The sequence below is a fragment of the Streptomyces hygroscopicus subsp. hygroscopicus genome, from assembly GCF_001553455.1.
In the GTDB taxonomy this organism is placed as follows: Bacteria; Actinomycetota; Actinomycetes; order Streptomycetales; family Streptomycetaceae; genus Streptomyces; species Streptomyces hygroscopicus.
In genome coordinates this window covers 115,344-169,328 of record NZ_BBOX01000001.1, presented here as the reverse complement: position 1 = coordinate 169,328, position 53,985 = coordinate 115,344, and the positions used below count along the sequence as shown (strand labels likewise).

The following is a 53,985-nucleotide window of genomic DNA, read 5'->3' as shown; positions in this document are numbered from 1 at the left end:
CCCGCCGATGCGTCGGTGGGCTCGCTCATGCTGCCCACCCCCTATCCGGTTGGGCTGAGGGGCGGGTGACGGCGTCAACCGTGTGTGTGGTGGGGGAGAAGGGGCCGAGCCGCCGTTGTTCGAATCCAAGAGGCTCCTTCATGGCATCCTCCATCTGGGCGCGCGAGGGGTACTGGTGCTCTAAGAACGCCCCCGCAGGGGGTCCGTAACGGGCTCCTCGGGAGGAGATCGTGGACGAATGTTCCCCTGGCGGGTGGTGACTGGTCTGGCTGCACTGTGACGGGACTCAGGCGCACTCGAACGCGGCATGTCACCCGTTCGTGGTCTTGTCCTCGCGTATCGGAGGCGTACGGGGGCTACCCGCCCCGTCCCTCCCGGGCTCACCTCGGCGATCCCATAAGCAGGCCATCCCGGCCGAGAACGATCTCGCCGGGATGGCCCGTACCTCAACCCCTCACGCCCGCCGAGCAGGTCCGCATCCTGATCCTGCTGCGGCGCGACAACCTCCGGCAGCGGACCGGTGGCCGGTGGACCGCGGCGGTACCGCGTGGACGTCCACGCGGTCTGTGGTGGCGGCCGCCCACCGGGCACCGACCGGATCACCGCCAGACGCGTCGCGTGGCGGCGCCCCCGCTCGGCCTAGCCGTCCACCTCGTACTGCCCCACCTCACGGAAGTAGCGCAGGGTCTCTGGGGAGCCGTCGTCGAGGGCCGCGTTGACGGCGGCGCGGAGGGCGTCGCCGATGTCCGGGTCCGTGAGCATGCGAACGATGTAGACGGCGTCGTCCTCGGCCTGGGCCAGCCGGTAGCCGGTCTCCAGCCAGGCGCGCATCTCCTCCGGAGAGTCGCTGTCGAGGAGCTTGTTGGCCTCCTCGATGACCCGCCTGTCCTTGTTCTGTGTTGCTATGTGGAGGATACGGGCGATGGCGACCCGGTCGTCCTCGGCCTGGGCCAGCCGGTAGCCGGTCTTCAAGAAGGTCCGCATGTCCTCCACGGTGCCGTTGAGGGCCTCGTCGGCCTCCCGGACGACCGCCTTGCCGCTGTCCTCGTCGGCCAGGATGACGGCGATCGCGGCACGCAGTCCGTCCTCCGACATCTCGTCCACCGGTGTGCCGGACACGGCCGCCGCGGTCGTGGCGGTGGCCGGAGCGGCCGAACCACTGGCAAACGCCGGGGCGGTGAAGAGGAGGGCTGGTGTCAGAGCGGTGGCCACGACGAGCAGAGCGGCACGCGTCGGTCTCATGAAGGTACGCCTCCGTGATCGGACTTCAGGTGAGGTGATGATCACCCACGCGCGCCGAAACCGCATCAGGAACCCGTTATTCCAGAAAAGTTGGGCCACGGCGGCCGGGGAGACGGCGGTTGACCCCCGCTGGTGGCGTTCCTGGACTCGGCGGCCGCGTTCACCGGGAGCCCCGGGGTCTCCGGGCTCCCGCGTGACCGGCTGTCCGTGGCGTCAGCGTGCGAACTTCTCCATGGCCGCCGGGGTGACGGGGGTGAAGAAGTTGACGAGGTTGCCGTCGGGGTCGCGGAACAGCAGCGACCGGTTGCCCCAGGGCATCGTGGTGGGCTCGTTGACGAAGTCGGTGACGAAGCCGGTCAGGTTCTGGTGAACGCGGTCCACGTCGTCGACGAGGAACTCGATGATCACGCTGTGGTTGTCCGCCGAGCGGGCAGAGCCCGGGGCGAACAGCGGGACGGTGCGGGTGCTGGCGATCGCGAGGGTGGCGCCCGCGGTCTTGAGTTCGGCGAAGTCCTCGGTGGCCCACGTCGCCCGCGCTCCCGTGGCTCGCTCGTAGAACTCGACGAGGCGCGCCACGTCGCTGGTGATGATGCGGATCGAGACGAACTCCATGGGAATCTCCTTGGCTGTGCTGGAGGCGTGCACGTCGCAGCCTAGGAGAAATAGTGGACAGAATCGGTCCTGTATCCGCGTGAGGCTGCGGACATGCCCCGCCCCACTGCCCGCGTGCTGACGCTCCTGGAGCTGCTGCAGTCGGGCGGCACCCGGACGGTGGCCGAACTCGCCGACCGGCTCGGCGTCGAAGGGTGCACCGTGCGCCGCTATGTGGACCAGCTGATCGACCTGGACGTGCCGGTGGAATCGGGCGGGTACCGGCTCCCTCCCGGGTACCAGTTCGCCTCCGCTCATACTCAGCGACGACGAGGCGCCGGCCGTGCTGCTCGGCCTGGTCGCCGGCGCCGGGCAGGGCTGACGACGGCGGAGCACACGGCGAGCGAGACGGCATCGGCGAAGATCCCGGCCGGGACCGCACAAGGAGACTTCGACGGTCCCCAAGCCGGCAACGGCCAGCCGCCCCTTGGCGATCCGGTGGAACTCCGCCTCGTAGGGTCTTGCGGAGCCTCCGCAGGCGGACCGTGAGCCGGTCGCCGTGCTCGCCGCTCTGCGTGCGGACCGGCCGGGAGCGGTGCCGGAACGGGGTCGCTGACGTGCGTCACTTCAAGGGGCTCAGCACCGGTGCGGCGTCCTCCTGCATGTCTTCCAGCGAGCGCCCCTTCGTCTCGCCGACGAAGAAGAACACGAGCAGCCACGAGAGCAGGGCCATGAACGCATAGACCGCGTAGCTTCCTGCCAGTGAGAGGTCACGCAGGCTCGGGAACGAGAAGTTGAGCAGGACGCCCGCGAGCCAGTTGGCGGCGGCGCACACGGACAGCGCGACGCCGCGTATGCGGTTGGGGAACATCTCGCCGAGGAGGACCCAGACGGCCGGACCCCACGAAACCGCGAAGGCCACGACGAATACGTTTGCGCCGACGAGAGTGACCGGTCCCCACACCCCGGACAGCGTGGGCTCGCCGTCCGCGGCGATGGTGGCGGTGGAGAAGCCCACCGCCACCGTGACGAGGCTCGCGAACATGCCGGTTGATCCAGCGAGCAGCAGCCGACGGCGGCCGACCCTGTCGATGAGGAGTATCGCCACTACCGTCGCGGCCACGTTCACGAAGGAGCTCAGTACCGACAGGGCGAAGGCCGACGACTCCTCGAAACCGACCGACTGCCACAGTGAGGTGGAGTAGTAGAAGATGACGTCGACGCCGACGAGGGCTTGCAGGGCTGCAAGCCCGATCCCCACCCAGATGACGGGAAGGAGAACGCGCCGTCGGTCCAGGAGGTCCTGGAAGCGGGCGGAGCGGTCGGTCCGCAGCGTCGCGGCCATGCGGTCGGTCAGGGTGGTGGCTTCTTCCTCTGTGATGTCCTGGAGCCTTCGCAGCACGTCGCGCGCTTCGGCGGCTCGCCCGCGTGCGACGAGGAACCGCGGCGACTCGGGCACCGCGAGCGCGATGACCAGGTAGGTCAGGGCCGGCACGACGCCGACGATGAACATCCACCGCCATGCGGGGAGACCGAGGAACGTCTGCGCGTCCGCGCCCTTGAGCACGAGTGCGATCGAGCTGTCGGAGAGAAGGGCGGTGAAGATGCCGAGGACGATGGCCATCTGCTGCAGGGACGCGAGGCGGCCGCGTACGTCTGCCGGCGCGATCTCCGAGATGTAGAGCGGCCCGATCACTGTCGCGAATCCGACCCCGTAGCCGGTGAGCAGGCGCCAGATCGCGAGGTCCCAGAGGCCCTGGGCGAGGCCGGAGCCGATCGCGGCGACAAGGAAGACGGTGCCGGCGACCGTCATGGTGCGCGGGCGCCCGATGCGGTCGGCGAGCCGGCCGGCGCTGAACGAGCCGAGTGTGGCGCCCAGCAGGGTGACGGCGACGATGGTGCCAAGTCCGATGGAGCCGAGCCCGAAGTTGCCCTCGATGGCGTTCACGGCGCCATTGATCACAGCGGTGTCGAAGCCGAAGAGGAAGCCGCCGATGGCGGCGGCCACCGCCATGGTGGCCACGCGGCGGGTCAGGCGGCCGCTCTCTCTGGGGCGTGGAGGGGACATGGTGAGTCCTTGTCGATTGTGGATTGTCGACCAAGCTGCTTACAGGGAGGAGGGGTAGGCGATGGTGGACATCAGGGCGTTCTCCGCCTGCCGCGAGTCCAGGCGGGTGTGCTGGACGACGATGGGCCGGTCACTTCGGATCACGAGGCAGTAGTCGATCCCGGGAAGGATCGGCTCCGGGCCGCTCAGGTCGTTGATCCGCTGGTGGTGTGCGCGGCGTGCGGGAACGGTGAGCCCATAGGGTCCGACCGGCTCGCGATCGGTGTGGAAGACCTCGATGGTGACGTGTGCGGGGTCATCCCCGGCGTTGAGCATGCAGATGCTGTCATGGCTGGTCATCGCGGGGGCCGGCCCGGTGCTGCCCGGAGGGATGTAGCCGTCCGCGACCACCCATGTCGTGGTGCCGATCGCCTGAGTCGTCATGTGAGTCCGCTTTCTGTGGTGGGTTTCGGTCTTTGTCAGAAGTCGTTCGCGCTCTTGGCCATGAGTCCGCCGTCGCATACCAGGTGACTGCCGGTGACGTAGGAGGCGTCGTCGGAGAGCAGCCAGGTGGCGGCACGTGCGATCTCGATGGGGTCGGCCATCCGTCCGAGGGGGATCTGCCGTGCCGCGGCGTCCTTCAGGCGTGCGCGCTCCGCTTCGAGCTCGTCACCGGCAAGGCCGAAGTAGAGCAAGGGCGTGTCGGTGGCGCCGGGGACGACCGCGTTGACGCGGATGCCGTGAGGGGCGAGATCGATGGCGGCGGCCCTCACGAACGCGGAGACTCCGCCCTTGGACGCTCCGTACGCGCTATTCGAGCCGCCCGCGAAGCCGACGAAGGCGGACGGGGACGACACGCACACGATGGAGCCGGGCCTCCCGGCGTCCCGCAGGGTTTGGGCGGCTGTGCGTACGGTCAGGAAGGTGCCGGTGAGATTCACCTCGAGAACGCGGCGCCAGGTGTCGAGGGGCATCTGCGGCAGGGGCGCGTTGATCTCGATGCCGGCGCTCGCGGTCACCCCGTCCACCGGGCCCAGTGCGGTGCTCGCCGCGCCGAACGCGTCGATGAGTTCCTGTTCGTCGGTGACGTCCGACGCGGCCGACCAGGCCCGGCGGGCGCCGGCGCGCCGGGCTTCGGTCGCCGCCCGCTCGGCGCTCTCGCCGTCACGGTCGATGATGCCGACGGCCCAGCCCCGGCGGGCGGCTTCGAGCGCGGTGGCGCGGCCGATGCCGCCTCCGCCGCCGGTTATCAAGATCGTCCTGGTCATGGGGAGGGGTCCTTGGTGGCTGTGAAATGGGTCTTGATGTGGGCGGTGACGGTGCGGTCCAGTGCCTGCTCGTCGCCCGCCCGGAGTGCGTCGAGGAGCTCGCGGTGCTGGGCGGCGACCACGGTCGGGTCCGAGTAGTGGCTCGCGTCGCGCCGGAAATAGGCGCGCACGCGGGGCTGGATCGACCGCCAGATCTGCAGGCAGTGCTGCTGCCCTGACAAGGTCACGACCGCCTCGTGGAAGCGGATGTCCTCGTCGGCGAGCAGCGCCGCGTCGGCCGTGTCGGCCGCGGTCTCCATGGCGCGGACGAACGACTGGAGATGGGCGTAGTCCGCGTCGGTCAGGCGGGGCATCGCCTTGCGGAAGGCGAACTTCTCCAGGGAGATGCGGACTGGTACGAGGACGTTCTCGATCTCCTCCTGGGAGACGCCGAGCACCTCCGTACCGCGGTAGGGATAGGAAATCACGAGGCCCTCCTGCTCCAGTTGGCGCAGTGCCTCGCGGACCGGCGCCCGGCTGGTGCCCAGCTGTTCGGCGACTCCCGACTCCGTGAGCTTCTGACCCGCCTCGAGACGGCCGGAGGTGATGGCCTCGCGCAGAACGTCCGCGACGGTTTCGCGGCGGGAGGCGAGGGAGCCGGAGGGAAGCGCGGGAAGCGCGGGAAGAGCAGACATGGCCGGAGCGTAACAGGATCGTACTTTGTCGACAATCGGCCGGGGATGGCTCCTGCGGTCGGCGGGCGCGGACCTGTGGAGGCGGGTGCGGCGGGGCTCGGGGGTGGTCGGGACGGGGGAGTGGCGTTTTGTCGCATGGGTGCTCCCGTGGTGGTGCGGCGCCCTGGGTGGGCGGCCGTCCGGCAGACTGTAGCCCAATCGTCGATTGTCGACAATGCCCTTCCCGGTCGGGTACGGTCCCCACACAGCCGCCGCCACCTCTTCGGTGCCCGCGGCGATGACACCCGTCACGAGAGGCACTCATGAAAATCACCAGGGTCGAGACATGCGGTCTTCGTGGGGCGACCCCCGAAGGCGGCTGGTCGAACGAACTGCGCCCGGACGATGTCGTGCACACGCTCGTCGCCGTCCACACCGACGAAGGCGTCACGGGCATCGGAAGCGCGTTCACCACCGAGAACCTCGTCCGGGGAGCGATCGACCTCCTGCTTCCGCACCTCGTCGGACAGGACCCGGTGGAGGTCGAGCGGATCACCGAAACGCTGCACCGGACCGCGTTCTGGATGGGCCGGGGCGGCGCGCTCACGCACGCGACGAGCGCGATCGACATCGCCCTGTGGGACATCGCCGGCCAGGCGCTCGGCCAGCCGGTCGGCCGGCTGCTCGGCGGGCGCCACCGCACCCGGGTGCGCCCCTATGCGTCGGTGCTCATGGACGAGGCCGGACCCATGACGGACAACCTGACTCGCCTTGTGGAGCAGGGATTCACCGCGTTCAAGATCGGCTGGTGGAAGTTCGGACGGGTGGACGCCGCCACCGACGAGCGCACCGTCGCCGCCGCCCGCGCCGCGGTGGGCGACCGGTTGCTCGCTGTCGACGCCGGTGGCTCCGAAGGCTTCTTCCCCGGCGGTCTGGCATGGGCGAAGCGAACCGCGCGGATGCTCGCCGACTACGACGTCGCCTGGTTCGAGGAGGCACTCGCGCCGGACGACCTCGAGGGTTTCGCGGAACTGCGCGCGGGTTCACCCGTCCCCATCAGCGGTGGCGAGGTCCTCACCCGAAGGCAGAGCTTCGCCCCCTACCTGCGGCGCCGTGCCTTCGACATCGTCCAGCCCGACACCACGAAGGGAGGCGGTCTGAGCGAGTCGCGCCGGATCGGCTGGGAGGCCCAGGACCTCGGCATCCGCCTGATCCCGCACGGATGGAACACGGCCATCGGTCTCGCCGCCGATCTGCAGCTGTCGTCCGCACTCGTGTCCACCGACCTCGTCGAGTACAAGACCGGGTCGGCTTATGTGGACGACCTGGTCGCGGGGGGCTGGCGGCTCGACGCCGACGGATACCTCGACATCCCCTCCGGCCCCGGCCTCGGAGTGTCCCTCGACCCGCAAGCGGTCGCGAAGTACGGCACGCGGCCCGCGTTCGCGGACCCGAAGGCATGAGCATCCCGCCGCCCCCGCCATCGGCTGAGCCGCCCGCCCCGGCCCACGCACGTACGGCCCGCAGGTGCCGCAATGGGCTCCGGGCGGTACGCCGTCACCTCACCCCCGCCCCCGCGCGGCATGGTCCCGCCGGGCGAGACAAGCCGCCGCGAGGGCGGAAACCATCGTCGCGGGCGCGGGCCTGCTGCTGTCGTCTGCCGCGTCATCCGTACCGGGCCTGCTGGGCCTGTACGGCATCCTGGCCACGCTGGGGTTCAGTGCGGCCTCCGGGGTGACGGCCGGCCTGGTGGTCCGGCGTTGGTTCACCGAGCGCCGCGGACTGGCCTTCGGCTTGGGGCCGTGCGTCGCTCAGGACGCTCGTCCGGCCGCCTCCGACTCCGGCTCGGGCGCCGCGCCCGGGGCGGCCCGGCCCGGGAGGGCGAAGAACGCCACGGCCGCACCGGCCAGGGCGGCCGCCACTGCGACGGTCATGGTGAGGGACTGGGCTTCGGTGAAGGCCGAACGGGCCGACTCCGCCAGGGCACTTCCGCCCGCGTGGTCCTTCGCGTGTGACAGCGTCGCCCCCAACGAGGACACCGCGTGACCGGGCAGACCGTCCGGAAGAGCGCCCCGGTAGGCGGTGGCGAGCAGGCTGCCCAGCCCGGCCACCCCCAGCGCGATGCCGAGCTGCTGATGGGTGTCGTTGAGCGCGGAGCCCATACCGGCCCGCTCCCGGGGCACCGCATCGAGCACGGTGCTGGTGGCCGAGGGCCCCGCGATGCCGGATCCCACACCGGCCAGCGCCAGCCCGGCGGACACCGCCACGTAGCCGCTGTCCTCCGACAGCGAGGCCAGTACCGCGAAACCGGCCGCGGTGACGGCGAATCCCGTCACGATGCAGACCCGCGGCCCGAACCTGGCCGGTGCCCGGCCGCCCACCGCCGAGCCCGCGACGACCCCCGCTGCCAGCGGTATGGCCGCGAGCCCGGTCTCGAACGCGCTGTGGCCCAGGACCAGTTGCAGGTACTGGCTGAGGATGAAGAGCGTGCTGCCCGTCGCGACCGTCATCACCGCCACCGCGAAGCTCGCTCCGGAGAACCTCCGATCCTGGTACAGCCGCAGATCGACCATCGGCACCGTGGAACGGGCCTGTCGTACCCCGAAGGCGACGAGCGCCACCACCGCCACCAGCGCCCCGCCCAGCACAGCGGGGGAGGTGTACCCGTACGCCGGGGCCTCGATCAGCGCCCACACCAGGCCGGTCATCCCCGCCGTGACCAGGACGGTGCCGAGCGGGTCCAGCTCCCGGCCGTCCCCGGCCCGCGTCTCGGGCACCAGCCGGACGATGCCCACCACGGCCACCGTCACCACGGGGATGTTGATCAGGAAAACCCCGGCCCAACTCCACACGTCGACCAATGCGCCACCGAGCAGGGGCCCTGCGGCCATGCCCACGGACGCGACCGCGCTCCACACCGCGAAGGCCCGCGGGCGCTCCTGCTCGGGGAACACCGCGACGAGCACCGCGAGCGTCGCGGGCATCACCAGCGCCGCACCGACGCCCATGAGGGCCCGCATCGCGATCAGCCACTCCACCGAGGGGGCCGCCGCGGCGAGCGCCGACGCCACGCCGAACACCAGCAGCCCCACGACGACGGTGCGCCGCCTGCCGTACCGGTCGGAGGTCACCCCCGCGGTGACGAGGAGCCCGGCGAAGACCACGACATAGGCGTCGATCACCCCCTGGAGCTGGCCCGTCGAGGCATCGAAGGCATCGCCGATGGCGGGCACCGCGACATGCAGAACCGTGTTGTCGATGACGATCACAAGGAGCGCGGCACACAGCGCCACCAGGATCGCCCACCGTCGCGGATGACCTTCTTCGTCGCTCATGGTCCTCCCTCGTTGATGTTCTCCTACAGTGTTTGAGTACATCCATCACTGTAGGAGTCGCGGAGGGGGATCGGCAACGAGGTAGGCTGCGGCCTCGTGAGCGCGAAGCCGAGCGGGGACAAGGGAAAGAAGACGCTGGAGAACGCACCGGGAGCGGTGTGGTTCCGCGCGGAGAAGACCTCCCGCACACGGCCTCAGCTGTCACACGAGCGGATCATCGCCACCGCCGTTGAGCTACTCGACCGCGACGGCGTGCAGAAACTGAGCATGCGCCGGCTCGCGGAGCGGCTCGGCGCCCACGCGACGAGCCTCTACTGGCATGTGGCCACCAAGGAGGACGTCCTCGATCTGGCCCTCGACGCGGTCCTCGCCGAACTCGATCTCCCCGACGAGCACAGCGCCTCCTGGCAGGGCGATGTCGAGGCGTTCATGACCGGACTGCGGTCCGTGCTGCTGCGGCATCCCTGGGCCGCGGCCCTGGCCGGCTCCCGCCCCCTCCTGGGCCCCCACGCCCTGCGGTCCTCGGAGTTCGCCTACACCGCGCTCGCCACCGGCGGGTTCGACGGGGTTCACCTCTCGTCCGCCGCGGCCACGATCACCCACTACGTGATCGGTTCCGCCTCCTCAGAAGCGGTGTGGCGCAGGCGCTCCGACGAGGCGGCCACCCGCTCGGCCGTGGACGCCCACCTCCGCGCCCACATCGACGAATACCCCACCCTCGCAGGTCACTTCCCGCTTCTGGAGGAGGACGACTGGGACGCCCACTTCCACCGCGGCATGCGGCTCCTGCTGACCGGCCTCACCTCATCCGAGGCCCGCGGCTAGCCGCGGGCTTCCGCGAGGCGGGTCGTCCTGCCGGCGTGGGCGGTTGCACGATGACGCGTGGGCCAGGGGCCATGCGTTCAGCGTGCGGTCGCGGACCGGCGCGCGCACCCGGGTCCGGCCCACACGGCGCTCCCGTACGCCCTACCGGGTGCCCCTGCCCCGCATCACCATGGACGTCCCGCACTGACGACGAAAGGGGAATGATCCGTGGGGAAGCACGAGAAGCCGCCGCCGGACACCAGCCAGGGCAAGCCCCCACCGGGCAACAGCGACGGGCAGGTACCACCGCCCCAACCCGGGAACGGGAAGCACAAGAAGTGACCGATCACGAACAGCTGCGGGCCGCGCTGGATGCCGCCATGGACCAGCGCGGCGCCTGGCCCGACCGGGCCCCGTGGATCAGACAGGCCGTCGGCGCCGTCCCCCGACACCGGTTCGCGCCGGACCAGCTCTGGCACTGGGACGGCCGCGCCTACGTACCGGTCGGCCGGAGAACCGATCCCGAGCGGTGGGCAGCCGAGGTGTACGGCTCCCCGGACACGGCCGCGGTCACCCAGATCAGCGACGGCCTGCCGTCGTCCAGCCTGTCCTGTCAGGCCGTCGTGGTGGACATGCTGGACTCCCTGCTGGTGGAGCCCGGCCAGCGAGTGCTGGAACTCGGAACCGGCACCGGCTGGAACGCCGCTCTCCTCGCCCACCGCGCCGGCCCCGGACAGGTGGTGAGTGTCGAGGTCGACGCCGAGCTGGCCGCGGCCGCGGCCGAGCGGCTCACGACAGCCGGCGCCAACGTGGCCGTACACCTCGGCGACGGCAGCACGGGCTGGCCCATGGGCGCGCCGTACGACCGGGTGATCTCCACGTACGCGGTCGACCGCGTCCCGTGGGCGTGGATCGAGCAGACCCGGCCCGGCGGACGGATCGTCACCCCGTGGGGTCGGCTCGGGCACGTCGCCCTCACCGTGGCCGACGACGGCCGGTCGGCGTCCGGCTGGGTCCAGGGCCTGGCCACCTTCATGCCCGTCCGCGGCACCAGCCGCGCTCGCGACTTCGCCCAGGTACGCGGCGACGGCCCGGCCGCCGACGAGCGGCCCGTCACCCGCGACCTCACTCCGCTCCAGGCGGACTGGCACCTGCGGTTCGCACTCCGCGTCGCCCTGCCGGAGGTCCAGGTCACGCTGGCCGAGGACGACGACGGGCTGAACGCCTGGCTCCACGACGGCGCCTCGTCCTGGGCGGTGCTGTCCGCCATCGGTGGCGGCCGCTCGAGCGCGGCCCAAGGCGGCCCGCGGCGCCTCGCCGATGAGCTCGAAGCCGCCTGGGACGAGTGGCTGCGGCTCGGCGAGCCGCAGCTGTACGACTACGGCCTGACCGTGGAGCCGGACGGCCAGTACGCCTGGTGCCGGGACGCGCACACCGGCCGGCGGTGGCCGGTCAGCGGCGAGCCCGCGGGATAGGGCCTGCTCGGCGGGCAGTCGGCGGCCGGGCTTCCCTGCCGGCCCGGCCGCGACGTCGGCCGACTCGCCGCCCGACTCGCAGCCCTGTGCGCCGAGCCACTGCGGCACCCCTATGGCCGCGAGTGCCTCGCCGCGGGTGACCAGCGGCCCCCGCTCGCCCTGGCCCTCGAACAGCCGCCACAGCCGCGCCTCGTCCACGCAGTGACCAATCGCTCGTCCACGCAGCGACCAACCGCCGCCGGGCCGTCGGGGCCATGGGCGCTTGGGCCCCGGCCCATCGAGAAGGACGGCCCTGGATCAAACGGTTGGATCAAACGGTTGGATCAAACGGTGAGCACGAGCTTGCCCTGGAGATGACCGCCGTCGAGCAGCCGGTGCGCGTCGGCGACGCGCTCGAACGGGAACGTCTCCTGCACATGGACCCGGAGCCTGCCCTGTTCGACGAGTTCGACGAGACCTCGCAGGGCGACCGGATCGGGGTCGACCGCGATGCCACTGAAGCGCATGCCGGCCGCCTCGTACGCGGCGGCGAGCTCCGAATCCTCCATGGCGACCGCCGTCACCAGGTGACCTCCTGGCCGGAGCACTTCGAGCGACCGCTCGGCGGTGTCGCCGCCGATCGTGTCGAGCACGACATCGATGTCGCGGACCGCCTCGGTGAAGTCGACGGCCGTGTAGTCGATCACCTCGTCGGCGCCGAACCCCTCGACGAACGCCCGCTTGCTCCCGCCGGCGGTCGCGATCACGTGCGCGCCGAGCGCCTTCGCGATCTGGATCGCGACGTGACCGATCCCGCCACCACCGCCGTGGACCAGGACGCGGTCGCCCTCGGTCACGCCGCCGAGATCGACGAGCCCCTGCCACGCCGTCAGCCCGACGATCGGCAGCGCCGACGCCTCGACGTGCGAGAGTGACGCCGGCTTGCGTACCAGGTGCAGCGCCGGCGCCGACACGACCTCGGCGTACGCGCTCGCCGGCCGCGGGAACAGCGGCATCCCGAACACCTCGTCACCGGGCCTGAACCGCCACGTCCGCGGTGCCTCCTCGACCACGCCGCTGATGTCCCAGCCGAGGATGAACGGCGGCCGGCCGATCAGCGGCGGGAACGCGCCGGCGCGCAGGAGCGCCTCCAGCGGGTTCAGTCCGATCGCCTTGACGCGGACGAGAACCTCGGTCGGGAGGGGCTGGGGCTCGGGCGCCTCCACGATGGTGAGCACCTCGGGACCGCCGAGCGTGTGTTGGGTGATGACTCGCATGACTCTCCTGGTTCTGGCAGGGGGGAAGAGAACCCAGGCTATGTTTGCGATAGGAACCAGCAGGTACCTTTGGCGCCATGAGCGGTTTCGGTCCCGGTGATTTCTTTCTCGCCGACTGTCCGGCGCGTCTGGCGGTCGAGCTGATCGCCGACAAGTGGACGGTGGTCGTGCTCTACGGCCTCAGCGAGGGCCCGGTGCGCCATGGCGAGCTGATCGAGCTGATCGGCGGCATCTCCCGCAAGATGCTCACCCAGACGCTCCGGCGGCTCGAGGCGCACGGACTCGTCCGCCGCCACGCCTACGCCGAGGCGCCGCCCCGCGTCGAGTACGAGCTCACCCCGCTCGGGGCGACGTTGATCGATCCGATCCACATGCTGACCGAGTGGGCGATGGCGAACGGCGACGCCGTGCTCGATGCGCTCGACGCCGGTCCCGAGCCGGTCGCCCAGAGCGACTGAGATCCCCGCCGGGGCACTGAGTCTGCTCTTGGTGGGCACCGTCTGGGGCGAGCACCGTCTCGGGCGAGGACTGGAGTTGGCGCGCCGATGACTGACCGCTCGCATTGAGAACACACCACAGGACACCATCGACCTCATCGCCGAGGCACCGCACCGAAGTCGTCTGCCCCGTCCGGCTGGTGTTCGAGGAGGGCATGGCTTCGGCGCCCCCTGGGGCGGCCTCTCCTGGGGCGGCCCCAGGGGGCGGCTCAACGCCCAAGAAAGGGCGCGGGCAGGGCATCTGCCCAACGCCGTGCCCTGCACCGCCGTGGCTGCTCGGGCCGGGGCCGCGGTCTCATCGCATCAACAACTACGGAGATTCCCGTATTGGGACTCGAGGTAGGCCCGATAGTGCTCATCGAATGGTTGGATGAAATCCGCTGACCACGGAATACTGCACACACCGGAGTGTTCGGGATCGGGGCAGGCGAGTGCGCTGAGGTCACCGAGCAACTCTTGGGCCTGCTCAGGGTCCCCGAGCAGGCCGACGCGCAATTCCGTGACAGCCCTGCCACCAGGATCCTCTCCCGGGTGCTCCTCGCTCCACTGCTCCGGTAGTTCCTCGTACAGCCCGGCCACCGTCAGCTCTTCGCTGCTGCCCGGTTCGGCCGGCTGATCAGCGAGGGCGGCGGCGAGTGTCCACTTCACGACCGCAGACCTTCCCGACGCCGCATACTCGTCCAGCAGCCGACATGCCTTGTCCGCCAGGGCCTCGGTATCCGGCCGACTGGCGTACACACCAAGACGCAGCTCGAACAAATCCATCTCTCCGGCTCCTGGTCCTCACGGGCGCTGTCCTTTAGCTGGCACTGACGGTCCGGCAGTGCTTGGCGCGGTAGCCCCTGCCGACCCGCTCGTTCGCGTCTTTCTTCGCGTCCTTCACTGCTGAGGGCTTGGTCCTTCCCTTCCCATGCCCATACACAAAGCCGGTGCCGTGGTTGTCACTGATACGCACCTTGGCACACTTGACCGTCGCGCTGTACGTCCTTACCGCCACCGAGTCCGCGTGAACTCCGGCCAACGGTGCGCCCACGGTGATCGCGGCGGCGATCGCGAAGGATGTGACGACGGTACGGACACCGTGCGACATGCTTACGGACATCTGTATTCCACCCCTATCGCTTTTTCTCCGGAATCATGTACTCCGGAGTCAGGGGAATAGCGTAATCGCACTGCCCCGCATCCGCGGATCGAACAGCATATCGAACTGCCATGCCGGAACGCCTTCGCCGACGGCTCCCCTCGTCTCCGGCCGGTGGACGCCCGGAGACGAGAGGTACGGGAGGAGCGGGGAGGAACAGCAGAATGGAAAGCGCCGGAAGAATCCGCCTTAACCGGCGGTCAGGAATTCGTCGACGGGCAAGGGGCGATTCACGATGCGGGTGTCACCGACGTTGCCGTGGAAGACGATGTCGATGGCCCCCGCGCTCTCGTGGCCGCCCAGCAGCCAGGGCAGCCCGAGCGAGGTGAGGCCGACCGACACCCGCTTCGGGTTGTCGACGACCGGGGCGCCCTCGACGTACAGCTTGGTGTAACGGCCGTCGTTGACCACCGCAAGGTGCCACCACGTGAGTTCCACCAAGCCGTGACCCCAGTTGGTCGTCGGATAGGTGGCGTTCAGCGGGTAGTGGTTGAACTGCGGCTCGCGGCCGTTGTTGGAGATGGCGAGCTGGACCACGGGCTCGTTCGGGTTGGTGTTCCTGCCGTGCTTGCCGGCGGCCCCGGCGGAACCCCGACGACTGAGTATCGCCGCCCAGCCGTTGCTGCCCGCGTCCCAGTCCAACGGCATCATCACGAAGGTCTCGAGGGTGTACCCGGACCTGAACGTCTCGGTGTTCAGCGGAGCCTTCGGCCCCGTGGTCAGGTACGTGCCGTGCAGCGGGTTCCTGCCGCCGGCGAACTTCAGGCTGGCGTGCCCGGGCTGGTCGGGGTGGTGGTCGGCGGACCAGGTCAGCGCATCGGCGGCGGTGCCCGGCACGGTCACCGCCGTCAGATCGTTGCCCTTGCCGGACAGATCGCGGATGGTCTGGCCCGCGCTGAGCGGGGTGCCGGGCGCCCCCTGGCCGTCGAAGCGCCAGTACGCCAGCGTTCCCTTCACCAGTTCCTCGGCGGCCGGCCGGGCGGGCCGGACCGGAACCGGGATGAAGCTGGAGAACCGCTTTTCGAAGTCGATCGCGATCGAGAAGTCGTCGACCGGGCCGGTGATCCGGGCGTGCTCGGCGGCCAGCTGGTTGCGGGACTCCGGGGCCTGGGCCAGGATCCACGGGTTGATCGTCTCGACGTCGATGGTGTTGCGGGCCAGATCGAAGTGGTACAGCCGGATCATGCCGCCACCGCCGAAGTAGCGGTTCTGGTAGTTCGTGATGTGCATGTGCACGTCGTTGCCGGCGGCGTTCTTCTTCGTAGTGCGTCCGGACGGCCAGTAGTGGCCGTTGACGGTCAGGAAGATCTGGTCGTTATTCTTGATCAGTTCGTCCCAGACCGTCTGGCCGTATGCGGAGAGCGCGGCATTGTTCTCCGGGTCGCCGGACTCGTACGGGAAAACGTTGTCGTCGTAGTCCGAGTAGACGATGTCGTGCGCCGTGAGGATCACCGGCATCGTGGGGTGGGCCTTGATCACGCCATTGGCCCACGCGAAGCCCTGGTCGGTGGTCCGCCAGTCCAGGGCCAGCACCAGCCACGAGCGGCCGGCAGCCTGGAAGATGTGCGCGGTGTTGTAGCCCGTCGCGTCCGACCCGGCGAACGTCTTCGAGCGCTTGAACCGCTTCGGGCCCAGGGTCCGCAGGTACGGCGTATCTCCACGGCTGTCATCGCCGGACACGTCGTGATTGCCGGCCACCACGCTGTACGCGGCGCCGTGCGCGTCCAGCACCGCGAACGCCTTGCCGACCTGCTGGAACGACAACGGGTCGGCATCCTGCGTCAGGTCACCGAGGTGCGCCATGAACACGATGTTGTCCGTGTCCCTCCCGCTGTTGCGGATGATGTAGCGGAACGATTCCTCCTGCGGCGTCCGGTTGACGCTGTCCTGGCTGCCCCAGTACAGGAACTGGGTGTCCGGCATGACGGCGAGGGTGAACTGGAGGGAGGTCGAATCCGGTCTCCATGTGCCGGTCCTGCCGGTCCTGCCGGTCCTGCCGGTTCTGGGGGTGTCCGCGGCGAATGCGGGCGTGACGCCGAGCGGGGACACGCCGGCTCCGGCGACTGCCGCTCCCGCACCGGCCAGCGCTGCGTTGCGCAGAAAACCACGACGATTCCGGCCGGCCGTGTCAGGAGACGGCCGGTCACTGTGGATGCACATGGGGGTCCTTCGAGGTAGACGCTCCAAACGGCATGAGGCTAATCAGAAGCGGCCGAAGCCGGGCAGACGTGAGATGACCAGTGGAGATGAAGTGTCTGGCCAGGACTGGAGCGCAAGTCGAACTGTCACCCGGAGCCCATCTCCTGTGTGCGGACGGCAACTGAAGGAACCGGGGGTCCGTCCGGGCCCCGCGGGGCCGGCCCCGCAGCACCGTGCCGACTCGGCCGGAGGCCACCGAGCTGCGGTTCACGCTCCCGCGGGCCAAGGAAACGCCATACCTGAACAATGGTGATGTGCCTGGTCGCGACCCGGATGGCGCGGCCAGGCACATCACGTCTCAGCGCTGCAGGGTCAGGACACCCGGCCGCCAGGGCAGTTGGTCGTAGGGACCGCCCGCGGAGGGGGACTTGCCCTGGTAGAGGAACTGCAGGTTACAGGGGTCGACGGTCATGGTCTGGTCGGGGTTGTTGCGGACCAGGTCGCCGTGGCTGATGTCGTTGGTCCAGGTGGCACCGCTGTTGGCCTTGCCCGCGAAGGGGTTGCTTTCGCTGGTGGCCTGCGGGGTCCACGAACCGCTCAGGCTGGAGGACGTGAACGAGCGGAAGTAGCGCCCGTTGGCACCGATCGCCTCAACGATCATGAGGTACTGGTTCTGGTCCTGAACCTTGTAGACCTGCACCCCCTCGAACAAGTTGTTCGTCGAGTCGCTCATGACCGTCGTGTACGACGAGCCGAAGCTGCCCGGGAAGTTCCCGATCGGCATGCTCGCCCGGTAGATCTTGCCGTTGTCACCGGCGAAGAACAGGTACATGTTCTGGCCGTCACCGATCAGGGTCTGGTCGATCGGGCCGGTGCCGGAGCCGGAGATGCTGCCGGTGAACAGCGGCTGCGGCGAGGACCAGCCGTTGGGGTTGGTGGGGTCGCTCGACGTGCGGTAGATGAAGGGCCACGCACCCCACTGGTACGCAAGCACCCAGATGTTCTTGGGCGCGAAGTAGAACAGCGTGGGCGCCACCGCGGCCTGGCTCATCCCGGTCTGGCCGGCCGACGCCATGTCCGACCAGTTCGTGAAGGGGCTGAACCTCATCGAGCCGTACGACGATCCCGACACGTTCGACGCGTAGACCAGGTGCTTGCCGTTGTACACCACGTTGGTGAAGTCCTTGAGCGAGACCCACCCGTTGGCCGGCTGCGCCAACACACCCGTCGACGTCCACCGGTACGTCGACGGGAGAGAACACGCGCTGGTGGCCGCCTGGGCAGGGTTGGCGACGAGCGTGGCCGCCAACGAGGCCAGGGTCGCGACCGAGGCGCCGAGCATCACGGACAGACGTTTGCGGTTGAACCTTCCTCCGCGCATGAGGACCTCTGGATTCTTGAGTGAGCGGTTCCGGCCGGCCCCGTCAGAGGCTGTCCGGACTGTCGGTGGGGTGCGGTTCGTCGCGCTCCGCGGGCACGGGCCCGGCCCCTTTGTGGTATCCCGCGCGGCCCGGAGGTGCCCTGCTGTGCGAGTGGAGCAGCTGTGCGAGTGAAGCAGCTGTGCGAGTGAAGCAGCTGTGCTGTGTTCGCGATATCGAACGAGGGTCGAAGTACCGAGCAACCTGGATGGTAGGGGACCGGGGAGCGGCGTCAATACCTCTCGCCGGATTCGCGGGCGACGCCGGACTGTCCCGCACGGCTGCGTGGATGAAACGCCGCAGGTCACGCCGATCGAGCCAGCAGGGTTCTTCGGCAACGCGATCAGGTGCGGTGCCAGGCCGCGCGACCCGGGCGGGCGCGGTGCAAGGACCCCTTGACGGCACTGCGTACCGCTCGGGGACGTCGCGCGGGAGATCGCCTGGCCGCAAGCCGCTCGGAAGCGGAGAACTTCGGGGCCGGGGTGTGGCGGGCGGTGCCCGTGGCCCGGTCGCGGGGCGGGGATGAACCAGGCCAGGCCACGGGAGTCCTGGATCAGTAGCCGTAGATCATCTTGTAGGCGGCCTCGGGGAGGAACTGTCCGGCCGAGGAGCCGGCCCCGACGCCGCAGTTGCCGTCGGACTCGCCCGGGGTCTTGATCCACAAGAGCATCTCGGCGCCTCCGCCCAGCTGGGTCGGGGTGCCGATACGGCGGCCTGAGGGGTTGCACCACTGGCCGTTGGAGCCGTTGCCGTTGCGGCTGGTGTCCACGACGAACGGCTTGGTGTAGCCGTAACGGGCGTTGAGTTCACGGTTGACGGCGTTGCCGTAGGCGGTGTTCTCGTTCGTGGTGAAGTAGTTGGAGACGTTGAGGGAGAAGCCGTGGGCCTGTCGGAGGCCGGCTTCGTGGAGGCGCCGGGCCATGGTCGCCGCGTCCGCCCAGCCAGGGTTGCCGGCGTCGAGGTAGACCCAGGTGTTGGGGGCCTGGCGGCTGAACTGGGTGAGGGCGCCGGTGAGCATGGCCTCGCGCTCGTCGATCTGAGCCTGGGTCATGCAGCCGTAGTCCCCGAGAGAGTCCGGTTCGAGGATGACGACAGCCGGGCGACTGGCGATCCCGCCGGCGAACTGGGCGATCCAGTCCGCGTAGGCGGACGGCGAAGCGGCCCCGCCCGCGGAATGCCCGCCGCAGTAGTCGCGGTTGTATATGTTGTAGGCGACGAGGACGGGTAGTTTGTCCCCCTGGTCCGCGGCGCCCGCGTAGGCGCCGGTGGCGGTGCCGATGGTGCCGCTCCAGGAGCCGAACCAGCGGGCCATCGGGGTATTGGCGATGGATGCGTTGATCGCGGGTGCCCGGCCGTCGCCGGGGTTGGCGGCGACCCACCTCTTCGCGCTGGAGTCGGGGTCCACATAGAACCCGCTGGTCATGGTGGTCGGGTCGGCCGCGTGGGCGGACGGTGCGATGGCGAGCGCCAGCGGCAGAGCGAAGAGCGCTGCCATCAGGGCGCGGAGTCTGTGGCGCATGACTGTACCTCGGTTTCCTGGCAGGGGTGTGTCGCGCGCTCTCGGTCACGAGCGAGCGACGCGCTGAGGAAGTGCGGTGGTACGACGCCCTCCTGGTGCCGGCGACTCTCCGGCCGGGAGGACAGGTCCGAAGGTCGGCAGCGAGCATTGGGAGCGCTCCCACTGGGAGCGCTCCCAATAGCGCTGAGAGCACTTGGAGTGTGGTCGGTATCGTGTTGCGGGCTGGTCAAGCTGTCAAGGGCCGACGTACAACTCGCCCCTTCACAGGGCGAGGGCAAGGCTCTACAGTCCCATGACTGGAAGCGCTCCCAACCTTCCGGTTCCCGAGGGCTCCATGCCCGTCCTCCGGCGCCCACCGGCGGGTTGGCAGGGGCATGAGCCGGGGTGAGACGCTTCCCGTCCGATCGAGGGGGAAGGGCTCATGACTCATGGCGGAAGACGCGCCGCGTCGGCAGCCGACGCTCGACGAGGTGACCGAACTCGCCGGCGTCTCCCGCTCCGTGGCCTCCCGCGCGATCAACAACGCACCGCACGTCAGCCGCGCCAAACGGGAGGCGGTCGAGCGGGCCGTCCGGCAACTCGGTTACGTCCCCAATCCGACCGCCCGCGCCCTGGCCACCCGTCAGACAGGAGCGGCCGCCCTGGTCGTCTCGGGAGAGGACCCGTCGATCTTCGCGGATCCGTTCTTCGCCCAGGTGATCGTGGGAGCGTCGGCAGCTCTGGAGGAGGCCGATCTGCATCTGATGCTGTGTCTGGCCGCTTCCGACCGGAGCCGCAAGCGGGTGGAGGGGCTCGTTCGCTCCAAAGGCGCCGACGGCGTCATGCTGATGGCGCTGCGTGAGGACGATCCGCTGGCCCGTATGGCCGAGGAGGCGGAGATTCCCGTCGTGTTCGGCGGACGCCCGGTCGGTACGGTTCCCCGGTGGTACGTGGACGTCGACAACGTCGGTGGAGCGCGCGAGGCGACCGAGTACCTGGTCTCGCGCGGCCGGACTCGCGTAGCCGCGATCTGCGGGCGTCTGGACACCGAGGCCGGACGCGCCCGGTACCGGGGCTACCGGGACGCCATGCTGGCAGCCGGCCTCGGCCCGTTCCCGCCGCAGGAGGGGGATTTCACCGAGCCCAGCGGGGCCGCCGCCATGGCCGCGCTGCTGGTGAACCATCCCGACGTGGACGGGGTGTTCGCCGCCAACGACAACATGGGCGCGGGAGCGCTGCGCGCATTGCGCGAGGCCGGCCGACTGGTCCCCGCGGACGTCGCCGTGGTCGGCTTCGACGACCTGGCCGTCGCCCAGATCGCCGATCCGCCCCTCACCACCGTCCATCAGCCCCTGACCGCTTTCGGCCGGGAGATGGCGCGCATGCTCGTCGCACTCATCAGCGGACAGGACCCCAGCCCGCTGATCCTGCCCACCCACCTGGTCACCCGCGCCAGCGCCTGACGGACCGGTCCTGACGAGCAGGTGGTGGTGCGTGCGCGTGTCCAGCTCGATCAGCGCCTCACCCGTCCCCAGGCGCTTCTCGATGCCCTCCCCACGGGCTTCTCGACGCAGACGGTACGGGTCGGGCCGAAGCGGACCCGTACGCCGAAGGACTCCGCGAGCGTGCTGTCGAGGATCCGAGGTTCTGCTCCTGCCCGTGTGTCCTTGGCCATGCGGTCGTCACGCCCCCCGGCGCGGGCCGGTCGGCATAGCCACCGGCGCCGGGCGCGCCGCCGGGAGGGACGCCGAGGGTCTGCCGCAGTGCGCCGCCGGGATCGGCGAGGGTGGGGCCGTTTTCGCGTTCGTGGGGGACGGCATCGGCATGTGCGCTGCCGAGCACGTCGTCCAGGGTCGCGGGAGCGGGCGCCGTCCCGGGTCCGGTCGGGGTGGCCATCGGTCAGGGCCTCCTGTCGGCGGCGGCGGACAGCACGTGTGGCTCGTCGGCAGGGTCGTCGTCGGGCCGCTGGTGGCGGAAGTACCGGTCGTACAGGCGGCGGTAGGCCCCGTCCCGGGCCAGCAGGCCGGTGTGGTCGCCCTCCTCGATGATGCGTCCGTCGTCGACGACGACGATCCTGTCGGCCTTGCGGACGGTGGGCAGCCGGTGGGCGACGACGAGGGTGGTGCGGTCCTTGGCCAGGGCGTCCAGGCCCTCCTGGATCTGGGCCTCGGTCAGGGGATCGATGCTGGCGGTGGCCTCGTCCAGGATCAGTACCGGCGCGCGCTGCAGGAAGACCCGGGCCAGCGCGACGATCTGCCGTTGGCCGGTGGACAGGTTGCGTCCGCCCTCGTCGGTGACGGTGTCCAGGCCCTGCGGCAGCTGGGCCGGCCAGTCGCCGCCCGCCACCGCGCGCGCGGCGGCCTCGACGTCGTCGCGAGTGGCGCCCGGCCGTCCGCGGGCGATGTTCTCCGCGACCGTCCCGGAGAAGAGGAACGGGGTCTGTGTGACCACGCCGAGGCAGCGCCGGTACTGCTCCAGGTCCAGGGTGCGCACGTCCTGCCCGTCGACCGCGATGCTGCCCTTCTGGAACTCGTACGCGCGCATGATCAGCCGCACCAGGCTGGACTTGCCGGCCCCGGTGTGTCCGACGAGCGCCACGGTGCGGCCGGCCGGGATGGTGAGGCTCACGCCCTTGAGGACGGGGTGCCGGTCGTCGTAGCCGAAGTGGACGTCGCGCAGGGTGATCTCGCCGCGCAGGCGCGGGACCGGGAGGCGGTCGCGCTGGCGTACCGCGGGCTCGCGGTCGACCAGCGCGAAGACCCGCTCTCCCGCGGCCAGGCCCTGCTGGAGCTGGCTCCAGAAGGAGGCGATGCTGGTGAGCGGCGACCAGAACAGGGCCAGCGCCTCCAGGAACAGCACCCATTCGCCGGCCGACACGCTGCCGGAGTCCACGCCGTGGCCGCCGACCAGGACCACGGCCACCGTGCCCAGGCCGGTCAAGGAGATCAGCAGCGGGAAGATGCCGCTGAACATGCGGTTCAGCCGCACGCTCGTCCGGAACCAGCGGTGGTTGACCTCGTCGAGTCCGCGCTGCGCGGCCTGCTGGTGGCTGTGGTTGCGGGCCACGGCGATGCCGCGCAGGGTCTCCTGGACATAGCCGTTGACCTCGGCCAGCGCCTCCTGCTGCCGCAGGGAGGCGCTGCGCGCGGCGCGCCGGAAGGCGAGGCTGACGGCGACGATGACCGCGGCGACCAGGGCCGTCACCAGGGCCAGCGCCACATTGATCAGGAAGAGGGCGGCCAGCAGGATCACGATCATCAGCACGTGCCCGAGGAGGCTGAGCACCAGGTTGATCAGCGTCGCGAAGGCCTGCGTGTCGTTGGTGACCCGGCTGACCACCGCGCCGGTGGCGTGGGAGTCGTGGAAGGACATGTCCTGGCGCATGGCCGCGTCGAAGACGCGCTTGCGCAGGCCGAGGACGACGTCACAGACCAGTCTTCCCGCCGCGCGCTCCTGCAGATACGTGCACAGCCAGGCGATGATGCCCGCGCCGAGCACGGCCGTGACGAGCCACGCCACCCCGCTGTCGCCGTCGTTCAGGGCCGAGTCGACGGTCCTGGCCAGCAGCAGGGGGACGGCGCTGCCCGCGGCGGCGGCGATGACCACGGCGGCGGTCACGAAGGCCACCGTTCCGCCCCTGCCGTGGAAGGAGGGGGCGATGCGGCGGGCCAGTTCGCGGTCGCGGTAGCGGCGGCCGTAGCCGTCCGGCTCGATGCCCTCCAGCAAGTGCGCCATCAGTGGCTCTCCTCCTTGGCTCCCACGGGGGCCGGGCCGGCGGGGGCCGGCTCGTCCAGGTAGGGCGCGAAGATCCGACGGTAGAACGAGCAGTCCCGCAGGAGCTGTTCGTGGCTGCCCTGGCCGACGATCCGGCCGGCGTCCAGGACGAGGATGTGGTGCGCGGCACGGATACGGGACAGCCTGGGGGTGATGAGGAACGTGGTGCGCCCGGCCGAGGCCTGCCGCATGGCGCGTTGCAGATCGTGTTCGGTGGCGGCGTCGACGGCGCTGGTCGCGTCGTCCACGGCGAGGATGCGAGGGTCGGCCACCAGTGCGCGGGCGATGGCGAGGCGCTGGCGCTGCCCTCCGGACAGGGTGACCCCGCGTTCGCCGAGGACGGTGTCGTAGCCGTCCTGGCTCGCCATGATGAAGTCGTGGGCCTGCGCGGTGCGGGCCGCGGCCTCCAGCCTGGCGCGGTCGGCGCCGGTCTCCGCGTCGAGTGCGAGGTTCTCGGCGATGGTGCGGGAGAACAGCACCACGTCCTGCTCGATGACCGCGATCTGCGAACGCAGTGACCTTGTGCCCCAGTCGGTGGTGGCGACACCGTCGATCAGGACGCGTCCCTCGTCGGGGACGTAGGTGCGGTTCAGCAGATGCAGCAGCGTGGACTTGCCGCTGCCCGTGGCGCCGACGATGGCCACGGTGGTGCCGGCCGCCACCCGGAACGACACGTCGGACAGCACCGGCTTGCCGGGTTCGTAGCCGAAGGTGACGTGCTCCATGGCGACATCCCCGGTGATGGCCGCGGCGTGCCGGCCGCCCGTCTCGTCCTCGCCGTCCGGGTCGTCGACGACCTCCTTGATGCGCTGCGCTCCGGCCAAGCCGAGATAGATGAGCCCGATGCTGAAGGAGGCGAGCTGGGTGGGCGCCCGCAGGGTTCCCATCAGCCCGAGCACGGCGACGAGTTCGCCGATGCTCAGCGAGCCCGCGCGCAGCAGGAGCACCGAGTGCACCAGGGCGCCGGCGGTGGCGAGGGCCAGCAGCAGTGGTGGCAGGGACAGCGCCTGGGTGCGGATCTGGCGCTCGGAGGCGTCCCGGTAGGCCGTGGCCAGTTCGGCGAACCGGCCGCGCTCCTGTCCGGCTCCGCCGGTCGACTCGACCACCTCGACTCCGGCGATGCTCTCGGTGGCCTGGGCCGTCATGTCGCCGAAGCGTTCCCGGGCCAGGTCGGACACGGGTTCCAGGCGCCGTCCGTGCTCGGCGAGCGCTACCGCGAACAACAGGACGAAGGCGACCGGGAACAGCAGCAGCCGCGGATCGACCAGGGCGACGAAAACGATCGGCATCAGGACGTTCAGCGCCAGGTCGACCGCCATGTCGAACCCGGGCGACACCATCAGGTTCAGTGACTCGGCGTCGCCGGTGGCTCGGGCGGACAGATCACCGACGCGCCGCCGGTTGAAGTAGCCCTGGCTCTTGCGCAGCAGGCTGGCGAAGACCTGGGCACGCGCCTGGCGCTCCAGCCCGCTGGCGAAGGACTCCAGGCAGTAGGTGGCCACGATGCCGCCCACGGCCCGCACGAGCACGAGCGCCAGCAGACCGGCGACGATGGCGTGGAAGGTGCCGAAGTCCGGTGCGTCGCCGCCATGGTCGAGGACCGCGTCGAAGGCCAGGCCGATGACCAGGGGGATCGCCGCGTTCAGCGACTGCCAGACGAGGCTGCCCAGAATATGCAGGGCGATGTACGGCCGGAACGGCCGCATCTGCGCCAGCAGCCAGCGGGGCACACGGTCGGCCGGATCCTTCCCCTCGGGGACGGTCTCGGCGGTCATCGGCACTCCATTCTCTGGGTCGGGGCCGGGCCGCGCCTGCGGCCGGGACGGCCCGGAAATTATTGTCGGCCAGGGTTTTCGGCCATGATTTCTCGAAAATCCCGGGCTGGTGCGCGGGGTTTTTCCGGAACGGTTCACAATTCATCGAGCCGTCGACTGGATGCCGCGGGAAGCGGGCGCGGCCTAGCGATGTGCTTCGCGGGGGAGGCCCATACGTCCACCGGCGCGCGACAAGGTGGCGGGGCCGGGCCGCGGCACACCGGGCCGAACCGGCCCCGGCCCTGCTCAGATGGCATATCTGTGGCGTCGTGAGTTGTCGTACGGGTCTGAGTCATCGGGTTTCACACGGCAGAGCAGGGGGGTGCGGGTCGGCCGCCGCATGGACGGTACTGGTTTTCCGAGAAAAACGAAAGCCTGCCCCGCAAGGGTGAAAACCAAGGGCTGGATCAAAATTAAACCTTGAGTGGATTATGCGGATGCCGGGCATTGTCGCGGTGGCGGCCGGTTCGCCGGCGCCTTGTCGAATGGCTGGTCCCGAACGATTCGTCCGGGTACCGGTTGACCCGGGGGAGGAGTGCGTTTCTCCGGCCAGGAACGCCGAGGTCGCCGCGACCATCGACCTGAGCGGTGAGCGCGTCGAGGACATCGCGCGGCGCGCCTTGGCCGCGTCCACCGTCGCCTACGCCAACGGCCTGTACGACCCGGACGAGGTGGCGGACCTGTTCGACGCGGTCGCCCGCGAGCGGGGCGCCCCCGTCGACCTGTCGTACTGCTTCAACGACATCCGGGCGGGGCACGGCCTGCCCGAGGCGGCCGGGGGACCGGCGCCCGTGGTGTCCGGTGCCGCGTTGCGCACGGCGATGGCGGACACGGTGGTCGCGCCGCACGAGTTCACGGAGGGCGAGACGTTCTTCCTGGTGATCGACGACGAGGAACCGGGCTGGATCCGCCTGGTGCTCAACGCCGACAGCCGGGCGCTCACACCCCCCGGAGGTGCGCGGTTTCCTGTACGGCCTCGAACGAGTTGGGCCGGGCCGCCCTCCGCGCCGACCGGACGTCTCACCATGCGAAACGCATGTTTGACATTAGATTCGCTTATGGACGATAAAGGGGTTGCTTTGGCCATGCATTAACGCTCTGTCGTTGACGGCCGTCCTCCTAGCCGAATGAGCATGCAGTGCACCAGCCCGCCCCCGCCGCCGTAGCCCCCGTCGACCCCGAGGAACGCTGGAAGGACTGGTGTGCCGGGCGCCGCGCGGCGCTCACCGCCGCCACGGGCAACCTCGCCCTCGTCGAGACCCGCTGGCTCCCGGCGGGGGACCGCCCCGACGCGGACGCGGCCCGGACCGGCTGCCCGGACACCGTGACCGTCACCACGCTCACCCGCACTGACCCGGTCACCGGAGAGCCCGAGCACGGCCTGCGCTTCTGGGACTCCGCGGCGCCGGCCCTGACCGCCTTCGACCACGTGGACGTCTTCGACTATGACCCCGCCTGGGTCCTCGAGGCCGCCTACACCCCGGTCCCCGGCGCCCGCCGCGTCGCCTTCGAGCACATCCGGGACAACGGCGGCACCCGCGACCTCGTCGTGCCCGGCGATATCGCCGTCACCGTCGACGGGCGCGACTACACCCTGAGCGCCTTCGACGACGACGGCAGCCTGCTCCTCGTCTTCGGCGATCCCACCAACGGTGACAGCACCTACGGCGCCGGGCGCTTCCTCTTCGTCGAGCGCACCGACGACGAACACCGCGTGATCCTCGACTTCAACCGGGCCTTCGTACCGCCCTGCGGGTTCTCGGATCAGTACAACTGTCCGATGCCGCCGCGGCAGAACCGCTTCCACCTGCCCGTCGAGGCCGGCGAGAAGCTCCCCGTCTTCCGCGACGGCTTCCCCGGACAGCACCGACCGACTCCCTCTCCCGCCCCGCAGCACGAAAGCACCCGTACGCCATGAGCCTCAAGAAGACGTCCCTGTACGCCGCCACCACCGTCGCGGCTCTCTCCGTGGCCCTCACCGCCTGCGGCGGATCCAGCAGTTCCGGCTCCTCCGGCGGCGCCTGGGACAAGGACGCCACGGTCAACATCGGTTCGCTCTACGAACCGCAGAACCTCGACAACACCGCCGGAGGCGGCCAGGGCGTCACCGAGGCCCTCAACGGCAACGTGTACGAAGGACTGTTCAAGCTCACCGACGACGGCGACGTGGAGAAGCTCCTCGCCGAGAACTACAAGGTCAGCGACGACGGCCTGACGTACACCTTCACCCTCCGCGACGGCGTGAGGTTCCACAGTGGCAAGAAACTCACCAGTGCCGACGTCAAGTACAGCCTGGAGAAGGTCCTCGCCGACGACTCCCAGTCCGCCCGCAAGAGCAACCTGAAAGTCGTCAAGCACATCGCCACGCCCGACGCGAAGACCGTGAAGGTCACGCTGTCGCAGAAGTCGATCTCCTTCGTCTACAACCTGTCCTACGTCTGGATCATCAACTCCGAGGCGAAGAACCTCAAGACGACCGAGGACGGCACCGGCCCCTACACCCTCGCCAAGTGGACCCGCGGCTCGGCCCTCAGCCTGGACCGGTTCGCGGACTACTGGGGCGACGCCGCCGCCAACAAGAAAGTCGTCTTCCACTACTACAAGAACGCCACGGCCCTGAACAACGCGCTGATGACCAACGCCGTCGACGTGGTCACCGGCGAGCAGTCGCCCGACGCCCTGGACCAGTTCAAGAACAACCAGAACTACAAGGTCAACGACGGCGACTCCACCACCAAGCTGCTGCTGGCCTTCAACGACAAGGCCAAGCCCTTCAACAACGTCAAGGTCCGGCAGGCCGTCTCCGCCGCCATCGACGACAAGAAGCTGCTCCACTCCGTCTGGGGCGACTACGGCCGGCTCATCGGCTCGATGGTGCCGCCCACCGACCCGTGGTACGAGGACCTCACCGACGTCAACGCCTACAACGTGAAGAAGGCGAAGAGGCTGCTCGCCGAGGCCGGCTACCGGGACGGCTTCGCCTTCACCCTCGACACCCCCAACTACGACCCGCACCCGACGGCCGCGACGTTCATCAAGTCCGAACTCGCCAAGGTCGGCATCACCGTCAAGATCAACACGATCACGTCCGACCAGTGGTACACGAAGGTCTACCAGAACCACGACTTCACCGCGACGCTCCAGGAACACGTCAACGACCGTGACCTCGTCTGGTACGGCAACCCCGACTTCTACTGGGGCTACGACGACAAGCACGTCACCGCGTGGATCAAGCAGGCCGAGGAGGCATCCACCACCGCCCAGCAGACCGCACTGCTGAAGAAGGCCAACCGCAAGACCGCCGAGGACGCGGCCAGCGACTGGCTGTACCTGTACCCGCAGATCGTGGTGGCCAGCAGCAAGCTCTCCGGCTACCCGCTCAACGGCCTGAACGCCCAGTTCTACGCCTACGACATCAAGAAGAAGGGCTGATGGGCCGCTACCTGTTGCGCCGGCTCGCCTTCCTGGCCGTGTCGCTGGTCCTGGCGAGCGTGGTGCTGTTCGTGCTGCTGCGCATGCTGCCCGGTGACCCGGCCAACGCCCTGACGTCGGTCGGTGCCGGCCCCGAGCAGATCGCCGCGGCCCGCCGCTCCATCGGCTCCGACCGGCCGCTGCCCGAGCAGTTCACCCACTGGTTCGGGCAGCTGGCGAGCGGTGACCTCGGCACCTCCTTCGTCAGCTCGCTGCCCGTCGGTCCCGAGGTGACGGCCCGCCTGAACGTCACCGTGCCGCTCACCCTGGCCGCGTTCGTCCTCGCGATCCTCATCGCCGTCCCCGCCGGGTTCGTCGCCGCGTACCACCGCCGCACCTGGTACGGCGCCCTGCTCAGCGGCGTCTCCCAGCTCGGCATCGCCGTCCCGGTGTTCTGGCTCGGCATGATCCTCATCGCGGTGTTCGCGTTGAACGCCGGCTGGCTGCCCTCCGGCGGCTTCCCGCAGGACGGCTGGGCGGCACCCGCCGACGCGATCCGCTCCCTGGTCCTGCCGGTCGTCACCATCGCCCTGGTGATGAGCGCCTCCCTCATCCGGTACGTCCGCTCCGCCACCCTCGACGTCCTGGGCAGCGACTACCTGCGCACCGCTCGCGCCCTCGGCGAGAGCTTCGGCACCGCCATGTGGCGGCACGGCCTGCGCAACGCCTCCGTACCCGTCATCTCCATCCTCGGCATCGAACTCGCCTCGACCCTGCTGGGCGCCGTCGTCGTGGAGTCCGTATACGCACTGCCCGGCCTCGGCTCGCTGCTGGCCACCGGCATCACCCAGCACGACTACCCGGTGATCCAGGGCGTGCTGTTCGTGTCCACCCTCGCGGTGCTGCTCATCGGCTTCCTCGCCGACCTCGTCCAGCGGATCGTCGACCCGCGGCTGCGCAGCCGGCTCTCCGGAGGCGCCCGATGACCCCCACGGACCTCCTGGCCCGCCCGGCCGAACCCGCCACGGGCCGCCGCTCCCGCCGGCGTTCCGCCACCCTCGTCCTCGGCTGCGTCCTGACCGGCTTGGTCGCGCTGCTCGCCGTCGTGTCGTTCCTGTGGCTGCCCTACAGTCCCGACGACACCTCCGGCGGACGGCTCGCCGGACCGGGCGATGGCCACCTGCTGGGCACCGACAAGCTGGGCCGGGACCTGCTCACCCAGCTCATGACCGGTGCCCGCATCGCCTTCGGCGCGGGCCTCGGCTCCGTCTCCGTCGCCGCCCTCGTCGGCGTCACCCTCGGCGTGCTCGCGGCCTTCGCGCAGGGCTGGCTCGATGACACGCTCTCCGCCTTCCTCGACATCCTCATCGCTTTCCCGACGCTGCTGCTGGCGATGCTCGTCGTCGCCGCCCGCTCGGCCACCCTCGGCTCGGCGGTCCTCGCCATCGGTCTGGCGCAGAGCGCGGTCGTGGCCCGCCTCGTGCGCATCCTGGTCAAGCGGGTCCTCACACAGGACTACATCACCGCCGCCCGGACCTCCGGCACCTCCTGGCCCCGCACCGTCGCCGGCCACGTCCTGCCGAACATCTGGCCCACCCTGGTGGTCAACCTGGCCCTCCAGTTCGGCCTCGCCGTTCTCGCCGAGGCCAGCCTGTCCTACCTCGGGCTGGGCGCCCCGCCGCCCAACGCCTCCTGGGGGCGCCTGCTCCAGGAGGCACAGGCCACCTTCACCACCGCCCCGGCCGGTGCCCTCGCCCCCGGTATCCTCCTGGTGCTCCTCGTGATCGGCGTCAACCTGATCGCCGACGGGCTGCGCGACGTCCTCGACCCGGCCGGCCGCGGGAGGCGGACATGACCCTCCTCGACGTCCACGGCCTGACCGTCCGTACCGCCGACGGGCGGCCCCTGGTCAGCAACCTGTCCTTCACCGTCGCGGGCGGTGAACGCCTCGGCCTGATCGGCGAATCGGGCTCCGGGAAGTCCCTGACCACTCTCGCGGTGCTGGGCCTGCTTCCCGAGGGCATGAGCGCCACCGGCAGCGTCGTCCTCGCCGGCACGCAGATCCTCGGCGCCCGCGAGAAGGAACTGACCGCCGTCCGCGGCCGGGACGCCGCCGTCGTCTTCCAGGAGCCGCTGACCGCCCTCGACCCCCTGATGCGGGTCGGCCGGCAGGTCGCCGGCCCCCTGGCCAGGCGCACCGGCCTGAAGGGCGGCAGACTGCGTGCCGCCACCCTCGACGCCCTCGCCCAGGTGCGGCTGCCCGACCCCGAGCGCATCGCCCGCGCCTTCCCGCACGAGATCTCCGGCGGCCAGCGCCAGCGCGTCGCCCTCGCCGCCGCCCTCGCGTGCGAGCCGGCGCTGCTCATCGCCGACGAACCGACCACCGCCCTTGACGTGTCGGTACAGGCGGAGATGCTCGGCCTGATCGACACCCTCGTCCGGGAACGGGAGATGGCCGTGCTGTTCGTCAGCCACGATCTCGCCGTCGTCGCCAAGGTCACCGACCGGATCCTGGTCATGAAGGACGGCCGGGCCGTCGAGGAGGGCACGGTGCGTGACGTCGTGGTCGCCCCCCGCCAGGAGTACACCCGGAACCTGGTCGCCAGCGCCCGCACGCTGGAATCCGCCCTGGACCTGAGGAGCGCGCCGTGACCCCCGTGCTGGAACTCGCCGACGTGGCCGCCCGCTACCGCGGGGCCCGCGCCGACGTGGTCAGCGACGTGTCCCTCGCCGTACGCCCGGGGGAGAGCCTCGCCCTCGTCGGCGAGTCCGGCGCGGGCAAGACCACACTGCTGCGCCTGCTGCTCGGCCTCGCCCGCCCCACCGCGGGCACGGTCCGCTTCGACGGCGTACCCCTCGCCCTGCGCGACAGGCAGCAGATGCGGCGCTTCCGGCGCAGCGTCCAGTGCGTCTTCCAGGACCCCTACTCCTCCCTCGACCCGCGCCGCCGTGTCGGCCCGATCGTCGCCGAACCCCTGCGCTCCCTCGGCCTGGACACCCGGGCGGGCGCAGCGCCGAAGGTGGCCGCGGCGCTGGAGGCGGTGGGTCTGCCGGCCGACGCCGCCGAGCGGTATCCCCATGAGTTCTCCGGCGGTCAGCGCCAGCGCATCGCCATCGCCCGCGCCACGGTGTGCGAGCCCCGGGTCCTGCTCGCCGACGAGCCCGTCAGCGCCCTGGACGTCACCACCCGGGTGAAGGTCGTCGACCTGCTGGCCGAACTGAAACGGGAACGCGGCCTGACGCTGGTGATGGTCTCCCACGACCTGTCCGTCGTGGCGTCCCTGTGTGAGCGCACCGCCGTTCTGGAGCAGGGCCGGGTCGTCGAACAGGGCGACACCGCCCGCGTCCTCGGCGCTCCCGCCCACGCGTACACCCGCCGCCTGATCGACAGCGTGCCCCGCCTGCCCACCTGACAGTGAGGATGTTCTTGAGCGTTCCCAGGCGGGTCCGCCCCACCGCCTGGCTGACTCAGGGTCCTCGACGGGGTCCGTCGGCCTACGGCCTTCTCAGCCCGCCGCGGTGGTGAGGGCCCCGCCGGGCACGGCAGCCACGGCTTCGGACAGGCGGTCGTAGATCTCGAACACGCCGTCCAGTCCCGCGCCGCCCAGGATGCGAAGGAACTGGCCGCTGCCCGTGACGAGACGCAGCCGGCCGTGCCGTTCCACGGTCCTGTTCCGCGCCCGGCACAGCACCCGCAGTCCGGCGCAGTCGATGAAGGACACGGCACGAAGGTCCACCACGAGGTCGGGGTGGAGGGCCGCCGTCAGATCGTCCAGGCGTACCCCGAGCGGCGATGCCGTGAGGATGTCGATATCACCGTGCAGCGCCACGACGGTGGTCCCGCCGACGGAACGCTCGGTGTGGCGGGGTGCGGAGGTGATGAGGGTCTCGACCATGACTCAGAGGAAATCCGGGCCGACGGGCGCGCCGGAAGGGCCGTCCGGCCCCCCTTCGCCGCCACGTTTCCCCGGGCCGCTCCGTCAGGGCGCGACCGGTGGCCCTCCCACGCGGCCACCGCCGGGCGCAGCATGGGGTGTCACCCCCTCCCACGGGCGAAAGACGGTACGCCCATGAGGGCGTCTCGACCACCTGGCTCGTCACCCCCTCCCACGGGCGGAAGACGGGCTGACTCATCTGCGCGAACGGTGGTTTCCGCGTCGGTCGTCACGACGTCCTGCCCCCGCGGGCGACGGCGCCCATCGGCCGGATCGCGCACACGCGCCAGGCGCTGCCCGCGGTCGCGCCGGCTCCTGCCCCCGGCGGGCGACGTGGCATGGTCCGCCGCGCCATGCGTGGCGGACCTGCGCGCGACGCTCCTCCAGCGGGGGAGCACGGTGCGGTTCATGCCGCTGCATTGCCTGACGTCTCCTGTCGGCCGGCCCAGCCTCCCGCAGGTCGTGGGGATGCCGGCGGTGGATGCTGTGGCGGCTCAGGCGTGCGCGGACGCGTGCGGGGGGCGGACGGTGTCCGAGCCGGGGACGGGCTCGGCAGTGTCGTCGCCCAGCCCGGTGATCCGGTTGGCGGTGTCGACATGGACGACGGCAGGCCGCAGGGTACGGGCCTCCGCGTCGTCGACCTGGGCGTAGCTGATGAGGATCACCAGGTCGCCGGGGTGCACGAGATGGGCGGCGGCGCCGTTGATGCCGATCACGCCGGTGCCTCGCGCACCCTCGATGACATAGGTCTCCAGGCGGGCGCCATTGGTGATATCGACGATGTGTACCAGTTCGCCGGGCAGGAGGTCGGCGGCATCCATCAGATCGCGGTCAACGGTCACGGAGCCCACATAGTGCAGATCCGCATGGGTCACGGTGGCCCGGTGGATCTTGGACTTGAACATGGTGCGCAGCACGGCACTGCCTTTCGGTGAGTAGGTCGCGCCCCGTCAGGGTGCGCGCCGACACAACCAGAGTAGACGCGGGTTCCGAGGAGCTGCCAAGGGGTGGTCGGGACGGGCCCGCGGCGTCTCGCCAAGCCGACCAGGGGGTGACCCGGCGGCGGAGGTCCGCGCGGACCTCCTGCGGCTCGGCCGGACCATCGGCAGCGGAGGCTGCCAGGACGGGAAAGCCCGGACTGCCGTCGGCGCCGGGCACGGCCGGGCCACCCGGACGGCCGCGCTACGGCCGGGGTTTGCCGGCGCACACCCAGTTACCCGTCAGCGCGTCATTCGCCGCTCGGGGCAGTACCGCCGCACCGGCCCCGGGGGTCGCGCATGCGTGCGTGAAGACCGGGGCGTTCCCGAACGGGTGCTGTTCCGCCCGTTGTTGTCCCCGCGCCGCTGACCGGCGCCACCTGGGCCTTCACCGCCGGTGCCCGGGGTGTGCGCTGGGCCGGGCGGGGGATGGTCCCGCTCACGCCGACGCCCGGCCGCCCAACCACGCGAACATACTGGCCAAATGGCCGAACAGAGCGATATCACCCCTATTATTCACCAAATCTGGCATGACAAGGACGTACCGCCGAGGTGTCAGGCGTGGGTTGAATCCTGGCGCCGGCATCACCCTGGGTGGGAGTACCGGCTGTGGACGCAGGTGGAGTGCCGCGCCCTGCTCGCCGAGCACTATCGGTGGTTCCTGCCGATCTACGACCGTTACCCCGAGGGGGTGATGCGGGCCGAGGCCGGCCGGTACTTCATCCTCGACCGTTTCGGCGGGGTGTACGTGGACCTGGACTTTGAGTGTCTGCGCCCGGTGGACGCGCTGCTCGCGGGCCAGGAGCTGGTGGTCGGGCTCGAACCGCAGGAGCACGTCCAGCTGCTGTCGGCTCACCGGAGCGGTCTGCCGCGTCTGGTGGGCACCGGGTTCCTGGCCGCGCGGCCGGGCCATCCCTTCCTGGCCCATGTGCACCGGCAGCTGGTGGGCAGCCATACCCGCTCCGGTTCGCTGGACGCCACCGGTACGTTCATGCTCACCCGGGCGGTCGACCAGGCCCCCGGGGACTGCCGGATCACCGTCCTGGCGGCGCGGACGTTGTATCCGCTGTTGAGCCCGGTGGCCGCCGAGCTGTTCGGCGACCGGCCCGTCGACCGCGACCACGCCTACGCCGTGCACCACTGGGCGGACAGCTGGGGCCGGGACGTGTCCGTTTCCGCGCAGTCCGTGGCCGGACGCCAGATCCCGTTCTGGACCAGCCAGGACCTGCGGCCCCGCGCCAAGGGCGGGCTCGACCTGGACCCGCAGCGCGAGCGCTGGGCCTCGGGAGCCCCCGCGCCGACCGTGTCCTGCCTGATGGTGACCAAGGACCGGCTGCCATGGGCCATGCGCGCCCTGCGCTGCTTCCTGGCCCAGACCTATCCGAGTGTGGAGCTGGTCGTGGTGGACGACAGCGCCGACGGCGCGCTGGAGGACCACGTACGCGCTCTGGCCGACCCACGGATCCGCTTCCGGCGGCTGCTGCCGGAGGGACGCACGCTGGGCGAACTGCGCAACATCGCGGTGGACCTGGCCACCGGGCCGTACGTGTGCCAGTGGGACGACGATGACCTGTACGACCCGGAGCGGGTGGAGGTGCAGATGGCGGCGCTGCTGGGATTGGACGCCACGGCGTGCTTCCTGGCCCGGGAGCGGTTGTGGTGGCCGAAGCGGCGCCTGCTCGCGGTCTCCGGTGCGCGGGTGTGGGAGGGGTCCATGGTCTGTGCGAAGGAGGTGCTTCCGCGCTACCCGGCGCAGCGGCGCGGGGAGGACACCCCGGTCGCGGAGGCGGTGCTGCGCGCCGGGCGGGTGGTGTCCGTGGACGCGCCCGAGCTTTACACATACGTCTACCACGGGAACAACACCTTCGACGAACCCCACTTCGCCGGGCTTTTCGACGCGGCGACCCATGTGTGGGTTTCGGGCCCCGCCTACGCGGGCCACCTGAGGGCCATGGCGGCCCGGCTGCCCCTCGATCCGGCGGACCTGGTCCGGGCGGAGCGGCCGCCCACGGGCCCGGCCCCGGACACCGCTCCGCACGCGGCCGTGGACGCGCCACGCCTCCTCCCGCACGCCAGACGGCCCGCCACCGGGGCGGCCGAGTCCGCTTCCGCTCCTGGGGTGGCCGAGTCCGGCTCCGCTCCTGGGGTGGCCGTGTCCGGCTCCGCCTCTGGGGTGGCCGAGTCCGCTCCGGCTCCCGCTCCCGCCGCCGAGCGCCCTTCCGTCCTGGTCCTCACGCCCGTCAAGGATGCCGTCACCTTCCTGCCCCGCTACCTGGAGAACCTGCGTGCCCTGGACAATCCCCGCGACGCGGTCTCCGTCGGTCTGCTGGAGGGTGACAGCCATGACGGGACCTGGGAGGCCCTGAGGGACGCGCTGCCCGCGCTGGAGGCGGAGTTCCGGCGGGTCACCCTCGTACGGCGGCATTTCGGCTTCCAGTTGACCGGGCCGCGCTGGGAGCCGGCCGCTCAGCGGCAGCGGCGGTCGGTGCTGGCCAGGGCCCGCAACCAGCTGCTGTCGCGGGCGCTGGGGGAGGAGGAGTGGGTGCTGTGGCTCGATGTCGATGTGACCGACTATCCGCCCGATCTCATCCAGCGGCTGCTGGGCGCCCGCGAGGAGATCGTCGTCCCGCACTGCGTCGCCGAACCCGGCGGGCCGACCTTCGACCTGAACACCTTCGTCCTGCACCCGAACGCCGCCGCGCTGGACTGGAGCCGGTGGCTGCGCGACGGGATCCTGCAGCCGCCCAGGGGATTCGGCCGGAGCTATCTCGAGGACTTGCGCGGCCACGAGAGGGTGCGCGTGGACGCGGTCGGCGGTACGGCCCTGCTGGTGCACGCCAATCTGCACCGCGACGGGCTGGTGTTCCCGACCGTCCCCTACCGCGAACTCATCGAGACCGAGGGACTGGCCGCGCTGGCCCAGGACATGGGCGTGAAGTGCTGGGCGCTGCCCGGGGTGGAGGTGGTGCATCCCCGCCACTGGGGCGGCGGACCGCTGAGCCGGACAGGTGAAGCAGGTCTTGGCGCCGAAGCCCAGCGGAGCGTTGATCGTTAGCCAGGTGCGTCCGCGGAGGCTCCGCGGAGCGAACACAAGGAGAACGGCATGAACATCGGCAAGACAGCGGCGCTGGTGACCGCGGCGGCGAGCGCGGTGGTCTTCGGCGGGGCGAACGCCGGCGCGCTGGGCCTGGACACCTCCGTCAAGCAGACCAACGACTGCGACACGAGCAACGCCACCAGCATCGGCGCGCCGCCGGCGCAGTCGAACTGCCTCAACTTCGCGGAGATCTTCGGTGAGCACAGCCTGGCGCAGCGGAACGACTGTGACTCCTCCAGCGGGGTCACCAGCACCGGCAACGTGATCATCACCGCCCCGGCCACCATGGGCTCGCGGTGCGCCAACATCGCCGTCTCCGCCAAGCCGTCGAAGTCCGGGGCTGCCAAGCGCGGGGCGCACGGCGGCGGGAACCGATGACCTCGGCACCGTCCGGTCCGGAACGCGGCCCCCTGGAGGCTGGCCTCCCGGGGGCCGCGCCGGCGCGCGAGCCGGTGGTCTCGGTGGTCATCCCCTGCTACGACTACGGTCACTATCTGCCGCAGGCCGTCGAGAGTGTGCTGGCACAGACCTATCCGGACTGGGAGCTCGTCGTGGTCGACGACGGCAGCCCCGACGACACCGCCGCGGTGGCCCAGTCGCTGATCGCCGCCCACCCCGGGCGGCGCATCCGGCTGCTGCGGCAGGCCAACGCCGGGGTCTCGGCCGCGCGAAACGCGGGCATCGCCGCCGCCACCGGCCGCTACATCCTGCCGCTGGACGCCGACGACGTGATCGCCCCCACGATGCTGGAGCTCACGGTCGCGGTGCTGGAGCAGAACCCCGGCATCGCCATCGCCTCCACCGACGTGTCCGTCTTCACCGACGACGACCTGCCCGCACAGGTGCTGCGGCTCCCGGACTACGACCGGGACCTGCTGCTGCGACGGCTGATCATGTTCTACTGCTCGCTCTACCGCCGCGAGGTGTGGCAGACGGTGGGCGGTTACGTCGAGGACATGCGCGCCGGGGAGGACTGGGACTTCTGGATTGCCTGCGCCGAACACGGCTTCACGGCTCAGCACATCCCGCAACCGCTGTTCGGGGCGCGCAACAAGGACGACGGACTGCACGTGGAGGCGGCCGAGAACGACCTGGCCGTCCGAGCCAGGATCGTGGCCAACCATCCGGGGATGTTCAAGCCGGTCACCCGGGCCTGGGCCCGGGCCCTGCTCGCCCAGGACGAGCCGGAGGCCCTGGCCGACGACCGGGTGCCGGACGACATCCTCACCCGGGCCGCGGACATGGACTCGTTCCTGCGGGTTGTCATGCAGCTGCAGCGCACCGCCCGACTGCAGCACCGTCACATCCAACGGCTGGAGGAGGCGCTGGCCGGACGCGGCGAGCCCGTGCCCGCCTGAACGCTGTCCGGCACGCGGGAGCGCGGGCTCCCCGTGGAGCAGCGCTCACATGTGCCCTCCTCCTCGTCGCCCCGCCGCCCTCGATGAGGCAGCACCGTGACGTCCGGATTGAGCGGCTCGCGAGGCCGCACACGGGTGGCGCCGCCTCATGGTCCGCGGCGCAGGCTCCGCACGACCAGGGGCACCGACAACAGGAGCAGCGCTCCTTCGACGGCAAGGCTGACCAGTCCGAGGGGTTCTGTCCAGTTGCCGACGTCATCGGTGTAGTCGGGCAGGCCCGGGCCTCTGGAGAGGACGTAGCCCAGCACGGGACCGGCGGCGACCCCGGCCGCCAGCAGCCACCCTGGTCGGACCGGACCCACCAGGAGCAGCGCGGCGGCGACCACGGCCGCGACCTCCAGGACGTGGTAGGCGATGCCGATGTAGGCGGGGTCCCTCGTTGCCGTGATGCCGCCTTGGTCCACCACGTGGATGGCGGCCACCACAAGACACAACAAAGCTCCCGCCCACCGGCCCACCCAGGTCGTCTCGGGCGCCATCGCGGTGTGATGTGACATGCGGCGTCACCTTCTCCTCTCCTGACCGGCGCGACCTGCCGGGTGTGCTCCGGCCGGCTGTCTGAAACGGCCCGTGGCCGGGCAGCACGCCAGCCGGCCCGGGCCGGGCACGCGCGGCGCCTTCCTCAGGCGGGGCTCCTTCGTGGACCGGCCGGTGTGGCGGGTGCCGGTGACCGCGCCGTCGCACCGGCGGCAGGGCCACCGGGGCCGGGGCCGCGGCGCGGGCGCCGGTGGCGCTCGACGTCGTCCGCGCCCGCCGCCGAAGGGGCGTGAGGGGCCGTCACGACCGGATCTTCGCACAATGCGAGTCCCGGAACGGGGAGGCGGGCGAGCAGCTCGCCGGTGGCGGGGAAGCCGCCGGCGGCCCACGGCAGCGGCCGGCAGGGGCTGGTCAGCCGACAGCATGCGGATCCCCATCGGGAGACGGGCGAGTGTCCCCCTGCCGTGGATTCCGCCGGGAGACGAGCGTCTATGCCCCCTGCCGCGGATACCCGCCGGGGGAGATGCGGAACCACGTCCTGCTGCTAGGGTGCGCCGATGTCATCGATCAAGCAGTTCCAGGTCACCTTCGACTGCGCGGAACCTGCGCGCCTCGCCGGTTTCTGGTGCGAGGTGCTGGGATACGTCGTACCGCCGGTCCCGCAGGGGTTCGCCACGTGGGAGGACTACCACCGCTCGCTGCCGCCGGAGGATCAGGTCATCTACTTCGCATGCAGTGATCCCTCGGGTGCCGGTCCGCGCCTGCTCTTCCAGCGCGTTCCCGAAGGGAAGATCGTCAAGAACCGGGTCCATCTCGACGTGCGGGTCGGCACCGGACTGGTGGGTGACGAGCGCCTCGCCGTACTGGAGGCCGAATGCGCGCGACTGGTCGCGCTCGGTGCGGTACACCTACGAACGCTGCTCGCCGATGACGACAACGAGTCGTGCATCCTGATGCAGGACATCGAGGGCAACGAGTTCTGTCTCGACTGAGCGTCCTTCCGCGGCGGCGGGCGGTGCCGCTTCTCCCGTCCCGGGTCAGCACCGGCCCGGGGACCCGCCCCGCCGGCGTCGTTCTCAGGTCGCCGCGGTGTGCGCCAGCGCTTCGCGGACGTTGCCCACCAGCACGTTCTCCATGGACCGCACGGAGCCGAACCCGTGTTGCCGGAAGATGTCCCATTCCGGCTTGAGCAGGCCCGGTTTCGGCTCGATGAGCCGGCCGAAGTCCAGGACGCTCCAACCCTCGGCGTCGAATCGGGGCCATCCGGGTCCCGGGTCGCCGGTGCGGATGAAGGACGCGTAGAGCTCGCCCATGCGCGCGCTGACCCGGCGTACCTCCTCCCGGCTCGCCCCGTCGAAGGCCGGCCACCAGGCCAGGTCGCGTTCGCCGTGATTGCGGAAGAGGAACGGGATGTCCCCGGTGTGCACGGCGCGGAGCCGGCCGCCGAGCCCGGGCAGGTCGTAGGAGAACTGGAATACGTGGACCGGGATCCGCTGAGCGCTGAGGTTCTGGGCGATCGCCAGCGAGGGCAGTTTGAAGAACTCGAAGGACATGATGTCCGAGAGCAGGAGACCGGGGGAGTGGTCCGGGTGGAGTGCGTGATAGCGCTGATAGATCTCCTCGGCACCGTCCGCGCCGAACGCCTGCTCCAGAACGGCCAGCACATCCTGGCGGGAGCCGTGGCGGACGGTCGGGGAGTGGCCGCGGAAGAACTGCCATTCGTCCTTCGCGAAACCGATGGCCACCTCCAGGCCGGATGAGGCCATCGTGTTCTCCGACAGGTGCAGCGCCGGGGCCTGGGGGACCCAGTTCCCGTCGACGACGCCGCCCAGTGGGCGCCAGGCCAGATGCCGGTCCGGGGGGAAGTAGCGGGTGAGCACGTTCTGAACGGCCAGCAGACGGTTCGGATCGATGGTCCGCAGCTGGGCCGGGTCGTCGATACGCAGCAGATCGAGGTACATGCGGGCGACGGCGGCGGCCTCCGGCCGCTGCTGGGTGCACCAGAGGTTGAACGGGGACAGCGACTGCAGCACCGCGCGCCGGACATACCGGTGGGCGTCCGGATGGGTGAGCAGGTGGGAGACGGCGGTGGCGCCGGCGGACTCCCCGCCGATGGTGATGTTGTCCGGATCCCCGCCGAACGCCGCGATGTTCTCGTGCACCCACTTCAGCGCGGCGAACTGGTCCTGCACGCCGAGGTTCACCGCATGCGGCAGATCCCCGGTCACAAGCCCGAAATGGACCCAACCCAGGGCGCCCAGCCGGTAGTTCGGCCGGATCACGATCATGTTGGCCTCACGGGCCAGGTTCGCGCCGCGCTCCAGTTCGAAGGAACCGGAGCTGACCGCGTTCGCGCCGCCGTGGTAGTAGACGTAGACCGGAAGGCCGCCGCGCGGTGCGGACTCCGGCACCCAGATGTCGAGGTAGAGGCAGTCCTCCGCCGCCCGGTTGTGGCGGTAGGTCGCGTTGGTGTAGGCGGGCCAGGCCATGATGCCGGGAACGCCGGGGTCGATGTCCCCGACGATGCGTTCGACCTCGCCCTGGTTACCGGCGTTGAACTGGTAGGAAGCGGGCCCCGGGCGGCTTGCGTCGCGGATACCGGGCCACGGTTCCGGCGGCTGTGGTGACTCGAACCGCAGGTGCCCCACGGGCGGCTGGGCGAAGGGGACGCCGCGGTAGACGACGACACCCTCCTCACGGGTTCCCTGGAGCAGTCCGGTCGTCACCCGGACGACCGCCTGGGCGTCCATCGTGTGCATGGAAGTTCCTTTCCGTCTGGTGCGGATCCGCGCCGGGGCGCTGTCCTGTTCCGCGGTGGTGTCCTGCTCCGCGGCGCCGGGGGCCGGGCGGCTGCCCGGTGGGCGGCCGTACGGGGACGGCTGCGCGGCGGGCGTGTCCCGCGGCCCTCGGCGGACGCGGACTGCGGGAAGGCCGGCGGTTCAGGCTGCCACCGTGCCGAGGCCCAGCAGTGAGGTGGTCTCCTCCACTCCGGCGATCTGGAGGTCGAGGCTGCGTGCGAGCGCCACGGTCCGCTCGACGAGCGGCAGGTTGCCCGGGCTGAGCTCGCCCTTGCGCAGGTGGAGGGTGTCCTCGAGGCCGGCGCGTGCGTTCCCGCCGAGGGCGAGCGCGATGGCGGTGAGCTCGAGGTTGCGGCGGCCGACCGCGATGACCTGCCAGACCGCGTTCTCGGGCAGCCGGCGGACGAGGGTGAGCAGGTTGTCGGGCGTGGCCGCCATCCCGCCGGCGACCCCGAGCACGATCGAGAACTGCAGGGGCTCGTCGTCGAGCAGGCCCTCATCGCGCAGCCGCAGACAGGCATCCAGGTGGCCGGTGTCGTAGATCTCCAGCTCGGGTTTGACGCCGAGTTCGCGCATGCGCGCGGCCAGCCGGCGCACCTGCGCCGGCGGGTTGCGGAACTCGCCCGCTCCGAAGCTCATCGTGCAGGGGTTGAGGGTGGCCATCCGGGGGCGGAGCTCGACGAGGGCCGCGCGTTCCTCGAACGGCACGCTCAGCCCGACGCCGGTGGAGAGCTGGACCAGGATCGGGCAGCGCTCGGCGATCAGGTCCATCGTCCGGCGCGCGATGGCCGGGTCCGCCGTGGGGCGGTGGGCGGCGTCGCGCAGGTGGATGTGGGCGACGGCGGCGCCCGCCGCGTGGGCACCGGCGACGGCGTCGGCGATCTCCTCGGGCTGGGTGGGCAGGTGCGGGTTGTCCTCCTTCGAGGCGATGGGCCCGGTGGGGGCGACGGTGATGACAACGCTCATGGCGGGTGCGTCCGTTTCCGTAGGTCAGGTGTCGAGGATGGCCACGGCGCGGGTCCAGCCCGCCGACGCGGCGTGGATCTTCACCGGGAAGCAGGAGATCTGGAACCCGTGGTCGGGCAGGCGTTCCAGGTTGTGCAGCTTCTCGAGGTGGCAGTAGCCGGTCTCGCGACCGGCGCGGTGGCCCTCCCAGATGACCGAGGGGTCGCGCTCGAGCGCATAGCGGCGGGCGGTGTGCACGAACGGGGCGTCCCAGCTCCAGCCGTCCGTGCCGGTCAGCCGGACGCCCCGGTCCAGCAGGTACAGCGTGGCGTCACGGCCCATGCCGCAGCCGGAGGAGACGTAGTCCTCGCGGCCGTAGCGCTCGCCGGCGCGGGTGTTGACGACGACGATCTCCAGCGGTGAGAGCTCGTGCCCGATCCGGGCGAGCTCCGCCTCGACATCGGCCGCGGTCACCACGTACCCGTCGGGGAAGTGCCGGAAGTCCAGCTTCACCGCCGGCTGCAGGCACCATTCGAGCGGCACCTCGTCGATGGTGATCGCGCGGGCGCCGCCGTCCATCGTGGCCGAGTAGTGGTAGGGGGCGTCGAGGTGGGTGCCGTTGTGTGACGTGACGTGCAACCGCTCGATGGCCCAGCCCTCTCGGTCGGGCAGGTCCTCGACGGTGGCGCCGGGGAAGAAGGCGACCACGTCCTCGGCGGTCTGTGCGTGGGTGAGGTACTCGATCTGCGGGAGATGCCCGGGCGGGTCGGAGGCGATGCCGGCTTGCAGCGGGACCGAGATGTCGATCAGCGTGCGCATGTCGCTGTCCCTCCGGGCCGGTCGTGCCGCGTCGTGGCCGCGCGGGCCTGGTCGTGGCGCGCACGGGCGGAGGGGAAGAGCCGGAAGGCGGCCCGGCCCACCGCGTCGATCTGGGCACGGTCCAGCACCTGGCTGTCCAGCAGCGCCTCGAGGTTGGCCCGGATGGTGCGGTCGGTGGAGCAGGGCACGCCGGAGTCCGAGCCGTAGACGATGTGCTCCGGACCTGTCATGAGCAGGGCGGCGGCGAGCGTGTGGTCCGTCGCGGTGGCGGCGGTGTCCAGGTAGAGCCGACCGAGCTGCCCGGTGATGTCCGCGGGCGTCAGACCCTCGGGGTTGGGCACCCATGCCTCGCCTCCCAGCAGCCCGAGCCGCCCGGAGAGCGCCGGCAGCGCCCCGCCGCAGTGCGCCACGACGTGGGTGAGGTGCGGGAAGCGCCGGAAATGCGCGCGGTAGACCAGGTCGGTGATCGTGCGCGCGGTGTCGAAGGCGACCTCGATCAGCGGGCTGGGCCGTCCCATCGACCCGGGCGCGTAGGCGTCGGGGTGGATGAACACCGTCGCCCCGAGCCGGTCCAGCTCGGCCCACACCGCGTCCAGGGAGGGGTCCCCCAGGGGCACCCCGTTGTAGACGGTGGTCACGGCGAACCCGTCGGCGCCGAGCTGGGTGCGGGCGCGTTCGATCTCGGCGAGGGCCGCATCCGGGTCGTCGGTGGGTACGGCGGCGAGCAGTCCGAAGCGGGACGGGTGCTCCCGGACGAGCCAGGCGCCGTAGTCGTTCGACGCCGCGAGCGCGGCGTGGTCCTTTGGGATGTTGCTGAGCAGCTGCATCGCGATGCCGTCGCGGTCCATCGCGCGCAGGGTCTCCTCGAGGCTCCAGTGGTACGGCGCCGGGAGCGTGAAGCACTCCTCGCGCATCGCCTGCCAGCGAGCCCGTCGTTCCTCGGGGGTTGTCGGGGGTGTGAAGTGCGCGTGCACATCCACCCAGTCGTTCGGCACGTTCATCGGTCCTCTCTCAGGGGTTGGGTCCCGCGCCGGATCCGCGCTTGCCCGCCCGGGCGGCCGGCACCGGGCCCGGCGGTACGGCGTCGTGCCCGTCGCACGACCGCGGACCACGACCGCTTTTCCGCCGGGGTACCGGCGCGGGGCCATGCGGCCGCGGCGAGATGCCGCGGACCGGGGCCGCGGAGCCGGTACACCGGCGCGGGCTGCCCACCAGCGCGTCCCGGACCTCCCGCGCGTCGGGCTCCGGGTTCTCCCTCGGCCGGTCGCGCGGCGCGGACAGGCGGCCGGGCAGGGCAGGTCGCGCGGCGCGGACAGGTCGCCGGACCGGGGGGTGCGGGGGAGCAGACGCTCCCTGAGGTGCCCGGTGGTGTGTGGGCGGGCTCGGTCGCTCTCCCGCAAAGTCCGCCGTCCCGGCCTTGACCACCGTGGGGAGCGCGGTCCCTCCAGGGGCCCGTTTCCTCGTCTGGCTCATCACGCTCCTTCCGCACGCCGGTGTGCCCTGGCCGCGTGTTCCGAGGTTGCCCCGACCTCGATGTTCTGCGACTGTACGTACGTACAGTCAGTGCGTCAAGGCCGGACGGGCCCGGCCCCCGGCCAGTAACGTGGGGGCCCGATGGGCAGAGGAAGGAGAGCCGAGTGACGACGGCACGGAGCGCCACGGCCACGCGGAAGCCGCCCCCCGGCCGCGCGGAGCAGATCCTCAGGGCAGGCGAGCGGGTCTTCGCCCGCAACGGCTACCACGGGACGACGATGCGGCAGGTCGCCGACGCCGCGGGGGTCGGGCTGTCGCTCGTCGTCTACCACTTCAAGACCAAGGACCGGCTCTACCGGGGGATCTTCGAAGCGCGGCAGTACGTGAACGAAGAGCGCCTGGCCCGCCTCGAGGCGCTGCGCGACCCCACGGCCCCGGACGCGCTCGATCAGCTCGTCTCCGCCTTCATCGATCCGGTGCTCGCGCTGCACGACGACCCCGCCGACGTCTGGTTCGCCCGGCTGGTGCTCCGGGAGGCCTCGGACCCGTCGAGCCAGGAACGCGACATCATCGCCGAGCTGTTCGACCCGCTGGCGCGGGCCTTCGTCGCCGCCCTCGAGCGGATCCTGCCCGGTCGGCCGCCGGGTTTTCACGCCTGGGCCTACCTGTTCTCCGTGGGGGCACTGACCCAAAGCGCCTTCGACGACCGCATCACCAACATCGCCGGCCAGCCGGACACCGGCAGCAAGCACCAGTTCCTCCGCTCCTACATCACCGCCGCCCTACGGCAGGGCTGACGGCCCGTGGGGCCGCCGGCCGGGCCCGTGGACGCGTAGTTGCCGAGTACCTGGCGCTGTCGGGGATCGTGACAGGCGGAGGTGCCGGTCGGGGCGGGCATGCCGGGCAGACGGCCGGTTTCACCTGTTCAGAGAGGTGGTGCACAGGCCGGCGGCTTGGCGGGAACTGGGCGGCCACCGCCCGGAGCCGGCACCGGTGGCTCTGCGTTCCGGGCGCGGCATGCGGGTGATCCCGTGCGCGCACGCGTGGTCCCCGGTGGCCGCGCAATCGGCAACCTCGCCGGTGGTCCTTGTCACCGGCGAGGTTGCCCGCCGGCGCGACGGGCGCATGGCCGACCGGGCGAACCCCGTCCCACGGCCAGGGTCTCCCGCGCTTCCGGCACCTTCCGCCGCCGCGTCCTGTGGTTCCCGCCGTGCGGGAGGCGGGCACCGGGTCGCCGGGACAGACGACTTCACACGCCGGGTGCGGACCGCACGGCGATCCCGTTCCGCTCGAGCAGGGCCGCCGTCACCCCGTCTCCCGGCACCAGTTCCCCGGCGAACGATCCGTCGTACACCACACCCCGTCCGCACGAGGGACTGCGCGGCATCAGCAGCGCCTCCGTGCAGCCTGCCTGCCTCGCCGCCGCAAGCGCGCGCCGTGCTCCGGCCACGAAAGCCTCTGTCACGTCACGTCCGGTGTCTTCGACCACCCGCGCCGTCCCGTCGAGCACGTCGTGCCCGTCACCGCCCACGAGCTCCGCAGGTCTCCGCGGCGTCGCGAGCCCGCCCGCGACCTCCGGGCAGAAGGAGGCGACCGCGCGACCGGCCACCGCCTCCTCGCATTCCGGCGACGCCTTGTGGCGGCCGTCGAACCGGCATGGCACCCCGCGCAGACACGCGCTCACCAGAATCGCTTCCATCCCGCCAGGTTAGCCATGCGGCATGGCCGGTGCGGTCGTCCGTCCACGCGCGTATGCCGCTGATTGAGCCCACGAGCACCTGGGGCGAAGAGCCGCGGCCGGGCAGGCGCGGGGAGGAGCCCCCGCACCCCCGATGTCCTCGGGCACCGGGAGGGCCGCGAGCAGTTCGCCACCATGGTTCTGGCCCGGGCCCCGGCCGACGGCCGCTCCACCAGTCCCGGTACGCACGTGGTCAGGACGCCGTCGCACCGGGCGCGGCCGCCGACTTCGGAGGCGACCACATCGCGGGCCACCACCGCCCGGACAGCGTCCACTCGCGCACCGCCCCGCCTTGGCGCGGCGCCACGGGAGCGGTTCCTGCGCGGCGCGACCCGGGCGCTTCCGGCGTGGTGGTCTCCCGGAGGCCGGGGCGGGGTGTCGCTGACCCCCTTCGGGATCGTGGGGCTGGCCCCCGTGCGGCCGGGGTGTTGACGCCATGGTGCCGCGCGTTCCCAGTCCGTACGTTTAAGCAGGTCAAAGCCTTGCTGACCGCTTCAGGACCGGAGTCCTCCATGTCTCAGACCGCCCCGCCTTCCATGTCCGCCGCGCCCGTCGGCGCCACCGCGCAGCAGGGGAGTGAGTTCACCCCCCTGCTGCGGAAGGTCAAAGGACAGGGACTGCTGGAGCGTCGCAGGGGCTGGTACCTGCGGATGATCACCGTGAACTTCCTCGCCCTGGCCGCTGTGGTGACAGGGTTCGTCCTCGCCGGGGACACCTGGTGGACGCTGCCGCTCGCCGTGCCGCTCGCCGTCCTGTCCGCCCGTACCGCCTACATCGGCCACGACGCCGGGCACGCGCAGATCGCCGCCGGCCGCCGGGCGAACCGCGCCATCGGACTCCTCCACGGCAATCTGCTCCTGGGCATGAGCTACGCATGGTGGAACGACAAGCACAACCGGCACCACGCCAACCCCAACCACATCGAGAAGGACCCGGACGTCGGTGCCGGCGCACTCGTGTGGACCGCGGAGCAGGCCGCTGCGCGCCGGGGATTGGTCCGCTGGGTCACCCGCCACCAGGCCCGGCTGTTCTTTCCGATGCTGCTCCTCGAAGGCATCGCCCTGAAGGTGAGCAGCGTCCAGCACCTGCGGCGGCAGCCGGCGCGCGAGCGGGTGGTCGAGGGCGCGCTGCTGGCGCTGCACGCGGCCGGTTACGCCGCCCTGCTGCTCACCTGCCTGCCGGTGGGCAAGGCCGTCGCGTTCGCACTGCTCCATCAGGCGCTCTTCGGGCTCCACCTGGGGATGGCCTTCGCGCCCAACCACAAGGGCATGGACATGCCCGACCCGGCGGGCGAGCGCTGGGGTCATCTGCGCCGCCAGGTCCTGACCTCGCGGAACGTCCGTGGCGGGCCGGTCACGGACTGGCTCCTGGGCGGGCTGAACTACCAGATCGAGCACCATCTCTTCCCGAGCATGCCCAGGCCCCACCTCAGGCTCGTACAGCCTCTGGTCCGGGAACACTGCCGCGACCTCGGAGTGTTGTACGCCGAGACCGGGCTGCTCGACTCCTACCGGCAAGGAATGCGGCACCTGCACACGGTCGGCGCCGCGGCCCGGCCGGAATGAGAGCGCCGTCGGCCGCGGGTCCACGGGGCCGGTCCGGGCTGACGCCCGCCGGCCTCGCCGTGTGCTGCTGATCCGCCCCGCGCCCAAGGCGATCCGGTCCCGGTGGCTGGTGACCGGCGGTACCGTGGCGCCGGGTTGCATGCGTCGGCCGACGAGGGCGCGGCGGGAGTGCCCGGCGCAGGAACCGCGTGGCGCCGCATGCGACGCGGCCGCAGTCCGCGCCGCGCCCCTACCGGTCGGGGTGGCCGGGGGTGAGCTGTTCGCGGATCGTCTCCATGTCGATCAGGGACCAGATCTCTGCGATCCTGCCGTCCCGGTAGCGATAGAAGACGTGCTCGACGAACGAGATCGGCCGGCCGGTGGGCGGTATGCCGCGGAAGCTCGCCGCGGGCGTGCAGTCGAACCGGATGCGGCACGCCACCTGCTCGCCTTGGACGACGAGCCGCTCGATCGCGTAGTGCAGGTCGGGAATCTCCGCCGCGTCGCGGCGCAGCAGATCCTGGAACTCGGTGATGCTCAGCGTCCGGTCGTTGTGCACCACGGGGTTGTGCACGAACTCCGAAAGGTCGGGGAAGCGCCGCTCGTTCAGGCACATGAGGTACCCGCGATACCGGTCCTCGAGGTCGAGATCGGTCATGGGGTGTGTTCCCTCGCTTCCGTGTGGGGCCGTGGGTGTGGCAGAAGGCCAGGTTACGGTGGCACCGGGGACCGAGCCGGCACCCACCTGCGCTGCCCTGCCCCTGCACCCGAACGGTCCCGGGTGTCCCGAACGGTCCCGGGTGCCCCGCCCGGCTCGGAAACCGGCGACCCGCCACCCGCGCCCTGCGGGGAGGCCGGGACCGGCGGGAGCCGGTCGGTGGCGCCGGGTTCTTCGGCCAGGCAGTCGAAGAAGTCGGCGAGCAGCCACAGCACGTAGGTCCTACGCCGCGCGGACCGCCTCGTTCACGACCACGCCGTCACCGCACGTCGTCAATCGAAGGAGGACACGGACGTGGATCCTTCGCAGCCGTCCGCGTTCACGCGGGCCGATGCCATCGGCTACGCCCTTCCGGGTCCGCTCGGACCGAAGGCCCGCCCGCCGCTGACCCGGCGCCACCTAACCATGAATGCGGCGCCAACTGACGGTGGATTCCGTACAACCAGCTCCGCCCTTCGAGGGTCACACCGGATAACCCGCACCTGTCGACCGAGTGGGAGCCTTCTGTGCCGCACAGCTGCCGCATCCTGACGTACGCCATGGCGGCCGGTGCTGTGGCCGCCGCCGGGTTCGTGTTCCCGCCCGGCGCCACCGCCGCCGCACCCCGTAGCGCCACGAGCGACTTCAACGGCGACGGCTACGCGGATCTCGCCGTCGGCGTCCCGGACGGGACCGTCGGCGGTCAGGCCAAGGCGGGGTATGTGAACGTCGTCTGGGGCGGCCCGAAGGGCGTCGGCGCACACGGAAGCATCCGTGTCACCCAGGCCACGCCCGAGGTTCCCGGTACCCCGGAGGCGGGCGACCGCTTCGGCGCGTCCGTGGCCCTGGTGGACCTCAACGGCGACGGCATCGCGGAACTGCTCGTCGGTGTCCCTGGTGAGGACGTCACCGACCGCGGTACGGACGCGGGCATGGTCATCGCCATAGGCGGCTCGACGGACGGGCCGGGACCGGGGGCGACGGTCCTGACCGGGCCGTCGCCGTCGGCCGCGTACGGCACCTCGGTCGCGGCGGCCGAGCTGACCGGTGGCGACAACAAGGAGATCGTGATCGGCGGCAGGGACAAGGTCGTCGCTCGTGTCATCCAGGGTGAAGACAGCATGATCACCACCGTCGTCGCCGCCCCCATGGGCGGCCGCGCCCCCGTCCTGGCCACCGGCGACTTCGACAGCGACGGCCGCGACGACCTGGCCGTGGCGTACTGGACCGCGGGCAGCCCCAACACCCAGTCCCACGTGCGGCTGTGGAAGTGGGACGCCGACCGGTCGGAGATGGCCAACTTCTGGAACACGGACAACACCGGCGTGACCGCCCTGGCCGCCGGCGACTTCGACGGCGACGGCCACGACGACCTGGCCCTCGGCGAGTGCCGTGAGATCGCCGATGAGAACATCGACGACCCGTGCGGCCCCGAAGAACTCGCCAAGGGGGGCGGCATCCACCTCCACTACGGGAGTCCCGCGAGCGGCCCGTTCGGCGTCCGCACCCAGACTCTCAACCAGGACACGGCGGGTGTCCCGGGCGTGGCCGAGGACGGCGACCGCTTCGGTGCCGCCCTCGCGGTCGCCGACGTCAACCGCGACGGCCGCGACGACCTGATCGTGGGCGCTCCGGGCGAGGCCATCGGAAGCGAAGCGGGGGCGGGCGCCGCCTGGCTGCTCTCCGGCAGCGCTCAGGGCCTGCTCGACGCGGACGGCGCTGCCACATCCGTTTCCTGGAACCAGGACACGCCCGGTGTCCCGGGCGTCGCCGAGGCGGGCGACACCTTCGGCGCGGCGGTCGCCTCGGGCGACTTCAACGCCGACGGTGTACCGGATGTCACGGTCGGATCCCCTGGCGAGAATGGATCCCTGGGGGCCGCGTGGCTCTTCCGCGGCGGCTCGGCCGACGGCTCGGCGGCCTTCTCGCCCCGCACGCTCGGCCTCCCGAACCTGTCCACGGCTCAGAAGTACGGCAAGCCGCTGGGCAGCCGCTGACTGCGCCCTGCGGTCGTTGTGCCCAGCCCCGCGGCATCGGCTCACCCGCCGGTCGGCGGGCCGGGACGGCGTCGGTGATCCCGTGGTTGTCGATGGTTGCCGAACCGGATGCCGGTGTCGGTGGCGGGGGAGCCGTATCACGCGCTTGCCCAGCGGCAGGGCGGCCCTTCGCCGCTTGTTCCGGCCTGGTTGCTCGGGTGCGTACCTGCCCCCACCCCCCGGCCGCCGGCGCACTGCGCCCGCTGGGCGGCCCGGACGCGCCCGAGCTGTACGAGAACGACGACGGGCAGGAGTGAACGTCGGGAGCCGGGCTTGCCGAGCGGCAATCAGCGGTAGCGGGACGACGTTGATCCCGGTTCGGTGACCTCTCCGATGTGCCTGGTCGGTGGGTTCTGCGTGCTGGTCGTGGCGGCCGCCGGGCGGCCGCCGGGCTGCTGCTGGCCCGGCGGGTTTTCAGGCGGTGCTGATCGGTGCCGGGTTTGCGGGGAGCTGCCAGGCGCCGCCGCGGTCTTCCTCGGAAAAGCGGGCGGTGAGTTCGGGGACGCGGAGAAAGCAGGCGAGCGCGGCGGTGGCGTGGACGGCGTCGATCGCGCGCTGGGTCATCGGCATGCCCAGCCGCAGCAGGCGCGGGTTGACTCCGCCTTGGATCCTGTTGACGAAGGGCCGAAGCGTCCTGTCGTAGCGCGCCAGGGCGGTCGGCAGGTCGCCGGGGTGGCGGTTGATCTCGCCGGCCAGGACGTGGGCGCCGACCAGGCCGCCGGAGATGCCCATGCCGCTGTAGGGGGAGGCGCAGTGCGCGGCGTCGCCGGCCAGCACCACGCGGCCCTTGGACCAGGTGTCGGTGCGGACCTGGACGATCTCCTGGGAGTAGAAGAACGGGCTGGTCTTCATGTCCTCGACGAAGCGCTCGGTCTGCCAGCCGGCGTCGCGGAACCGGCCGGCCCAGAAGTCCTGCTGGCGCTCGACGGGCGCGCGGTGGATCGCGGAGGCTTCCTCGGACTCCTCCCGCATCGCGAAGTAGACCTGGGTCTCGGCCGGGTTGTGGCTGCGCCGCATGATCTGCCGGCCTCCCGGGACCATGTAGGTGTCCCGGATGTTGCTGTCGGAGGCTATCCGCGGGATGAACCAGTAGGCCATGTGGATGCCGAGGCGCCAGTACGGGTCGAAGCCCTGCGGCAGGAGCGCCTGCCGGATGCGTGATCCCTGCCCGTCCGCACCGACCAGAAGATCGAATTCTCCGGATGAGCCGTCGGAGAAGTGCGCGACGACCTTGTGCTCGTCCTGCTCGAAGCCGTCCACGCTGATACCGAAGACGTACTCGGTGTCGTCCTTCGTCGCGTCGTTGAGGATGCGCACCAGGTCGCCGCGCATGATCTCGTACTCGGAGGTGAGGGTCTGGCGGCCCTTTCCGGAGGTATTGGCCATGATCGTCGCCTTGGCCCTGCCGCGGGCGTCGATCAAGGCGACACCCGCCTCGTCCACGAGCGCACCTCGGACGGCGTCCAGAAGGCCCATCCGCCTGACGGCCTCGATGCCCTGACCCCGCAGATCGACCTGCGCGCCAGTGGCCCGCAGCGCCGGGAAGCGTTCGGCGACGGTCACCCGGTGGCCGCCCCGCGTGAGCCAGAAGGCCAGGGCCTGCCCAGCGACCCCGCCGCCGGCGATGAGGACCCGCAAGGACGGTGTTCCCGATCCCGTGATCATGACCACGCTCCAAAATCTATCAGTGAATGATTTCTTGGCAAGCGTCACCTATCAGCGATAGATTGTCAACGTGACCAAGATGAACCGCGAGACCGTCATCGCCGAGGCGCTCGACCTGCTCGACGAAGTCGGACTGGACGCCGTCAGCACGAGGCGGCTGGCGAAGCGCCTGGGGGTGGAGCAGCCGTCCCTCTACTGGCACTTCCGCACCAAGAAGGACCTCCTCGCCGCCATGGCGGAGGCGGCGATGGCACCCCATGCGGCCGCTCCGCTGCCCACGCCCGATGACGACTGGCGCGACTGGTTCCTGGAGAACACGCGCGGATTCCGGCGCACCCTGCTGATGCGCCGGGACGGCGCGCGGCTCCACGCGGGCAGCACTCCTGCCGGTGACCTGGACCGGGTCCGCCGCAAGATGGAGTTCCTCGTCGCCTCCGGCGTGCCCGAGCGGGACGCGCAGATGGCGATGCTGGCTGCCGGCCGCTTCACGGTCGGCAGCGTCCTGGAGGAACAGGCGGACCCCGGCCCCGGCGCCGCCGCGGAGCTACCGGCAGACATGCCGGCGATCGATCACGAGTCCGCGTTCGAGGCGGGCCTCGCCCTCATCCTGGAGGGCCTGGCGCGCCGCACCGCACCGGGGCACCGGGTGCCCTTGTCGTCAAACGATCCGACGACAGGCGGTCGGAGCATCCGATGAACTCGTGCCATCCCGGGGTTGGTTCGCGGCGGGTGGCCGAGCGCCACCGCAAAGCGCCGCGACCCGTGCCGGGCGCCCCGGCCCCGTATCCCGTCGGATCCGATGGCGCTTGGTGACGGGGTTTGACGACCGATGGGGGCCGATCCTCCGTCCGGAAGGGGCCTTCGGAGCGCGTCGACCAGGCGGCAGAACGTCGCCGGGGAGGGCAACGCGACCGCCTCGCCGTACTCGCCGTACTCGTCGTGCCCGAAGCGCTCGACGTGCCGAAGCATCCGGGCCCTGGTGTCCGTGGACGTGTCGGTCCGGTCCTCGATCGCCGCGGTGGTGGCCTTCACCACCCGGGAGCCGACGTTCCCAACAGCCGCGTCACGGGACATCACCCCCGCTCGGCGGAGCTGTCCAGGCCATGGCCAAGGCAAAGCCGAGATCATCGAACCGGGCCCCGGGGAACACACTCCCGTAGAGCTCGCGGAACTGCTCGCGCGACAGGTAGCGGTCGCTGAGCAGGTGCGCCAGCCAGGGGCGGCTGTGCCAGAAGCGCAGCTGGAACCACGCGTCGCGAAGCCCCACGCGTCGGATCTCACCGGGGAAGCTCCACAACGCGGGCCAGGTGTACGCCTTGCGCGGTGGCGTCGGATACAGATCACATACGTTGTCGACCAGCGCGACGGTGCCGCCGGGCCGCACGAGATTCTTCACGTGCTCCAAGCCCGCGCGGTAGTCCTCCAGGTGGTGCAGCATCGTGTGGCTGTAGACCAGATCGAAGCCGTCCTCGTCTTTCAGGCCGAACAGATCTTCGGCCATGTAGTGCGCGTTGTGCCGCGCCCTCTTGGCCTTGGCGATCTCGATCAGGGGGGCACTCAGGTCCAGACCGACGACTTCCTCGAAGCTGTCCGCCAGGGCCTCGACCGCGTGCCCCGAACCGCAGCCGGCATCCAGAGCCCGCTTGCCCTTCAAGCCCAGCCCGAGCAGCCAGCCGGTGTTCTGTCCCGGGAGAAGACTCACAAAGCGGTCGTAGTCGAGGGCGAACCGGTCGAAGGACTGAGGGTCAGCTGTCTGTGTCATACCTCTCCCGTACACGGCATGGCCCCGCGAGCGCAGAGGATCGACAGGACCCTCGCCAGATCGAATGAGAACTCGCCCACGGCTGAGAACTCGCCACGGCTCTCACCGGATCACGCGCGCACTCGCCACGTCACACGCGACCTGCTTCTCTCGCCGTGAAGGTTGAGCGTTTCTCGGCACAGTTTGCATATCCCTGCCTGGCCCCATCACGGCGAGGCCATGGGCAGTGCCCCATTTCACG

At 70.8% G+C, this 53,985-nt stretch carries 45 protein-coding genes and 2 pseudogenes; 21 read left to right on the top strand and 26 right to left on the bottom strand.

The features are described from left to right. Window positions 1-639: 639 nt before the first annotated feature. Entirely contained in the window at window positions 640-1,242 is a 603-nt protein-coding gene (locus AXW62_RS00730; RefSeq protein ID WP_060942725.1) for an ALF repeat-containing protein, read from the bottom strand. A gap of 213 nt (window positions 1,243-1,455) precedes the next feature. Then, entirely contained in the window at window positions 1,456-1,854 is a 399-nt protein-coding gene (locus AXW62_RS00725) for a VOC family protein (protein ID WP_060942724.1), read from the bottom strand. Between the two features lie 93 nt (window positions 1,855-1,947). On the opposite strand from AXW62_RS00725, the pseudogene AXW62_RS40160 reads away from it, so the two are divergent. Next, window positions 1,948-2,259, top strand: a pseudogene (locus AXW62_RS40160) (helix-turn-helix transcriptional regulator); the annotation flags it as partial. 196 nt (window positions 2,260-2,455) lie between these two features. Here AXW62_RS40160 and AXW62_RS00720 read toward each other — a convergent pair. The 4 genes from AXW62_RS00720 to AXW62_RS00705 are packed head-to-tail and all read right to left on the bottom strand — an operon-like array spanning window position 2,456 to window position 5,822. Next, the gene (locus AXW62_RS00720) at window positions 2,456-3,901 is read right to left on the bottom strand and encodes a sugar porter family MFS transporter (protein WP_060942723.1); all 1,446 of its coding nucleotides are present in this window, start codon (window positions 3,899-3,901) and stop codon (window positions 2,456-2,458) included. Window positions 3,902-3,940: 39 nt separating this feature from the next. Further along, window positions 3,941-4,324, bottom strand: a complete 384-nt coding sequence (locus AXW62_RS00715) for a sensory rhodopsin transducer (RefSeq protein ID WP_060942722.1) — start codon at window positions 4,322-4,324, stop codon at window positions 3,941-3,943. A 35-nt stretch (window positions 4,325-4,359) separates the two neighbouring features. Beyond that, window positions 4,360-5,148, bottom strand: coding sequence for an SDR family NAD(P)-dependent oxidoreductase (locus AXW62_RS00710; RefSeq protein ID WP_060942721.1), 789 nt, complete (start codon window positions 5,146-5,148; stop codon window positions 4,360-4,362). Further along, the gene (locus AXW62_RS00705) at window positions 5,145-5,822 is read right to left on the bottom strand and encodes a GntR family transcriptional regulator (RefSeq protein WP_060942720.1); all 678 of its coding nucleotides are present in this window, start codon (window positions 5,820-5,822) and stop codon (window positions 5,145-5,147) included. Before AXW62_RS00705 ends, AXW62_RS00710 begins: the two co-directional genes overlap by 4 nt. Window positions 5,823-6,124: 302 nt before the next feature. Here AXW62_RS00705 and AXW62_RS00700 point away from each other — a divergent pair, with 302 nt between their 5' ends. After that, the gene (locus tag AXW62_RS00700) at window positions 6,125-7,264 is read left to right on the top strand and encodes a mandelate racemase/muconate lactonizing enzyme family protein (RefSeq protein ID WP_060942719.1); all 1,140 of its coding nucleotides are present in this window, start codon (window positions 6,125-6,127) and stop codon (window positions 7,262-7,264) included. 348 nt (window positions 7,265-7,612) lie between these two features. Here AXW62_RS00700 and AXW62_RS00695 read toward each other — a convergent pair whose 3' ends face one another. Then, complete coding sequence (locus AXW62_RS00695) at window positions 7,613-9,136, bottom strand: MFS transporter (RefSeq protein WP_079115400.1); 1,524 nt, start codon at window positions 9,134-9,136, stop codon at window positions 7,613-7,615. Between the two features lie 96 nt (window positions 9,137-9,232). Between AXW62_RS00695 and AXW62_RS00690 the strand changes: the two genes are divergently transcribed. Next, the gene (locus AXW62_RS00690; RefSeq protein ID WP_079115399.1) at window positions 9,233-9,961 is read left to right on the top strand and encodes a TetR/AcrR family transcriptional regulator C-terminal domain-containing protein; all 729 of its coding nucleotides are present in this window, start codon (window positions 9,233-9,235) and stop codon (window positions 9,959-9,961) included. Window positions 9,962-10,278: 317 nt separating this feature from the next. After that, complete coding sequence (locus AXW62_RS00685; RefSeq protein ID WP_306305038.1) at window positions 10,279-11,415, top strand: methyltransferase domain-containing protein; 1,137 nt, start codon at window positions 10,279-10,281, stop codon at window positions 11,413-11,415. A gap of 323 nt (window positions 11,416-11,738) precedes the next feature. Here the strand turns inward: AXW62_RS00685 and AXW62_RS00680 are convergent, their stop codons facing one another. Next, window positions 11,739-12,671, bottom strand: coding sequence for an NADP-dependent oxidoreductase (locus AXW62_RS00680; RefSeq protein ID WP_060942717.1), 933 nt, complete (start codon window positions 12,669-12,671; stop codon window positions 11,739-11,741). Window positions 12,672-12,748: 77 nt separating this feature from the next. Between AXW62_RS00680 and AXW62_RS00675 the strand changes: the two genes are divergently transcribed. Next, window positions 12,749-13,129, top strand: a complete 381-nt coding sequence (locus tag AXW62_RS00675; RefSeq protein WP_060942716.1) for a winged helix-turn-helix transcriptional regulator — start codon at window positions 12,749-12,751, stop codon at window positions 13,127-13,129. A 342-nt stretch (window positions 13,130-13,471) separates the two neighbouring features. Here the strand turns inward: AXW62_RS00675 and AXW62_RS00670 are convergent, their stop codons facing one another. The 5 genes and pseudogenes from AXW62_RS00670 to AXW62_RS00650 all read right to left on the bottom strand — a co-directional run bounded on the left by AXW62_RS00670 (window position 13,472) and on the right by AXW62_RS00650 (window position 19,385). Continuing rightward, entirely contained in the window at window positions 13,472-13,933 is a 462-nt protein-coding gene (locus AXW62_RS00670; protein ID WP_060942715.1) for a hypothetical protein, read from the bottom strand. A gap of 34 nt (window positions 13,934-13,967) precedes the next feature. Beyond that, the gene (locus AXW62_RS00665) at window positions 13,968-14,270 is read right to left on the bottom strand and encodes a hypothetical protein (RefSeq protein ID WP_107406189.1); all 303 of its coding nucleotides are present in this window, start codon (window positions 14,268-14,270) and stop codon (window positions 13,968-13,970) included. Between the two features lie 228 nt (window positions 14,271-14,498). Continuing rightward, entirely contained in the window at window positions 14,499-16,469 is a 1,971-nt protein-coding gene (locus AXW62_RS00660; RefSeq protein ID WP_060942714.1) for a LamG-like jellyroll fold domain-containing protein, read from the bottom strand. 337 nt (window positions 16,470-16,806) lie between these two features. After that, window positions 16,807-17,709, bottom strand: a pseudogene (locus tag AXW62_RS00655) (non-reducing end alpha-L-arabinofuranosidase family hydrolase); the annotation flags it as partial. Between the two features lie 710 nt (window positions 17,710-18,419). Next, the gene (locus tag AXW62_RS00650; RefSeq protein ID WP_060942713.1) at window positions 18,420-19,385 is read right to left on the bottom strand and encodes a glycoside hydrolase family 6 protein; all 966 of its coding nucleotides are present in this window, start codon (window positions 19,383-19,385) and stop codon (window positions 18,420-18,422) included. A 428-nt stretch (window positions 19,386-19,813) separates the two neighbouring features. Between AXW62_RS00650 and AXW62_RS00645 the strand changes: the two genes are divergently transcribed. Then, window positions 19,814-20,827 carry a LacI family DNA-binding transcriptional regulator gene (locus AXW62_RS00645; RefSeq protein WP_060942712.1) on the top strand — a complete coding sequence of 338 codons (1,014 nt, stop codon included), beginning with the start codon at window positions 19,814-19,816 and terminating at the stop codon, window positions 20,825-20,827. Window positions 20,828-21,263: 436 nt separating this feature from the next. Here AXW62_RS00645 and AXW62_RS00640 read toward each other — a convergent pair whose 3' ends face one another. Next, a complete protein-coding gene (locus AXW62_RS00640) occupies window positions 21,264-23,099 on the bottom strand; it encodes an ABC transporter ATP-binding protein (RefSeq protein WP_060942711.1) in 1,836 nt (611 codons plus the stop codon). Then, window positions 23,099-24,913 (bottom strand): ABC transporter ATP-binding protein, encoded by a 1,815-nt coding sequence (locus AXW62_RS00635; protein ID WP_060942710.1) that lies wholly within the window; start codon window positions 24,911-24,913, stop codon window positions 23,099-23,101. The genes AXW62_RS00640 and AXW62_RS00635 overlap by 1 nt, the downstream gene beginning before the upstream one ends. 524 nt (window positions 24,914-25,437) lie before the next feature. Here AXW62_RS00635 and AXW62_RS00630 point away from each other — a divergent pair. From AXW62_RS00630 to AXW62_RS00600, 7 genes are read left to right on the top strand one after another with little or no spacing between them, the layout of a single operon-like run. Continuing rightward, window positions 25,438-26,046 (top strand): hypothetical protein, encoded by a 609-nt coding sequence (locus AXW62_RS00630; protein WP_143712675.1) that lies wholly within the window; start codon window positions 25,438-25,440, stop codon window positions 26,044-26,046. A 44-nt stretch (window positions 26,047-26,090) separates the two neighbouring features. Further along, window positions 26,091-26,870: a DUF1684 domain-containing protein gene (locus AXW62_RS00625; RefSeq protein ID WP_060942708.1), complete on the top strand. Its 780-nt coding sequence runs from the start codon at window positions 26,091-26,093 to the stop codon at window positions 26,868-26,870. Then, window positions 26,867-28,384, top strand: coding sequence for an ABC transporter substrate-binding protein (locus tag AXW62_RS00620; RefSeq protein WP_060942707.1), 1,518 nt, complete (start codon window positions 26,867-26,869; stop codon window positions 28,382-28,384). The genes AXW62_RS00625 and AXW62_RS00620 overlap by 4 nt, the downstream gene beginning before the upstream one ends. After that, window positions 28,384-29,349: an ABC transporter permease gene (locus AXW62_RS00615; RefSeq protein WP_060942706.1), complete on the top strand. Its 966-nt coding sequence runs from the start codon at window positions 28,384-28,386 to the stop codon at window positions 29,347-29,349. The genes AXW62_RS00620 and AXW62_RS00615 overlap by 1 nt, the downstream gene beginning before the upstream one ends. Beyond that, the gene (locus tag AXW62_RS00610; protein ID WP_060942705.1) at window positions 29,346-30,218 is read left to right on the top strand and encodes an ABC transporter permease; all 873 of its coding nucleotides are present in this window, start codon (window positions 29,346-29,348) and stop codon (window positions 30,216-30,218) included. Before AXW62_RS00615 ends, AXW62_RS00610 begins: the two co-directional genes overlap by 4 nt. Next, on the top strand, window positions 30,215-31,015 hold the full coding sequence (locus AXW62_RS00605) for an ATP-binding cassette domain-containing protein (protein WP_060942704.1): 801 nt from the start codon (window positions 30,215-30,217) through the stop codon (window positions 31,013-31,015). The genes AXW62_RS00610 and AXW62_RS00605 overlap by 4 nt, the downstream gene beginning before the upstream one ends. Then, window positions 31,012-31,776, top strand: coding sequence for an ABC transporter ATP-binding protein (locus tag AXW62_RS00600; protein ID WP_060942703.1), 765 nt, complete (start codon window positions 31,012-31,014; stop codon window positions 31,774-31,776). The genes AXW62_RS00605 and AXW62_RS00600 overlap by 4 nt, the downstream gene beginning before the upstream one ends. Before the next feature lie 93 nt (window positions 31,777-31,869). On the opposite strand, the gene AXW62_RS00595 is transcribed toward AXW62_RS00600, so the two are convergent. Both AXW62_RS00595 and panD read right to left on the bottom strand, forming a co-directional pair. Then, window positions 31,870-32,259 carry an STAS domain-containing protein gene (locus tag AXW62_RS00595; RefSeq protein WP_060942702.1) on the bottom strand — a complete coding sequence of 130 codons (390 nt, stop codon included), beginning with the start codon at window positions 32,257-32,259 and terminating at the stop codon, window positions 31,870-31,872. 533 nt (window positions 32,260-32,792) lie between these two features. Next, window positions 32,793-33,215, bottom strand: coding sequence for an aspartate 1-decarboxylase (gene panD / locus AXW62_RS00590; protein ID WP_060942701.1), 423 nt, complete (start codon window positions 33,213-33,215; stop codon window positions 32,793-32,795). A 544-nt stretch (window positions 33,216-33,759) separates the two neighbouring features. Here panD and AXW62_RS00585 point away from each other — a divergent pair. Genes AXW62_RS00585 through AXW62_RS00575 form a run of 3 tightly spaced genes read left to right on the top strand, consistent with a single transcriptional unit; the run spans window position 33,760 to window position 37,730 of the window. Further along, window positions 33,760-36,330: a glycosyltransferase gene (locus AXW62_RS00585; RefSeq protein WP_060942700.1), complete on the top strand. Its 2,571-nt coding sequence runs from the start codon at window positions 33,760-33,762 to the stop codon at window positions 36,328-36,330. A gap of 48 nt (window positions 36,331-36,378) precedes the next feature. Then, window positions 36,379-36,750 carry a hypothetical protein gene (locus AXW62_RS00580; RefSeq protein ID WP_060942699.1) on the top strand — a complete coding sequence of 124 codons (372 nt, stop codon included), beginning with the start codon at window positions 36,379-36,381 and terminating at the stop codon, window positions 36,748-36,750. Continuing rightward, window positions 36,747-37,730: a glycosyltransferase family 2 protein gene (locus tag AXW62_RS00575; protein WP_060942698.1), complete on the top strand. Its 984-nt coding sequence runs from the start codon at window positions 36,747-36,749 to the stop codon at window positions 37,728-37,730. The genes AXW62_RS00580 and AXW62_RS00575 overlap by 4 nt, the downstream gene beginning before the upstream one ends. A gap of 146 nt (window positions 37,731-37,876) precedes the next feature. On the opposite strand, the gene AXW62_RS00570 is transcribed toward AXW62_RS00575, so the two are convergent. Further along, the gene (locus AXW62_RS00570) at window positions 37,877-38,287 is read right to left on the bottom strand and encodes a hypothetical protein (protein ID WP_060942697.1); all 411 of its coding nucleotides are present in this window, start codon (window positions 38,285-38,287) and stop codon (window positions 37,877-37,879) included. Between the two features lie 537 nt (window positions 38,288-38,824). On the opposite strand from AXW62_RS00570, the gene AXW62_RS00565 reads away from it, so the two are divergent. Then, on the top strand, window positions 38,825-39,259 hold the full coding sequence (locus AXW62_RS00565) for a VOC family protein (protein WP_030830472.1): 435 nt from the start codon (window positions 38,825-38,827) through the stop codon (window positions 39,257-39,259). Between the two features lie 84 nt (window positions 39,260-39,343). On the opposite strand, the gene AXW62_RS00560 is transcribed toward AXW62_RS00565, so the two are convergent. The 4 genes from AXW62_RS00560 to AXW62_RS00545 all read right to left on the bottom strand — a co-directional run bounded on the left by AXW62_RS00560 (window position 39,344) and on the right by AXW62_RS00545 (window position 43,830). Beyond that, window positions 39,344-41,026 (bottom strand): carboxylesterase/lipase family protein, encoded by a 1,683-nt coding sequence (locus AXW62_RS00560; protein WP_060942696.1) that lies wholly within the window; start codon window positions 41,024-41,026, stop codon window positions 39,344-39,346. 180 nt (window positions 41,027-41,206) lie between these two features. Beyond that, on the bottom strand, window positions 41,207-42,031 hold the full coding sequence (locus AXW62_RS00555; RefSeq protein ID WP_060942695.1) for a beta-keto acid cleavage family enzyme: 825 nt from the start codon (window positions 42,029-42,031) through the stop codon (window positions 41,207-41,209). A gap of 24 nt (window positions 42,032-42,055) precedes the next feature. Then, window positions 42,056-42,829: a cyclase family protein gene (locus tag AXW62_RS00550; protein ID WP_060942694.1), complete on the bottom strand. Its 774-nt coding sequence runs from the start codon at window positions 42,827-42,829 to the stop codon at window positions 42,056-42,058. After that, window positions 42,817-43,830 carry an amidohydrolase family protein gene (locus AXW62_RS00545; RefSeq protein ID WP_060942693.1) on the bottom strand — a complete coding sequence of 338 codons (1,014 nt, stop codon included), beginning with the start codon at window positions 43,828-43,830 and terminating at the stop codon, window positions 42,817-42,819. Before AXW62_RS00545 ends, AXW62_RS00550 begins: the two co-directional genes overlap by 13 nt. A 636-nt stretch (window positions 43,831-44,466) precedes the next feature. Between AXW62_RS00545 and AXW62_RS00540 the strand changes: the two genes are divergently transcribed. Then, window positions 44,467-45,099 carry a TetR/AcrR family transcriptional regulator gene (locus AXW62_RS00540; RefSeq protein ID WP_060942692.1) on the top strand — a complete coding sequence of 211 codons (633 nt, stop codon included), beginning with the start codon at window positions 44,467-44,469 and terminating at the stop codon, window positions 45,097-45,099. A 452-nt stretch (window positions 45,100-45,551) separates the two neighbouring features. On the opposite strand, the gene AXW62_RS00535 is transcribed toward AXW62_RS00540, so the two are convergent. Beyond that, entirely contained in the window at window positions 45,552-46,001 is a 450-nt protein-coding gene (locus AXW62_RS00535; RefSeq protein WP_060942691.1) for a 2-thiouracil desulfurase family protein, read from the bottom strand. Window positions 46,002-46,552: 551 nt separating this feature from the next. Here AXW62_RS00535 and AXW62_RS00530 point away from each other — a divergent pair. After that, a complete protein-coding gene (locus AXW62_RS00530; protein ID WP_060942690.1) occupies window positions 46,553-47,605 on the top strand; it encodes a fatty acid desaturase family protein in 1,053 nt (350 codons plus the stop codon). Between the two features lie 229 nt (window positions 47,606-47,834). On the opposite strand, the gene AXW62_RS00525 is transcribed toward AXW62_RS00530, so the two are convergent. Then, window positions 47,835-48,242, bottom strand: coding sequence for an ester cyclase (locus AXW62_RS00525; RefSeq protein ID WP_060942689.1), 408 nt, complete (start codon window positions 48,240-48,242; stop codon window positions 47,835-47,837). A gap of 566 nt (window positions 48,243-48,808) precedes the next feature. On the opposite strand from AXW62_RS00525, the gene AXW62_RS00520 reads away from it, so the two are divergent. Then, window positions 48,809-50,278 carry an FG-GAP and VCBS repeat-containing protein gene (locus AXW62_RS00520; RefSeq protein WP_252368455.1) on the top strand — a complete coding sequence of 490 codons (1,470 nt, stop codon included), beginning with the start codon at window positions 48,809-48,811 and terminating at the stop codon, window positions 50,276-50,278. A gap of 453 nt (window positions 50,279-50,731) precedes the next feature. Here AXW62_RS00520 and AXW62_RS00515 read toward each other — a convergent pair whose 3' ends face one another. Beyond that, the gene (locus tag AXW62_RS00515; RefSeq protein ID WP_060942688.1) at window positions 50,732-51,982 is read right to left on the bottom strand and encodes an FAD-dependent monooxygenase; all 1,251 of its coding nucleotides are present in this window, start codon (window positions 51,980-51,982) and stop codon (window positions 50,732-50,734) included. Between the two features lie 79 nt (window positions 51,983-52,061). On the opposite strand from AXW62_RS00515, the gene AXW62_RS00510 reads away from it, so the two are divergent. Continuing rightward, window positions 52,062-52,679, top strand: a complete 618-nt coding sequence (locus AXW62_RS00510; RefSeq protein ID WP_282439299.1) for a TetR/AcrR family transcriptional regulator C-terminal domain-containing protein — start codon at window positions 52,062-52,064, stop codon at window positions 52,677-52,679. Between the two features lie 366 nt (window positions 52,680-53,045). On the opposite strand, the gene AXW62_RS00505 is transcribed toward AXW62_RS00510, so the two are convergent. After that, window positions 53,046-53,744 carry a class I SAM-dependent methyltransferase gene (locus AXW62_RS00505; protein WP_060942686.1) on the bottom strand — a complete coding sequence of 233 codons (699 nt, stop codon included), beginning with the start codon at window positions 53,742-53,744 and terminating at the stop codon, window positions 53,046-53,048. Between the last annotated feature and the right edge of the window lie 241 nt (window positions 53,745-53,985).

Coding starts and splice junctions, on each gene's coding strand:
- AXW62_RS00730 (WP_060942725.1), bottom strand. CDS start 1,242: ATGAGACCGACGCGTGCCGCTCTGCTCGTCGTGGCCACCGCTCTGACA.
- AXW62_RS00725 (WP_060942724.1), bottom strand. CDS start 1,854: ATGGAGTTCGTCTCGATCCGCATCATCACCAGCGACGTGGCGCGCCTC.
- AXW62_RS00720 (WP_060942723.1), bottom strand. CDS start 3,901: ATGTCCCCTCCACGCCCCAGAGAGAGCGGCCGCCTGACCCGCCGCGTG.
- AXW62_RS00715 (WP_060942722.1), bottom strand. CDS start 4,324: ATGACGACTCAGGCGATCGGCACCACGACATGGGTGGTCGCGGACGGC.
- AXW62_RS00710 (WP_060942721.1), bottom strand. CDS start 5,148: ATGACCAGGACGATCTTGATAACCGGCGGCGGAGGCGGCATCGGCCGC.
- AXW62_RS00705 (WP_060942720.1), bottom strand. CDS start 5,822: ATGTCTGCTCTTCCCGCGCTTCCCGCGCTTCCCTCCGGCTCCCTCGCC.
- AXW62_RS00700 (WP_060942719.1), top strand. CDS start 6,125: ATGAAAATCACCAGGGTCGAGACATGCGGTCTTCGTGGGGCGACCCCC.
- AXW62_RS00695 (WP_079115400.1), bottom strand. CDS start 9,136: ATGAGCGACGAAGAAGGTCATCCGCGACGGTGGGCGATCCTGGTGGCG.
- AXW62_RS00680 (WP_060942717.1), bottom strand. CDS start 12,671: ATGCGAGTCATCACCCAACACACGCTCGGCGGTCCCGAGGTGCTCACC.
- AXW62_RS00675 (WP_060942716.1), top strand. CDS start 12,749: ATGAGCGGTTTCGGTCCCGGTGATTTCTTTCTCGCCGACTGTCCGGCG.
- AXW62_RS00670 (WP_060942715.1), bottom strand. CDS start 13,933: ATGGATTTGTTCGAGCTGCGTCTTGGTGTGTACGCCAGTCGGCCGGAT.
- AXW62_RS00665 (WP_107406189.1), bottom strand. CDS start 14,270: ATGTCCGTAAGCATGTCGCACGGTGTCCGTACCGTCGTCACATCCTTC.
- AXW62_RS00660 (WP_060942714.1), bottom strand. CDS start 16,469: ATGTGCATCCACAGTGACCGGCCGTCTCCTGACACGGCCGGCCGGAAT.
- AXW62_RS00650 (WP_060942713.1), bottom strand. CDS start 19,385: ATGCGCCACAGACTCCGCGCCCTGATGGCAGCGCTCTTCGCTCTGCCG.
- AXW62_RS00645 (WP_060942712.1), top strand. CDS start 19,814: ATGGCGGAAGACGCGCCGCGTCGGCAGCCGACGCTCGACGAGGTGACC.
- AXW62_RS00640 (WP_060942711.1), bottom strand. CDS start 23,099: ATGGCGCACTTGCTGGAGGGCATCGAGCCGGACGGCTACGGCCGCCGC.
- AXW62_RS00635 (WP_060942710.1), bottom strand. CDS start 24,913: ATGACCGCCGAGACCGTCCCCGAGGGGAAGGATCCGGCCGACCGTGTG.
- AXW62_RS00630 (WP_143712675.1), top strand. CDS start 25,438: ATGGCTGGTCCCGAACGATTCGTCCGGGTACCGGTTGACCCGGGGGAG.
- AXW62_RS00620 (WP_060942707.1), top strand. CDS start 26,867: ATGAGCCTCAAGAAGACGTCCCTGTACGCCGCCACCACCGTCGCGGCT.
- AXW62_RS00615 (WP_060942706.1), top strand. CDS start 28,384: ATGGGCCGCTACCTGTTGCGCCGGCTCGCCTTCCTGGCCGTGTCGCTG.
- AXW62_RS00610 (WP_060942705.1), top strand. CDS start 29,346: ATGACCCCCACGGACCTCCTGGCCCGCCCGGCCGAACCCGCCACGGGC.
- AXW62_RS00605 (WP_060942704.1), top strand. CDS start 30,215: ATGACCCTCCTCGACGTCCACGGCCTGACCGTCCGTACCGCCGACGGG.
- AXW62_RS00595 (WP_060942702.1), bottom strand. CDS start 32,259: ATGGTCGAGACCCTCATCACCTCCGCACCCCGCCACACCGAGCGTTCC.
- AXW62_RS00585 (WP_060942700.1), top strand. CDS start 33,760: ATGGCCGAACAGAGCGATATCACCCCTATTATTCACCAAATCTGGCAT.
- AXW62_RS00580 (WP_060942699.1), top strand. CDS start 36,379: ATGAACATCGGCAAGACAGCGGCGCTGGTGACCGCGGCGGCGAGCGCG.
- AXW62_RS00575 (WP_060942698.1), top strand. CDS start 36,747: ATGACCTCGGCACCGTCCGGTCCGGAACGCGGCCCCCTGGAGGCTGGC.
- AXW62_RS00570 (WP_060942697.1), bottom strand. CDS start 38,287: ATGTCACATCACACCGCGATGGCGCCCGAGACGACCTGGGTGGGCCGG.
- AXW62_RS00565 (WP_030830472.1), top strand. CDS start 38,825: ATGTCATCGATCAAGCAGTTCCAGGTCACCTTCGACTGCGCGGAACCT.
- AXW62_RS00560 (WP_060942696.1), bottom strand. CDS start 41,026: ATGCACACGATGGACGCCCAGGCGGTCGTCCGGGTGACGACCGGACTG.
- AXW62_RS00555 (WP_060942695.1), bottom strand. CDS start 42,031: ATGAGCGTTGTCATCACCGTCGCCCCCACCGGGCCCATCGCCTCGAAG.
- AXW62_RS00550 (WP_060942694.1), bottom strand. CDS start 42,829: ATGCGCACGCTGATCGACATCTCGGTCCCGCTGCAAGCCGGCATCGCC.
- AXW62_RS00545 (WP_060942693.1), bottom strand. CDS start 43,830: ATGAACGTGCCGAACGACTGGGTGGATGTGCACGCGCACTTCACACCC.
- AXW62_RS00535 (WP_060942691.1), bottom strand. CDS start 46,001: ATGGAAGCGATTCTGGTGAGCGCGTGTCTGCGCGGGGTGCCATGCCGG.
- AXW62_RS00530 (WP_060942690.1), top strand. CDS start 46,553: ATGTCTCAGACCGCCCCGCCTTCCATGTCCGCCGCGCCCGTCGGCGCC.
- AXW62_RS00525 (WP_060942689.1), bottom strand. CDS start 48,242: ATGACCGATCTCGACCTCGAGGACCGGTATCGCGGGTACCTCATGTGC.
- AXW62_RS00515 (WP_060942688.1), bottom strand. CDS start 51,982: ATGATCACGGGATCGGGAACACCGTCCTTGCGGGTCCTCATCGCCGGC.
- AXW62_RS00510 (WP_282439299.1), top strand. CDS start 52,062: ATGAACCGCGAGACCGTCATCGCCGAGGCGCTCGACCTGCTCGACGAA.
- AXW62_RS00505 (WP_060942686.1), bottom strand. CDS start 53,744: ATGACACAGACAGCTGACCCTCAGTCCTTCGACCGGTTCGCCCTCGAC.